The 55,993-nt window shown below is 47.4% G+C and carries 60 protein-coding genes and 2 pseudogenes (2 of these 62 cut by a window edge); 48 read left to right on the forward strand and 14 right to left on the reverse strand.

Annotated elements, in window-relative coordinates; translation table 11 throughout:
- Together hisS and SynNOUM97013_RS01055 are read left to right on the forward strand one after the other, a co-directional pair.
- A protein-coding gene (gene hisS, locus SynNOUM97013_RS01050; protein ID WP_186480425.1) for a histidine--tRNA ligase crosses the window boundary here: on the forward strand, window positions 1–471 show its final stretch. Its footprint begins 840 nt before the window's first position; the window shows 471 of its 1,311 coding nt (coding positions 841–1,311); the start codon falls outside the window, past its left edge; the stop codon is at window positions 469–471.
- A 79-nt stretch (window positions 472–550) separates the two neighbouring features.
- Window positions 551–1,645, forward strand: a complete 1,095-nt coding sequence (locus SynNOUM97013_RS01055; RefSeq protein WP_186480426.1) for a hypothetical protein — start codon at window positions 551–553, stop codon at window positions 1,643–1,645.
- Here SynNOUM97013_RS01055 and SynNOUM97013_RS01060 read toward each other — a convergent pair.
- The 3 genes from SynNOUM97013_RS01060 to SynNOUM97013_RS01070 are packed head-to-tail and all read right to left on the reverse strand — an operon-like array spanning window position 1,642 to window position 5,755.
- On the reverse strand, window positions 1,642–2,826 hold the full coding sequence (locus SynNOUM97013_RS01060) for a hypothetical protein (protein WP_186480427.1): 1,185 nt from the start codon (window positions 2,824–2,826) through the stop codon (window positions 1,642–1,644). The two genes, SynNOUM97013_RS01055 and SynNOUM97013_RS01060, sit on opposite strands and share 4 nt — an antisense overlap.
- Entirely contained in the window at window positions 2,826–4,523 is a 1,698-nt protein-coding gene (locus tag SynNOUM97013_RS01065; RefSeq protein WP_255442865.1) for a GumC family protein, read from the reverse strand. The genes SynNOUM97013_RS01060 and SynNOUM97013_RS01065 overlap by 1 nt, the downstream gene beginning before the upstream one ends.
- 20 nt (window positions 4,524–4,543) lie before the next feature.
- On the reverse strand, window positions 4,544–5,755 hold the full coding sequence (locus tag SynNOUM97013_RS01070; protein WP_186480429.1) for a polysaccharide biosynthesis/export family protein: 1,212 nt from the start codon (window positions 5,753–5,755) through the stop codon (window positions 4,544–4,546).
- 299 nt (window positions 5,756–6,054) lie between these two features.
- Here SynNOUM97013_RS01070 and SynNOUM97013_RS01075 point away from each other — a divergent pair.
- The 37 genes and pseudogenes from SynNOUM97013_RS01075 to SynNOUM97013_RS01245 all read left to right on the forward strand — a co-directional run.
- Window positions 6,055–6,764, forward strand: a pseudogene (locus SynNOUM97013_RS01075) (GDP-mannose 4,6-dehydratase); the annotation flags it as partial.
- A gap of 810 nt (window positions 6,765–7,574) precedes the next feature.
- Window positions 7,575–9,254: an ABC transporter ATP-binding protein gene (locus tag SynNOUM97013_RS01080; protein ID WP_186480430.1), complete on the forward strand. Its 1,680-nt coding sequence runs from the start codon at window positions 7,575–7,577 to the stop codon at window positions 9,252–9,254.
- A 30-nt stretch (window positions 9,255–9,284) separates the two neighbouring features.
- On the forward strand, window positions 9,285–10,055 hold the full coding sequence (gene rfbF, locus SynNOUM97013_RS01085) for a glucose-1-phosphate cytidylyltransferase (protein ID WP_186480431.1): 771 nt from the start codon (window positions 9,285–9,287) through the stop codon (window positions 10,053–10,055).
- On the forward strand, window positions 10,055–11,152 hold the full coding sequence (gene rfbG / locus SynNOUM97013_RS01090; RefSeq protein WP_186481339.1) for a CDP-glucose 4,6-dehydratase: 1,098 nt from the start codon (window positions 10,055–10,057) through the stop codon (window positions 11,150–11,152). Before rfbF ends, rfbG begins: the two co-directional genes overlap by 1 nt.
- Window positions 11,142–11,699, forward strand: coding sequence for a dTDP-4-dehydrorhamnose 3,5-epimerase (gene rfbC, locus SynNOUM97013_RS01095; RefSeq protein ID WP_186480432.1), 558 nt, complete (start codon window positions 11,142–11,144; stop codon window positions 11,697–11,699). Before rfbG ends, rfbC begins: the two co-directional genes overlap by 11 nt.
- Before the next feature lie 12 nt (window positions 11,700–11,711).
- Window positions 11,712–12,929: a class I SAM-dependent methyltransferase gene (locus SynNOUM97013_RS01100; protein WP_186480433.1), complete on the forward strand. Its 1,218-nt coding sequence runs from the start codon at window positions 11,712–11,714 to the stop codon at window positions 12,927–12,929.
- A 69-nt stretch (window positions 12,930–12,998) separates the two neighbouring features.
- Window positions 12,999–14,138 carry a DegT/DnrJ/EryC1/StrS aminotransferase family protein gene (locus SynNOUM97013_RS01105; RefSeq protein WP_186480434.1) on the forward strand — a complete coding sequence of 380 codons (1,140 nt, stop codon included), beginning with the start codon at window positions 12,999–13,001 and terminating at the stop codon, window positions 14,136–14,138.
- Window positions 14,131–14,907: a bifunctional 2-polyprenyl-6-hydroxyphenol methylase/3-demethylubiquinol 3-O-methyltransferase UbiG gene (locus SynNOUM97013_RS01110; protein ID WP_186480435.1), complete on the forward strand. Its 777-nt coding sequence runs from the start codon at window positions 14,131–14,133 to the stop codon at window positions 14,905–14,907. The genes SynNOUM97013_RS01105 and SynNOUM97013_RS01110 overlap by 8 nt, the downstream gene beginning before the upstream one ends.
- An 80-nt stretch (window positions 14,908–14,987) precedes the next feature.
- On the forward strand, window positions 14,988–15,749 hold the full coding sequence (locus SynNOUM97013_RS01115) for a cephalosporin hydroxylase family protein (protein ID WP_186480436.1): 762 nt from the start codon (window positions 14,988–14,990) through the stop codon (window positions 15,747–15,749).
- Window positions 15,750–15,815: 66 nt separating this feature from the next.
- Window positions 15,816–16,592: a class I SAM-dependent methyltransferase gene (locus SynNOUM97013_RS01120; RefSeq protein ID WP_186480437.1), complete on the forward strand. Its 777-nt coding sequence runs from the start codon at window positions 15,816–15,818 to the stop codon at window positions 16,590–16,592.
- Between the two features lie 68 nt (window positions 16,593–16,660).
- On the forward strand, window positions 16,661–17,344 hold the full coding sequence (locus SynNOUM97013_RS01125; RefSeq protein ID WP_186480438.1) for an acylneuraminate cytidylyltransferase family protein: 684 nt from the start codon (window positions 16,661–16,663) through the stop codon (window positions 17,342–17,344).
- On the forward strand, window positions 17,344–18,246 hold the full coding sequence (locus SynNOUM97013_RS01130) for a glycosyltransferase family 2 protein (RefSeq protein WP_186480439.1): 903 nt from the start codon (window positions 17,344–17,346) through the stop codon (window positions 18,244–18,246). Before SynNOUM97013_RS01125 ends, SynNOUM97013_RS01130 begins: the two co-directional genes overlap by 1 nt.
- A 17-nt stretch (window positions 18,247–18,263) precedes the next feature.
- Complete coding sequence (locus tag SynNOUM97013_RS01135) at window positions 18,264–19,130, forward strand: dihydrodipicolinate synthase family protein (RefSeq protein ID WP_186480440.1); 867 nt, start codon at window positions 18,264–18,266, stop codon at window positions 19,128–19,130.
- 18 nt (window positions 19,131–19,148) lie between these two features.
- Window positions 19,149–20,726 (forward strand): hypothetical protein, encoded by a 1,578-nt coding sequence (locus SynNOUM97013_RS01140; protein ID WP_186480441.1) that lies wholly within the window; start codon window positions 19,149–19,151, stop codon window positions 20,724–20,726.
- A gap of 12 nt (window positions 20,727–20,738) precedes the next feature.
- On the forward strand, window positions 20,739–21,791 hold the full coding sequence (locus tag SynNOUM97013_RS01145; protein WP_186480442.1) for an N-acetylneuraminate synthase family protein: 1,053 nt from the start codon (window positions 20,739–20,741) through the stop codon (window positions 21,789–21,791).
- Entirely contained in the window at window positions 21,788–22,714 is a 927-nt protein-coding gene (locus tag SynNOUM97013_RS13615; protein ID WP_222929829.1) for a hypothetical protein, read from the forward strand. The genes SynNOUM97013_RS01145 and SynNOUM97013_RS13615 overlap by 4 nt, the downstream gene beginning before the upstream one ends.
- Window positions 22,715–22,743: 29 nt before the next feature.
- The gene (locus tag SynNOUM97013_RS01155) at window positions 22,744–24,153 is read left to right on the forward strand and encodes an N-acetyl sugar amidotransferase (RefSeq protein ID WP_255442868.1); all 1,410 of its coding nucleotides are present in this window, start codon (window positions 22,744–22,746) and stop codon (window positions 24,151–24,153) included.
- 9 nt (window positions 24,154–24,162) lie between these two features.
- Window positions 24,163–25,656, forward strand: a complete 1,494-nt coding sequence (hisH, locus tag SynNOUM97013_RS01160) for an imidazole glycerol phosphate synthase subunit HisH (RefSeq protein ID WP_186480443.1) — start codon at window positions 24,163–24,165, stop codon at window positions 25,654–25,656.
- Window positions 25,657–25,663: 7 nt separating this feature from the next.
- Window positions 25,664–26,719, forward strand: coding sequence for a nucleotidyltransferase family protein (locus SynNOUM97013_RS01165; protein ID WP_186480444.1), 1,056 nt, complete (start codon window positions 25,664–25,666; stop codon window positions 26,717–26,719).
- On the forward strand, window positions 26,716–27,390 hold the full coding sequence (locus SynNOUM97013_RS01170; protein ID WP_186480445.1) for a cytidylyltransferase domain-containing protein: 675 nt from the start codon (window positions 26,716–26,718) through the stop codon (window positions 27,388–27,390). Before SynNOUM97013_RS01165 ends, SynNOUM97013_RS01170 begins: the two co-directional genes overlap by 4 nt.
- 13 nt (window positions 27,391–27,403) lie before the next feature.
- The gene (locus SynNOUM97013_RS01175) at window positions 27,404–28,402 is read left to right on the forward strand and encodes an NAD-dependent 4,6-dehydratase LegB (RefSeq protein WP_255442870.1); all 999 of its coding nucleotides are present in this window, start codon (window positions 27,404–27,406) and stop codon (window positions 28,400–28,402) included.
- Window positions 28,403–28,612: 210 nt separating this feature from the next.
- Window positions 28,613–29,185 (forward strand): annotated as a pseudogene (locus SynNOUM97013_RS13675) (DegT/DnrJ/EryC1/StrS family aminotransferase).
- Window positions 29,136–29,510, forward strand: a complete 375-nt coding sequence (locus SynNOUM97013_RS13680) for a DegT/DnrJ/EryC1/StrS family aminotransferase (RefSeq protein ID WP_255442871.1) — start codon at window positions 29,136–29,138, stop codon at window positions 29,508–29,510. The pseudogene SynNOUM97013_RS13675 and the gene SynNOUM97013_RS13680 overlap by 50 nt, the downstream one beginning before the upstream one ends.
- Window positions 29,511–29,707: 197 nt before the next feature.
- The gene (locus SynNOUM97013_RS01185) at window positions 29,708–30,607 is read left to right on the forward strand and encodes a methionyl-tRNA formyltransferase (RefSeq protein WP_186480446.1); all 900 of its coding nucleotides are present in this window, start codon (window positions 29,708–29,710) and stop codon (window positions 30,605–30,607) included.
- Window positions 30,607–31,602, forward strand: coding sequence for an N-acetylneuraminate synthase (gene neuB / locus SynNOUM97013_RS01190; protein WP_186480447.1), 996 nt, complete (start codon window positions 30,607–30,609; stop codon window positions 31,600–31,602). Before SynNOUM97013_RS01185 ends, neuB begins: the two co-directional genes overlap by 1 nt.
- A complete protein-coding gene (gene neuC / locus SynNOUM97013_RS01195; protein WP_186480448.1) occupies window positions 31,599–32,747 on the forward strand; it encodes a UDP-N-acetylglucosamine 2-epimerase in 1,149 nt (382 codons plus the stop codon). Before neuB ends, neuC begins: the two co-directional genes overlap by 4 nt.
- A gap of 167 nt (window positions 32,748–32,914) precedes the next feature.
- Window positions 32,915–33,985, forward strand: a complete 1,071-nt coding sequence (locus SynNOUM97013_RS01200) for a hypothetical protein (protein ID WP_186480449.1) — start codon at window positions 32,915–32,917, stop codon at window positions 33,983–33,985.
- Window positions 33,963–34,859 carry a glycosyltransferase gene (locus tag SynNOUM97013_RS01205; RefSeq protein ID WP_186480450.1) on the forward strand — a complete coding sequence of 299 codons (897 nt, stop codon included), beginning with the start codon at window positions 33,963–33,965 and terminating at the stop codon, window positions 34,857–34,859. The genes SynNOUM97013_RS01200 and SynNOUM97013_RS01205 overlap by 23 nt, the downstream gene beginning before the upstream one ends.
- A 797-nt stretch (window positions 34,860–35,656) precedes the next feature.
- Window positions 35,657–36,055, forward strand: a complete 399-nt coding sequence (locus tag SynNOUM97013_RS13620; protein WP_222929830.1) for a hypothetical protein — start codon at window positions 35,657–35,659, stop codon at window positions 36,053–36,055.
- A gap of 8 nt (window positions 36,056–36,063) precedes the next feature.
- Entirely contained in the window at window positions 36,064–36,813 is a 750-nt protein-coding gene (locus SynNOUM97013_RS01210; RefSeq protein WP_186480451.1) for a glycosyltransferase, read from the forward strand.
- An 11-nt stretch (window positions 36,814–36,824) separates the two neighbouring features.
- Window positions 36,825–37,919 (forward strand): glycosyltransferase, encoded by a 1,095-nt coding sequence (locus SynNOUM97013_RS01215; protein WP_186480452.1) that lies wholly within the window; start codon window positions 36,825–36,827, stop codon window positions 37,917–37,919.
- 419 nt (window positions 37,920–38,338) lie between these two features.
- Entirely contained in the window at window positions 38,339–39,007 is a 669-nt protein-coding gene (locus SynNOUM97013_RS01220) for a hypothetical protein (protein ID WP_186480453.1), read from the forward strand.
- Window positions 39,008–39,009: 2 nt separating this feature from the next.
- A complete protein-coding gene (locus SynNOUM97013_RS01225) occupies window positions 39,010–39,888 on the forward strand; it encodes a sulfotransferase (RefSeq protein WP_186480454.1) in 879 nt (292 codons plus the stop codon).
- Window positions 39,885–40,517 (forward strand): sugar transferase, encoded by a 633-nt coding sequence (locus SynNOUM97013_RS01230; protein ID WP_186480455.1) that lies wholly within the window; start codon window positions 39,885–39,887, stop codon window positions 40,515–40,517. Before SynNOUM97013_RS01225 ends, SynNOUM97013_RS01230 begins: the two co-directional genes overlap by 4 nt.
- 119 nt (window positions 40,518–40,636) lie before the next feature.
- Entirely contained in the window at window positions 40,637–41,047 is a 411-nt protein-coding gene (locus tag SynNOUM97013_RS13815; RefSeq protein WP_186480456.1) for a putative colanic acid biosynthesis acetyltransferase, read from the forward strand.
- A 9-nt stretch (window positions 41,048–41,056) separates the two neighbouring features.
- Window positions 41,057–42,223: a DegT/DnrJ/EryC1/StrS aminotransferase family protein gene (locus SynNOUM97013_RS01240; RefSeq protein WP_186480457.1), complete on the forward strand. Its 1,167-nt coding sequence runs from the start codon at window positions 41,057–41,059 to the stop codon at window positions 42,221–42,223.
- A gap of 29 nt (window positions 42,224–42,252) precedes the next feature.
- On the forward strand, window positions 42,253–44,157 hold the full coding sequence (locus tag SynNOUM97013_RS01245) for a nucleoside-diphosphate sugar epimerase/dehydratase (protein WP_255442874.1): 1,905 nt from the start codon (window positions 42,253–42,255) through the stop codon (window positions 44,155–44,157).
- Window positions 44,158–44,333: 176 nt separating this feature from the next.
- Here the strand turns inward: SynNOUM97013_RS01245 and SynNOUM97013_RS01250 are convergent, their stop codons facing one another.
- From SynNOUM97013_RS01250 to SynNOUM97013_RS01260, 3 genes are all read right to left on the reverse strand, one after another.
- Window positions 44,334–44,474: a hypothetical protein gene (locus SynNOUM97013_RS01250; protein WP_186480459.1), complete on the reverse strand. Its 141-nt coding sequence runs from the start codon at window positions 44,472–44,474 to the stop codon at window positions 44,334–44,336.
- A gap of 65 nt (window positions 44,475–44,539) precedes the next feature.
- Window positions 44,540–44,737, reverse strand: a complete 198-nt coding sequence (locus tag SynNOUM97013_RS01255; protein ID WP_186480460.1) for a hypothetical protein — start codon at window positions 44,735–44,737, stop codon at window positions 44,540–44,542.
- Window positions 44,730–45,215, reverse strand: coding sequence for a hypothetical protein (locus SynNOUM97013_RS01260; RefSeq protein WP_186480461.1), 486 nt, complete (start codon window positions 45,213–45,215; stop codon window positions 44,730–44,732). Before SynNOUM97013_RS01260 ends, SynNOUM97013_RS01255 begins: the two co-directional genes overlap by 8 nt.
- 14 nt (window positions 45,216–45,229) lie before the next feature.
- Between SynNOUM97013_RS01260 and SynNOUM97013_RS01265 the strand changes: the two genes are divergently transcribed.
- The 5 genes from SynNOUM97013_RS01265 to SynNOUM97013_RS01280 all read left to right on the forward strand — a co-directional run bounded on the left by SynNOUM97013_RS01265 (window position 45,230) and on the right by SynNOUM97013_RS01280 (window position 48,931).
- Window positions 45,230–45,499, forward strand: a complete 270-nt coding sequence (locus SynNOUM97013_RS01265) for a hypothetical protein (RefSeq protein ID WP_186480462.1) — start codon at window positions 45,230–45,232, stop codon at window positions 45,497–45,499.
- Between the two features lie 6 nt (window positions 45,500–45,505).
- The gene (locus SynNOUM97013_RS13690; protein WP_255442875.1) at window positions 45,506–45,670 is read left to right on the forward strand and encodes a hypothetical protein; all 165 of its coding nucleotides are present in this window, start codon (window positions 45,506–45,508) and stop codon (window positions 45,668–45,670) included.
- A gap of 203 nt (window positions 45,671–45,873) precedes the next feature.
- Window positions 45,874–46,335 carry a YdcF family protein gene (locus SynNOUM97013_RS13695; protein WP_255442877.1) on the forward strand — a complete coding sequence of 154 codons (462 nt, stop codon included), beginning with the start codon at window positions 45,874–45,876 and terminating at the stop codon, window positions 46,333–46,335.
- Window positions 46,336–46,448: 113 nt separating this feature from the next.
- Entirely contained in the window at window positions 46,449–47,891 is a 1,443-nt protein-coding gene (locus tag SynNOUM97013_RS01275; protein ID WP_186480463.1) for a nucleotide sugar dehydrogenase, read from the forward strand.
- A 17-nt stretch (window positions 47,892–47,908) separates the two neighbouring features.
- Window positions 47,909–48,931 carry an NAD-dependent epimerase gene (locus SynNOUM97013_RS01280; RefSeq protein WP_186480464.1) on the forward strand — a complete coding sequence of 341 codons (1,023 nt, stop codon included), beginning with the start codon at window positions 47,909–47,911 and terminating at the stop codon, window positions 48,929–48,931.
- A gap of 27 nt (window positions 48,932–48,958) precedes the next feature.
- On the opposite strand, the gene SynNOUM97013_RS01285 is transcribed toward SynNOUM97013_RS01280, so the two are convergent.
- From SynNOUM97013_RS01285 to SynNOUM97013_RS01315, 7 genes are all read right to left on the reverse strand, one after another.
- Window positions 48,959–49,423: a hypothetical protein gene (locus tag SynNOUM97013_RS01285; protein ID WP_186480465.1), complete on the reverse strand. Its 465-nt coding sequence runs from the start codon at window positions 49,421–49,423 to the stop codon at window positions 48,959–48,961.
- A gap of 164 nt (window positions 49,424–49,587) precedes the next feature.
- Window positions 49,588–49,788 carry a photosystem II reaction center protein J gene (locus tag SynNOUM97013_RS01290; RefSeq protein ID WP_010312227.1) on the reverse strand — a complete coding sequence of 67 codons (201 nt, stop codon included), beginning with the start codon at window positions 49,786–49,788 and terminating at the stop codon, window positions 49,588–49,590.
- Window positions 49,789–49,799: 11 nt separating this feature from the next.
- Window positions 49,800–49,919, reverse strand: a complete 120-nt coding sequence (locus SynNOUM97013_RS01295; RefSeq protein WP_066904825.1) for a photosystem II reaction center protein L — start codon at window positions 49,917–49,919, stop codon at window positions 49,800–49,802.
- Between the two features lie 17 nt (window positions 49,920–49,936).
- Window positions 49,937–50,074: a cytochrome b559 subunit beta gene (gene psbF, locus SynNOUM97013_RS01300; RefSeq protein ID WP_186480466.1), complete on the reverse strand. Its 138-nt coding sequence runs from the start codon at window positions 50,072–50,074 to the stop codon at window positions 49,937–49,939.
- Window positions 50,075–50,082: 8 nt separating this feature from the next.
- On the reverse strand, window positions 50,083–50,331 hold the full coding sequence (gene psbE, locus SynNOUM97013_RS01305) for a cytochrome b559 subunit alpha (protein WP_186469934.1): 249 nt from the start codon (window positions 50,329–50,331) through the stop codon (window positions 50,083–50,085).
- A 106-nt stretch (window positions 50,332–50,437) separates the two neighbouring features.
- Window positions 50,438–51,448 carry a photosynthesis system II assembly factor Ycf48 gene (locus SynNOUM97013_RS01310; protein ID WP_186480467.1) on the reverse strand — a complete coding sequence of 337 codons (1,011 nt, stop codon included), beginning with the start codon at window positions 51,446–51,448 and terminating at the stop codon, window positions 50,438–50,440.
- 41 nt (window positions 51,449–51,489) lie between these two features.
- Window positions 51,490–51,846, reverse strand: a complete 357-nt coding sequence (locus tag SynNOUM97013_RS01315; protein ID WP_186481343.1) for a rubredoxin — start codon at window positions 51,844–51,846, stop codon at window positions 51,490–51,492.
- Window positions 51,847–52,076: 230 nt separating this feature from the next.
- Between SynNOUM97013_RS01315 and SynNOUM97013_RS01320 the strand changes: the two genes are divergently transcribed.
- From SynNOUM97013_RS01320 to SynNOUM97013_RS01330, 3 genes are read left to right on the forward strand one after another with little or no spacing between them, the layout of a single operon-like run.
- On the forward strand, window positions 52,077–52,439 hold the full coding sequence (locus SynNOUM97013_RS01320; RefSeq protein ID WP_186480468.1) for an NAD(P)H-quinone oxidoreductase subunit 3: 363 nt from the start codon (window positions 52,077–52,079) through the stop codon (window positions 52,437–52,439).
- A 30-nt stretch (window positions 52,440–52,469) separates the two neighbouring features.
- The gene (locus tag SynNOUM97013_RS01325) at window positions 52,470–53,216 is read left to right on the forward strand and encodes an NADH dehydrogenase subunit K (RefSeq protein WP_186481344.1); all 747 of its coding nucleotides are present in this window, start codon (window positions 52,470–52,472) and stop codon (window positions 53,214–53,216) included.
- Window positions 53,213–53,761, forward strand: a complete 549-nt coding sequence (locus SynNOUM97013_RS01330) for an NAD(P)H-quinone oxidoreductase subunit J (RefSeq protein WP_186480469.1) — start codon at window positions 53,213–53,215, stop codon at window positions 53,759–53,761. Before SynNOUM97013_RS01325 ends, SynNOUM97013_RS01330 begins: the two co-directional genes overlap by 4 nt.
- Before the next feature lie 59 nt (window positions 53,762–53,820).
- On the opposite strand, the gene yvcK is transcribed toward SynNOUM97013_RS01330, so the two are convergent.
- On the reverse strand, window positions 53,821–55,182 hold the full coding sequence (yvcK, locus tag SynNOUM97013_RS01335; protein ID WP_186481345.1) for a gluconeogenesis factor YvcK family protein: 1,362 nt from the start codon (window positions 55,180–55,182) through the stop codon (window positions 53,821–53,823).
- Window positions 55,183–55,400: 218 nt separating this feature from the next.
- Between yvcK and SynNOUM97013_RS01340 the strand changes: the two genes are divergently transcribed.
- A protein-coding gene (locus SynNOUM97013_RS01340) for an ABC transporter ATP-binding protein (protein ID WP_186481346.1) crosses the window boundary here: on the forward strand, window positions 55,401–55,993 show its 5' portion. It continues 166 nt past the right edge of the window; only the first 593 of its 759 coding nucleotides appear in the window; it begins with the start codon at window positions 55,401–55,403; the stop codon falls past the right edge of the window.

Below are 55,993 nucleotides of genomic sequence, written 5' to 3' on the forward strand. Positions count from 1 at the left end.
TGCGGGGGAGGGCGCTACGACGGACTCGTGCAGCAGCTGGGGGGGGCTGCCACTCCTGCCGTCGGATGGGCTCTGGGAATGGAGCGGTTGCTCTTGGTGTTGGAGGCCGCTGCTGCCGCCGATCCCCAGGGGCCCGCAGCACGGCTGACCGCTGCCACGCCTCCTGATCTCTATCTCGTGAACCGAGGAGAGCAGGCGGAAGCCTGCGCGCTGGTGCTGGCCCGTCAACTTCGCGGTGCTGGCCTCGCCGTGGAACTGGATGGCTCCGGTGCCGCTTTCGGCAAGCAGTTCAAACGCGCTGACCGCAGTGGGGCGGCTTGGGCGGTCGTGATCGGCGACCAGGAGGCGGAAGCCGGAGAGCTTGTCTTAAAGCCTCTTCATTCGCAGAGGAAAGAGAGCCGTCATGCACTCGAAGCTTGGCAATCTGTTGTTGATCTCCTCAGTCCAACTGAAGCAAAGCCTTCATCTTGAGGCGGAGGAGTTTTGCTTTGGGGTGGAGTGGGAAGCATGCAGTTGCTGGGACTAATCTTTTTAGTGATCGGAGTTTGTTTTGACCTCGATATTCAAAAGATTCTTGAGAAGTCGATCGCCCGACAAGAAGCAGGCTTCCCTGGAGGCTGCTACTCATGGTCATGATTTTGACGATGGATTTGGCTCGTTCCCGTCGAATTACTCCCTTTGCGCGTTAAGAAGTGATTGCACGGCATCGTTTTTAGATGATGTTCAGGTGTTGACGCGATTCTGTGTTGCAGAACAGCCTTATTGGCATGCCTTTGTTTCTCATTACCAGCGTCTTGGTGCAAAGCGAATTCATGCGTGTGTGCAGGATGTGTCTGAAGCGCGCTGGCTGGCTTCGCAGGAGTCTTGTCAGTCTGAAATCCCCTTTGTCGTTCCTCACCTGGTGGAGTCTGGTGTGCCCCCTGATGTTGCGTTAAGGGGCTTTGATTTAAGCATCATTCGTGATGATGCAGGGTTCACATTGTTGGTGGACTGCGATGAATTTGTGGACTGTTTAAGGCCAGTGGGATCTCTACGGTCAGTGTTGGATTTGTACCCCGATGCTGACCAGTGGTATCTCCCATGGGTCGTGCGTCCACTGCTTGCTGCACATCATCTAGGGCTTGGGGGTTATTGGGGACATGTGGGCAAGCCTATTGTGCGCTCGAGTGCCATGGCGACAATCACCAATGATCATCGCTTTGCTGTTCGATCGCCTTCCATTCCGTTGGGGACGCAGGGCCTCGTTGTGATTCACCTTTGGGGTCGGAGTTTTCGGGATGTTTTGATCAAGGTGTTTTGCAATCGTTTTGAAGATGCAAAGTCTGCCGATCGAGATTGTGCATTGAGCTTGATGAGTCAAGGTGTGTTGCCGATTCGTCTGCGAATCTTTGCTTATCTGGAGCTGCAGGCGGGATATTTGCCGATTCCTGAGCAGATTGGCGATGTCGTGAAGGGTTTTGATCATTCTGCCGAAGAGTTTCTGCTGCGTGATTACTTAGCCCCTGAGCAAGAGGCTCAGGCTCATGCTTTGTATCTGCGATACAAGAACCAATTGGCGCAGCATCTGGGTGGCTTTCCTGCTTATCCAGCTATTCCTTTAATTCAGTTGGCCGAGCTGTTGCCTGCTGCATTTGGGATTGATTAAAAGCCAATGCTGGCTCTGAAAAACCATCGAAGCCTGTCGGGCTCGACAACTTGATTCAACTGAGCAAAATCAACACCCCACGTTAACCGTAGTGGAATGCCGTCGCTCATGGAGACGGATCCGGCAACTTGTGCTGTGCCGCTGCGGTATTCAACAAACGTGCTCACGTAGTCATTGAACACAACGCTGATGCTTCCAATGGGGCTCCAGCAAAGATCGTTATCCACGGAGAACGTTCCACTCCGGTTTTCAAAATTTTCAATGCAGGCAAACCGAAGTGGATTCGTCCATGGTGCCAGGATGTCTTGGTTGGCATAACGCCCTGTTCCAAATCCGCCATTCGCAATCAAGAGCGGATAGTCATTCCCCTGTTTGCCGAGCCACCACCCCTTAGTAGCCATGAGATAAAGGTTTCTGCCGCTGTCGGTTTTGTCATCCCACTGAATGACCTGTTCTCCACCAAAAGCGATGCCGCCGGTCTCGCCAATGGAGGTGGCGATTCTGAAGCCACTGGAGACGCCTTCCCCCAGTTGAGAGCTGCTGCCGGCACCCGTTTGGGTGGGATTGACGCTTCGAATCGATGTGTTCAGGCCAACGCTCCAGCTGCCTGCTTGAAGGATGTTGGCGTGCACGATGGCAACGGCATCCCCCCCGTTCCATTTGTAAAAGGGACCGTCATTAGTTCGTCGGCTTTGTCCGCGCAACGATGCGCTGCCAAACCAGCGTTGTGACCAACGGAGCCCATTGGGAATGTACCAACTGATGTCAGGGCCGACAAAACCATCTTCAAAAGCGATCGATCGATCCAGCGCCTGCAGCGGTGAGGGAGGAATGACGAGTGGCGGGATTGCGTTTGGTGACGATTGCTCTGCTATTTGTTCATCGGGGATGCTGCTTTCTTGTTCAGAAAGAACTTCCCAAGCAATTTGATTGGTCCGACGCTCTGATTCGTTGGTCTCGTCGACTTCGGTCCAAGCAATGGTGTTTTGATCAAGGGGCGGAAGCGGGGGCGGTGGAGGCAGGTCAATCCATTGAATTTGAAGGTTGGTGTTCCTTGGAGCTTCTGATCCAATCACGTCCCATTGAATGGAATTGGCGCGAACCTCAGTTCCTAGCGCCAGAAGTGCTAAGGCTGGGATGCTGCAAGCGCGAATCCAATCAAGACGCAGCGTTTGCCCCATTAACTCAACTCCAGCTCTGGATCAAGCAGCACCCAACCGGCCAGGGGTGTCCCCTGCAGCACGAGTTTTTGGTTGAGCTGTGAAAGCTGGGTGCGGGTGGCGACACCGGGGGTGGTGAGTAGCAACTGAGTCGCACAGGCACTGGTCTGTCGCAGGTCGTTGCTTACGAGAAGCTCTCGACCGCCAAGGGCACGACGTAGTTCGCTGCTGAAGGCCTGCAGTTGATCGTCGGGCACGTTGCCAACACAAATCAGGGCGATGGGGCCGGAGCCGGAAGCTGTTGAGAGGGGGCCGCGGGCCAGCAGATCTGCTGCATCGCTCCACTTGGCTGGGGCGAGAGCTGGAAGGTGCTTGAGCAGCGGGCAGGGCAGGAGGCCTTGAAGTTCATCGATGCTGAATACCAAGCCTGTGCGTCGGTCGACTAGAAGTGCGGCAACGCTGCCGGCTATCAGGCCGGCAAGCAGGCCGAGGGCCACTATCCTCTTTTTTTGTGGGGCAACGGGGGTATCCAGAAGTGTGGGGGTGGAGATCAGCTCCCATGGATCTGTTTGGCGAGCTTTCTCTAGCCGTAAGGTTTGCAGTTGCCTTTCAAGCTCGACGACGGTTGCTTCATCTCTGATAGCAGCTCTGACTAATTCCCTGTGCTTAAGCACCACCTCGCGGGGCCGGGTGAGGGAGGTGAGTTGAGCATTCGCGGTTTGCAGTTGGCCTTCGAGCAGACCAATGGTCTGCCTGTTGATCACTTTGGTCAGCGAGCTGATTTGACGTTGCAGAGTTTGAATCGATGGATCATTGGCTCGTAGTAGAGCTGACTTCTCTTGGAGTTGGGCCTTCAGCCCTTGAAGTTTGGCGTAAAGCTCGACGTTGGCTTCCAGCTGAGGGGCGACGTACACACGCGTTGCTCCTGCGGCCTTGGCAGCTGTGAGTTGCTGTTCCAGAGCATTGACTTTATTTTGTGTGGCCTCGCGATTGTTTTCCACAGAACCCGAGTTTCCTGTTTCTGAGCCAGCAGTGATCGCAGCAGGCATGCCGTCTTGAAGTCCGAGTCCGTTGCTCAAAGCAAAGGCTTGAGCGGAGCGCATTGAGTTGTTGGCCTGGTTTTTTAGAGTGATGAGCTGTTCTTCGAGATAACTCACTGCTTGAGTGAGGCCTCTGGAGCGGTCTCGTCCCGAATAACTCTGATAAGTCTGGGAGACTCTTTTGATGACGGGTAAAACAAGATCTTTGTTTGTGTCTTGGTAGGCGATGTTGAGCACAGAGGTGCCTTTTTCTAGCTCAACCTTCAGGTTCGGTAACCAATCAGAAAAGGTGTAACGATCGAGGTTTTCACCTGCTTGTCGTCTTTCTTTCAGAACAAAGTCATAAACAGGTTTTAAGACAGAAGGGCTTTCGAGGATTTTGACCTCTGTCTCCAGAGAACTTGCTCCATTACTTCCTCCCAGTCCCGCGAGGTTGGCCAGCATAGGGTTTTGAGCAGCTAATTGAGCTAGCCGGCCCATGCCTGAATCTTGATCTTCAAGTACGATCTGAAATTGGGCTTCCCAAACAGGCTTGCGGGTGAAGGCGTAGAGACCGCTCAAAAGTAGCGAGGCCCCGGCGACGGAGACGAGCAAACGACGCTGGCGGCCGAGGGCTCTGACCATCTGGCGCAGGTCGATCTCATCGTCCGAGGCTGCGGACGGGAAGGGGGAGACCATCGGCTTGGATGGAGAAGTGCTCATTGCGAGAAGCCGTTGAACAAGGAATAGACGGAATAAATACCAACGACTGGGCCAGAGATTTCGTTGAGCACGGTGACGGTTGCACTCAAGGGAGATTCTTGGATCGTGATCAGATCACCGGCCATGAGCACAGGATTGTTCGGAGCATCGGCGGCGGCCCCTGGGTTGTATCGGAACGTGCGTCGATCGATTTCACCTTCGAGAGTGAAGCGCACGAATTCCACCTTGCCCTTAAGCAGGCGGGGGCCTCCGGCCAAAGCAATCGCCTGATTGAGGACACTGCCTTGGGGGATGGTGACACCGCCGGGTGTATTCACTCGCCCGCTAACGAATACATTGATGAACTGCGGGCTGAGGTTGGTCTGGCCGGCTTTGAGCAGTTGCTCGCGCATTACCACATTGCTGCGGCCAACGCTCACCACGTCACCGTCAAAAAGGCGGATGTTTTGGGATTCGTTGCCTTCGGTGATCAGGGAGAGGAAGTTGAGGTTGGTTCGGATGCGCCCGCCCCCGAGGCCTTGTGCACGCCTGCGGGTCACCTGCACACGGGCCAGATCGGAATAAGGGGTGACTCCCTGGGCGGTGCGGATCGCGTCGAAGACGGTGGGGAACACGGCGCCGAAGGTGCTAACGCCACTGCCAGGGTTCGCGCTGACTCCACCGGGAACTTGACCAAGGCTTGGCCTGGTCACCTCTGTCGCGGTGCCCATCTGCAGTTGCTGGCTTTCAGCTGATGCAGACAGTCGGCTGAGATTGGTCTGACCGCTGAGTGTGTAATACCCCGGCCGCCTTACCGCACCGCCCACATAGATGCGAATTGGTCGATACACCACCGGGCGCACAAATAATTGGGGTTCACGCACGTAAGTGCTGAACTGCTGAGTGAGGAAGTAGCGCAGCTCCTCCACCGTTAGACCTTCTACATAGAGAGCACGCAGGCGCGGCAGATACAAAGTTCCATCTGGGCCAATTGAATAGTTTCCGCTTAGTTCCGGCAGATCCAGTAATTCGATCTGTAGGCCATCTCCTGGGCCAAGGATGTAAGCGTCGTAGTCGACCTGAGCTCGCTGCTCAAGAGGCAGTAAACGTTCGTTTTGCTGCTGTGTGCCCTGTGCCTGTACTAGCGGAGCCTGGAGGGTGCACGCAACTCCCGCTATCGCCGTAAGGCGTAGGCAGCGCTGGATTAAGACTGTCGCGGTACGCTTCATGGCGGGAACTTACCCTGAGGAATAACCGGATTCGCTTTCTCAGTGGTCGGGTGCGAGAGTGTCTTGCTTCCTAATGCCTTGTAGCTGCTGGCAAGGAGCTTTTCGCTCATAAAACGATTTATTGTAACTTTTTACTATAGCTATGGGTGTGTTTTTCCTGCCCTCCTAAATGTGCTCGGTAAACTTGATATCTTTCGGAAATTAGCTCAGGGCTTCGCCAGAGCCATGCGAAGCTACTTATTGCAAATCACAGTCGAGACGATTGAGCTCCGCTCCCGTCCACTGTGTTTCAGGCAGCCATGCTGTGCCTGGGCTTAGTTTCAAAGCCTCCCTCGCTGGCCACCTCCGCCACAACAGCCTCCCAAATCGTCCTGATCATCGTTAAAGATGGCAGTTGTCTGGCGGAGTTGCTGCAGGATCTGGACTACGTAGGGCTTGGGCTCAAGAGGAGGCCCAGCAGTTTCAATACCATCCAGATTGACCACCTCTGTAAAGCCCTCACCAAATAGATCCACGCTTAGTGCTGCACTACAGCGACCTCACCGACAGCAGCGATCTGATTCGGATCATTCAGCAGGTGCAGCCCGACAAGATTTATACGGCGTCCAGAGCCACGTGGCCATGACCTTTGAAGCGCCGGAATACATCGCTAATCCGACGCACTTGCCAACCGGCGCATCCACGAATCACTACGGATGCTGGGGTTTACATCAAAAAGCCACATCTGCTAAGCAAACGATTCGGAATTCTACCGTTTTGTGCAGCAGTTGACGCAGCAGTAGTCCACACCTTTTTATCCGCATAGTCCCTACGGGGAGGCCAAGCTCTACGCCTACTGGTTTACGGTGAATTATCGCGAGGCCCTTGGGATGTATGCCTGAAACGGCATTCTGAACTTTCACGAAAGCCCGCGTCGTGGCAAAACCGTCGTGATCCGTAAGATTCCCGCGGCCTATCGCGGATCGATGTCGAGTTGGAGCAGTGCCTGTTCATAGGCAACCTAAAATCCTTTACATATTTTTGTGAATGGTGATTTAAATATGTTGATTTTAATTTGGATATGGTGATCGCCCTCAAGGTTGTCAGCGGTTCCGGCTGACCTTGGTGACAATGAGGCAAGGTTCGAAATTATGTATTCGCTTGCAATTGATGACGCTGTATCCTATATGGATTTGGGGCGCAAGTAGCGGCGAGATTTTAGATTATTTTATTGCATTACAGTGCGGTTCAAGTTGAATTTGAGCAATTCAGGTGATTGTCTTTCTGTGTTTAGTCTTGCTGATGCCGGTCAAGTTGCTCTTTGATTAATAGCTCTTGCTGAAAATTTTCTCGGCAAAAGGTAAAACTTCTCGAAATCAGAAAATTTCAATCTGGCAAGATCATGGACTGCTTTAGCTTTTGCGTGCGAATTTATCCGAATGATTTAGAGGCTCGCTTTGGCCGAAAAATCTTTCTGAGATCAAAATTTTCTTACTTTAACTTCTTCAGCCCGCTCAATGTATTTGCATTTCAACGGGCTGGAGAGATCTGCATTTGTGACTGGCAAGCGCTTCAGGAGTTTAAGATTCAGAACTGTGCTCATAGGGCTCGTTCTTTCGCGAATATCATGTATTTCAGTATTCTGGCCCCTTAAGATGAGAGATAATTGTAACTTTGTGGAGCCTTTTTCGTGCAGTCTGACGAACGAACTGACCGAAGCTCTGTGACACTACCTCAGAAATCGGTCTCCCCTTCTTTTGGCACTGTTCAATTGCTAGTGGGGATATGGCGACATCTGAATCGGCGTCGAAAGCTCCAGTTGGGAGCCGCGTTGCTGTTGATGGTTGCTAGTGGTTTGGCAGAAGTAGGATCTCTAGCGGCAGCTGTTCCATTTTTGGCGGTATTGAGTGATCCAGAACAGCTTTGGCAGCAACCGGTGGTTCGAAGTTTGTCCATCGGTCTGGGTTTAGAAAGTGCTCAAGCGCTTTTGCTACCGATAACGCTGGGTTTTGGCATTGCGGCGATACTGGCTGCTGCAATAAGATTAGTGAACGTATGGATTAATGGGAGATTGGCTGCCGCTATTGGTTCTGATCTCAGTTGCGAGGCTTATAAGCGAACTCTGTATCAGCCTTATGAAGTGCATATGAAGCGCAATAGTAGTGAAGTTATTACTTCGATAACAACTCAGATTGGGCAGACGGTCAGGTCGATTAAGTCCACTCTGCAGTTGGCTACTTCGGCATTGGTGGCACTGGCGATCCTAGTGGCGCTTTTGGCGGTCGACTGGTCAGTAGCTTGCACGGCTATCTCAGTGTTTGGTTTGGCCTATGGCCTGCTTTCTTTCAAGATACGCCGTCGACTGGTAGCTAATAACCATCTTGTTGTGACTGCTAGTGCGGAGCAGCTGAAAGCTTTGCAAGAGGGCCTAGGAGCTATTCGAGATGTGTTGCTTGATGGCAGCCAGAGCACTTTCTTAGATATTTATCAACGAGCTGATCGGCCAATGCGATTGCGTATTGCCCAGAACACCTTTCTGGGAGTTTTCCCTCGTTATGCTTTCGAGGCGCTGGGGCTGCTTCTCATTGCGTTGCTTGCTTTGTTGCTTAGCTGGAAGCAAAAAAATTCGATTTCATTAATTCCACTGTTGGGAACCCTAGCCCTTGGTTCCCAACGTTTGTTGCCAGCTCTACAGCAGATCTATGGAAACTGGGTAGTAATCCGCTCTTTGAGAGTAAGTGTTGAACAAGTTCTCAAAATACTAAGCCAGCCCATTCCAAGCCATGCTTTTAGGGCAACTTCTCAACCATTGCAGTTGAACCACTCCATAAAATGTGAGGATTTATGCTTCCGATACAGCCATCATTTACCTTATGTTTTGAAAAATATGAACTTAGAGATTTACCGTGGTGAACGAGTAGGTCTGATTGGTAGCACTGGTAGCGGTAAGAGTACTCTTGTGGATTTGTTGATGGGACTATTAAATCCAACCTCGGGAAAAATTCTGATTGATGGCTTAGACCTTAACGACTCTAAGGAGCCAAGTCGACTTGTCGCTTGGCGTGCTGCGATTGCCCATGTTCCACAGAGTATTTTTTTGGCAGATAGCTCAATTGCTGAGAATATTGCATTTGGCATTCCAACGGAGAGTATTGATTTAGCAAAGGTGCGCCATGCAGCTGCTCAGGCTCAGATTGCTAGCTTTATTGAAAGCACATCTGATGGGTATGACACCTATGTGGGTGAGCGAGGCGTCAGGTTAAGCGGGGGGCAGAGACAGCGGATTGGTATTGCTCGGGCTCTTTATAAAAAAGCCAGTATAATTTTGTTTGATGAAGCTACAAGTGCACTTGACTCGTCTACTGAGGAGGAAGTCATGGCTGCATTGGAAGGTTTGTCAAAAGAGATCACAGTGATAATGATTGCTCATCGCTTAAGCACCTTGGCTTGTTGCGATCGCGTATTCGAGTTATCAACCAAATCATCGATTCGGGCGACAACTCCTCCTGACATACTTTAGCATTATTGAATAACTCGGCTATTTTTTAAAATGCAAGCTGTCATTTTGGCTGGTGGCTTGGGCACCCGCCTTTCGGAAGAGACCCATTTGAAACCAAAGCCCATGGTTGAAGTTGGTGGCAAGCCGATTTTGTGGCATATATTGAAAATTTACAGCCATTTTGGTATAAACGAATTTATAGTGTGTTGTGGATATAAGGGGTATATTATCAAAGAATACTTTTCAAACTATTTTCTCCATACCAGTGATGTTACCTTTCGCATGGATATTGATAATCATATGGAGGTTCACCATCGTAAGAGTGAACCTTGGAAGGTCACTTTGGTCGATACTGGCGATCTAAGTCAGACAGGCGGAAGATTGGGACGTGTCAGAGATTATCTCGAAGAAGGTAGTTTCTGTTTTACATATGGCGATGGTGTGGCTGATATTGATGTTGCAGCTTCAATTGCTCACCACAATCGAGAAGGACGTGAAGCGACCCTTACCGCAGTGCAACCACCTGGGCGCTATGGGGCATTGCATTTGGATGGGAATGTTGTTAAGCAGTTTCAAGAGAAGCCTGATGGAGATAATGCGTGGATAAACGGTGGTTTCTTTGTGCTTCAGCCAAGCGTTTTGGATCGCATCACTCGAGATCACACTTGCTTCGAAACCGATGTCTTGCCTCAGCTCGCTGCTGATGGGCAGTTGAGTGCTTACAGGCATACAGGCTTCTGGCAGCCTATGGATACTCTCCGAGATCGAAGTAGACTTGAGGAATTATGGGTGAGCGATGAAGCTCCTTGGAAAATGTGGTGATGCTAGATACTTCGTTTTGGGCAGGTAGACGTGTTTTGCTCACTGGACACACAGGTTTCAAGGGCAGCTGGCTGTCCTTGTGGCTATTGAAACTTGGAGCTGAGGTATGGGGCTATTCCCTAGCACCGGAGGGACAACGTTCTCTATTCGAGGAGCTTGCTCTTGCTCGAGGCAAGTTGCATCATCAGCTGGGTGATATACGCGACTTACAGTCACTACAAGAGGCTGTAAGACAAGCCCAGCCAGAGGTTGTGCTGCATTTGGCAGCGCAACCTCTGGTGCGACGCAGTTATCGAGATCCTTTGGGCACATGGGCCACAAATGTGCAGGGTTGCCTGCATTTATTTGAAGCGCTGACTTCTTTGCAGCACCATTGCGTTGTAGTGATGGTTACCACTGATAAAGTGTATGCGAATCGCGAATGGGTTTATGGATACCGGGAGGAGGATCGACTTGGAGGACACGACCCTTATAGTGCTAGTAAAGCTGCTGCTGAGCTAGCAATTTCTAGCTGGCGGGATAGTTTTTGCGGCAGTTGTTTACATCAAACTCCCTTCCTTGCGATAGCTACAGCTCGGTCAGGCAACGTGATCGGTGGTGGCGATTGGGCGGAAGATCGTGTAGTTCCTGATGCAATGCGTGCTTTAGCTGCCGGTAAACCGATTCCTGTACGCAGCCCCGAAGCAACCCGACCTTGGCAACATGTACTTGAACCTATAGGAGGCTATTTACTGCTAGCTGAAAAGCTTGCTGCTGTTGGTAGCAGCGATAAATATTTATTCTCTAGCGCCTTTAACTTTGGCCCCCTGATAGAAGCTAATAGATCGGTTAGTGAGCTAATAGGATTAATATTACAGACTTGGCCGGGGTGTTGGAATGATCTTTCCGATCCGTCGGCGCCACATGAAGCTGGAAGACTTCATTTGCAGATTGACAAAGCACACCACCTTCTCAACTGGAGGCCTCGCTGGGATTTTGCTACAGCAGTAGCTCGCACTGTTCACTGGTATCGCTCCGTTTACGAAGGAGTCAGCCCTCTACAGTGTTGTTTATCAGACCTCGAAGCTTATCAGCTTGACCCAACCCATGGCTTCTGAGCTGCGGAGAACCAAAATTCAAGGTGTTTTCGAGCTCCGAAGCCATGTATTCGTGGATGCACGTGGCTCTTTTTTAAATGCCTTTCGTGCTCAAGAGGAAGCGTTCATAAGCTCATGGGGGGACCGAGCTATTGCCCAAGTGAATATCAGTCACAATAAGGTTTTGGGCACCATTCGTGGACTGCACTTTCAGGCTGAACCAAATAGTGAAGCCAAACTGGTGCGCTGTCTTAAGGGCAGAGTTTGGGATGTGGCAGTTGACTTGCGAATTGACTCTCCTAGCTTTGGTCAGTGGCATGCTGTTGAGCTCAGTCCTGAACTTAGTAATGCTCTTCTTGTGCCTGAGGGGTGCGCCCATGGTTTTCAGGTTATGCAGCCGGATAGCGAACTGTTTTATCTTCACTCCAGTTTCTGGGTTCCGGAAGCTGAAAAAGGTGTCCGTTGGGATGACCCTCAGCTGGCAATCTCTTGGCCTCTTTCCCCAATGGAAATGAGTGATCGCGACCGTAATTTACCCTTGATTTCTGACATTCTTCCTCTCTACTAACCTTTCTTTTCTATGGCTTACGCCTGCCGCCACTGCGGATCAGTGTTGGGAGACTCGGACACAGTTATTGATCTAGGTCACCAGCCACCCAGCAACTCTTACCTCACTACAGAACAGCTGGCTATGCCTGAGGTCACCTACCCTCTTAAAGTCTATGTGTGTCCGAACTGCTGGTTGGTGCAATTACCTGCTCATGCCTCAGCGGAAGAGTTATTTACTGCTGACTATGCCTATTTTTCAAGCACTTCAAGTAGTTGGTGTGCCCACGCAGAGCAGTTTGTGACATTGGCAGTTGAGCGGTTGGATTTAGATCTTACCAGTCATGTTGTGGAGTTGGCTTCGAACGATGGATACCTACTTCAATATTTCAAGAAAAAAGGTATTTCATGTTTAGGCATTGAACCAACTCATGCTACGGCAGAGGCCGCTCGAGGAAAAGGCATCGAGACAATCGAGTGTTTTTTTGGTTTGTCTTTGGCTGAGCAGCTAGAACCTGCAGATCTGGTTGTAGCCAATAATGTGCTAGCTCACGTACCAGATATCAATGATTTTGTGGCTGGTATCGCACGTTTGCTAAAGATTAACGGGCGTGCTTCAATCGAATTTCCGCATCTTCTGAGGCTACTGATAGGTAATCAATTCGATACGATTTATCATGAGCATTATAGCTATTTGTCCCTTCGGATTGTTCAACGTATCGCACATGCAAAGGGAATGGATGTTGTTGATGTTGAGGAATTGCCTACACACGGAGGCAGTCTTCGAGTATGGCTGGCTCATAAGGGTATTGCGGAGCCCACAGCATCAGTGTTAGCTATATTGCATGCAGAAGCCGAAATAGGCTTAGAACAGCACTCGGCTTACAGCAATTTTCAGACACGTGCTGAGAGGGCCAAATTCAAGCTTTTGCAATTCTTGCTTGATGCAAAACGTCAGGGTAAGCGAGTGCTTGGATATGGTGCGGCTGCTAAGGGTAACACCCTGCTGAACTACACCGGTGTCCACGCTGACCTACTAGAATACGTAGGCGATCTTGCAATCAGCAAGCAAAACAAATTTCTTCCAGGAAGCCATATTCCAGTAATAAGCCCTGAGCAGCTTGCTGCTCAGAAGTTCGACTCACTTCTGGTGTTGCCTTGGAACTTGATTGATGAAGTCACCGAGCAGTTCCCTCATAAAGAATTAGTTACGGCTATTCCAGATCTCAGGTTTTGCTCGAAACAAGTGTAATGCTCCCAGCTGACCGCCTAGAAGCCTGTTCCTTATAATCGTGAGCGAGTAATTTTTTCATTTTGATTTATGTCCCCTCAAATTCCAGTTTTTAAACCACTCATTGAAAAAGAGGAGATCTCAGCTGCTGTTAAATCTCTTGAGTTAGGTTGGCTTGGCATGGGTAGTTATGTCCAGCAGTTCGAAAAAGCAGTCGCTGATATATGTAACTTTGCTCCTGACAGTAACAAGTATGTTGTTGCAGTCAGCACCGGCCATGCTGCATTACACTTATCTCTCCTCATGATTGGAGTCGGTCCTGGCGATGAGGTTATTACTCCGTCCTTCAACAATGCTGCAGATTTCCAAGCGATCAGAGCATGTGGTGCTGAACCTGTTTTTGTTGATATAGACGAAAACACACTTTGTATTGATCCAACGAAAATTGAAGAGTTAATAACTGATAAGACGAGATGCATAATAGCAATGGATTACGATATTTTTATAAGTGACCATGCAGCTTTGGCGGAAATTTCACTTCGTACTGGGATTCCAATATTGCATGATGCGGCACATTCATTTGGATCAACTTACAAGGGGCGACCGATCGGCAACCAACACCAATACACAATGTTCAGCTTTGATCCTGTTAAGACGATTACGTGTATTGATGGTGGTGCCGTTATTGTAAGTGGGGAGGATGCTCTTAAAAAGCTACAAGCAAAGAGGTTAATTGGTATGACTCAGTCAGCCGCGCAAATGTACACTAATTCAAGAGCTTGGACATATGATATAGAAGAGTTAGGCTTTCGTTATCATATGCCTAATCTGCATGCGGCAATTGGTGTTTCTCAGATTGATAAAATTGATGAGATACGCTACACACGACAGCAGGCTTGCATGCGTTACTACAACGAGTTATCGGTTCTTGATTGGATTGAAGCACCGAAAGGCGACTTTAATTCAATCAATCCGTTCTTATATTATGTCAAGGTTCTTAATGGTAAACGTACTGAACTAAGAGAGCATATGAAAAGGTGTGGTGTTGATACAGGTATTCACTGGCAGGCCGGTCACAATTTTAGTTTCTTGAAAGAATGTCGCAGGGGGTCGCTCGATGTTACTAACCGAATAGTTGACCAAATTCTTTCATTGCCATTGCATAGTAAGATGTCTCCACATACACTAGACCAGGTAATCGAATCAGTTCGTTCTTTCAATTGTGGCTAATTATTCCGACTACTCCGAAGATTATGCAGATTGCTATGAGTTCATTACACAACATAAGAATTATGCAGAAGAAGCTAAAGTTCTTCTTTCTTTTTTGGATAAATCAATCTCTGACGGGAAAATCCTGAGTGTAGGTTGTGGCATCGGATCTCATGAATTCTATCTAGCAAAACATGGTCTAAGAGTTTTTGGGATTGATAAATCTGAATGTATGATTAAGCGTGCTATCGCTAAATCGAATGAAATACCCAATTTATCATTTGGACATTCTTTTGAGAGCCTCGATTTGGCGTTAGAATTGCCATTGGGATGTGTAATTTCTCTATTTAATGTTATAAATTGTCTCCCAAGTCTTGTGGCTTTAAGTGAGTTTTTTCATGAAATATTTGTTAGAATGAAGCCAGGCGGCATTTTTTTCTTTGAAGCTTGGAATGGTTTGGAATGTATGTTAAAACCGCCGAAAGAAGTAGTTCGGGTTTTTGATGACTCTAACGGGAATTGTTTAAATAGAGATGCTAAGCCAAAGTTAAGTGTATCTAAACAGCATTTACAGATTCAATATTATATTAAAGGAACCATGGCGGGTCGACAAGTTGAAACTACGTCTGTTCATGATATCAGCCTATTTACCATTAATGAGATTCTGTACATGCTAGGCTCAGTTGGTTTTAAAAACGTGGAAGTTTTCTCATCACTACCAAGCCTTGAGCCTTTCAATTTTGAGTCTACTAACCCGCCTCGTATGCTTTCTTTTGCTGCCTTAGCATGAATTAATACTATTCAGTAGCAAAAGCCCTTGCTATCATCAAATATTAAATAGGATTTGTAAAATTTTTCTTCCACTTTTCAATGAATTCCTTCACATTCATCCCTTCCGAAGATTTGATAGTTTTAGCAAATGGTGAAAAACTGTCTTTGAGCGATCCCAAAGCATTTGAAATTATTTCAGATCTTTGGATTCGGTCAGGCTGGGATACAAAATATGTTTATAGCTTTAGTTGGCTTGGCAGGCCTATTATTCAACTTCCTGAGGATATGCTTAGAATTCAAGAAGTTATTTATGACATTAAGCCTGACGTTATAATAGAAACTGGTGTGGCTCATGGTGGATCTCTAATTTTTTATGCAAGCATTTGTTCAGCCATTGGTAAAGGCCGCGTTATTGGAATTGATATTGAAATTCGTCCTCATAATCGTACAGCTATAGAACAACATCGTCTTTCATCATCGATATCTTTGATTGAGGGCAGCTCAATTGATCCTGATACTTTCAGGAAGGTTCAAGAAAAAGTGGCTCCATCTGACAAAGTGCTTGTTCTATTAGACAGTAATCATCTTAAAGACCACGTTTACAAAGAGCTAATCATGTATTCTGATCTGGTGAGCGTAGGAAGTTATATTGTTGCATGTGACGGGATTATGAAGGAAGTTGTTGGAGCTCCTAGAACCAGTTCGGACTGGGACTGGAACAATCCTATAACAGCAATTAATCAATTCCTACACGTTTCTGCAAATTTCAAACAAACCGAACCACCGTTTCTTTTTAACGAGGGTTTAATCAACAAAAGAGTTACTTATTGGCCAAAAGCATACCTACAAAGATTAAGCTAGGCTACTTTTACTTTTTCGCTTTAATCACTTCATTCTTTCTACTATCAAATTATGCAATTTCTAAACATGCATACTTACATTTTTCTAAATAAATTTAGACTAGCATTTAGCTTTTTAAAATGTCTATTTACAAATCCCAGCTCTTATGGTGCTGGGAAAATTAGTTTTGCGGGTGATGGGATTATCTCAACGCGACCTAAAATTGAGCTAGATGAGGAACTTATCAAGTCTTTTTCTGAGTCTATGACTCTACATATACCTCAAAGGCTTCATAAGTATTCATATATTTCTCATCGTGCGCAGCTTTACTATTTTGGCGCGTCTCTAGCCTTTCAAAATAACTCTCATCTACCAATGGTTGAATGCGGAGTTTGGTACGGTTTTTTTGCTAGGACTACCTTGAAATTATTTCAAGAGAGAGAAATTAATGTGTTGTTTCATCTAATTGACTTATTTGGTCAAGATCAAACCTTCTTCAAAGGGAAAGGGAAATTTAATGAATATTCAGATGAGTCAATTTTAAATGCCGTAAATAGTAGATTCAAAAATTATAACGTCGAAATTCACCAAGGATTAATACCAGATGTCTTTAATTTACCGTCAATTCAATCAATTAAAAAAATCAGTTTTTTATCTTGTGACTTAAACGGTGCTAAAGCTGAAAAAGATGCACTTGAATTCTTTTTCCCAAAACTAGCTGTAGGGGGTATAGTTTATGCAGATGATTATGGATGTCAGGGTTACGAAGAATCTCGTAAAGTTTTTGACGAGATGCTTTCTGATACTTGCATACCCTTAAAGACACTACATAGTCCAGCACTTTTCCTGAAAATTAAAGACTAGCTGTCCACTAAAATGCCCCATAACCTTATAGAAATTATTCAACAACAGTCAATCTAAATCAATTTCAAATGAATCAACAAATCATAGATTTTTTGGGAATCATACCGGCACGTTCAGGCTCTAAGCGCCTTCCAAACAAAAACATACTTCCTTTGAGAGGCAAAGAACTTATTTATTATTCGATTTTTGCTTCCAGTCAAAGTAAATATTTAACTGAAACGATTTTTTCTACAGATTGTGAAATAATTCAATCTATTGCTAAATCTTTTGGAGCCTATTCTCCTTTTATAAGACCCAAATATCTCGCTGAAGATAATATCACAAATATTGATGTGATAAAGCATGCTATTAACTGGTACAAGGAGACTAGAGACGCTCATATAAAAAATATTGTTCTTCTTCAGCCCACATCGCCATTTAGAACATCTCATGATATCGATAAATCAATTCAAATTTTCTGCAAAAACAATAGTCCGACATTAGCGTCTGTTACCGGTCCATATAAAAAGAGACATCCAACGCTGATGAAAATACATGACAATAAAATGACTAAATATTCTCATGAAGACGAATCTACATATTACAGATATAATGCCAGCATATATATATCATCATTTGACCATTTACACACTATGGGATCTATTTTTTCTGACGAACAGTCCTTTTATATTATGAGCAATTATCAGATTGATATTGATACAGAAGAAGATCTTAAGGCCGCTAACATGCTGGCTCCAATGTACTTACCATGATGAATAAACTGACAATAGCGATTCCTACTTATAATCGCCCTCGTCAGCTTGAAAAGCTATTACATTGTATATCCACCTCAAACTGTGCTTCTGAGCTTGTTTTATTTATATCTGAAAACTTCCCTCAAAATCAAGATGTCAAAAGAGTTATTGATAAGTATAGACCTCACTTAAATCTAATACATATTACTCAGCAGAAATCTATTGGCGCTGTGGGAAATTTCTGGTATTGCCTTAGGAATGCCCCTACTGACTATTTCATGTTAATCGGAGATGATGACTATGTTTCTGTCGACACAATATACAATTCTTTCTTGAAACTCACCAGTTGCCCAACTTCTTTGGCTATATTTAATAATATTCAATTAGTCGATCAAAACAAAACTATTTTGGCTACAACTGATTTCGATCTCGAGTTTTCATCGTTTATTGATTATATATTATCACAATTTAAAATCAATTTTATATTTTACGATGGACGATCAAAAATAAGAAAATCTGGCAAATATAATTATCTTATTTACTCTGTTTTTAGAAAGAAGGTCTTAACTAATTACTGCAAAGGACCATATCAATTTACAGGTAACGAGCGGGATCTAATCTCTTATACCGCTTTGAATGGTCCAATACTTATTAACCAAGAATTTGGTGTCACGAAAACTTATCATGACCAGAATATAGGATCTACTCCTATGTCGAAGCTTAAGAGTACCGATATATCAATTTACAATTATAAACAACAGTCCAAATCGTTCCTCAAGCAATCTATAATTTTATGGTGGGTTATCCGTCATAGTAATGCCTCAGCCCCCAAAAAACTATTTTATGTCCTTTTTTCATATATGAGAGTATTCCTGATGAAAATTGCACCATTGTATATGCGATTAAAAACTCTTTTTTGATTTACCTCAACTTCATTATGACTAATTGTATCCCTGTTCTTTTGACCCCGTTTAAAGAAGACTATTCAATTGACTTTGAAGGATTAGAGAATTTACTTGGTTATTATAAAGATAATTCAATTTCTAGACTCTGGGTTTTGGGTACTGGTAGCGAAGATATGGCTCTTGAGTTTTCTATTCGAAAAACTATTGTTGATTTCGTAGTCAACTATTCAAATCAGCATTTTGATTGCCTTGTTGGTACTTCCTTTTATGGACTATCTGAAAGCCTTGCATTTACCGAGGCTCTTAATCAATATAATTTGTCAGGCGTTCATTATATGTCATACAGTAATCTACTGTCAACTCAACAAGCTCTTAGAAATTTTAAAGCTATATGCAATTATTCCAACAACCCAGTTATGGGCTACACTTCAGCTAATTGGGGATTATCCTTTACTTCAAATGAAGTGGATAGTTTTTCTCGCATTAATAATTGTATAGGCATTAAGTATAGTACATCTAATGTTGTGGATACAGAAAATGCTCTTTCATATCAGTCCTCTCGATTTGAGGTTATACCCGCTGTTGTTAAGCAGCTTTTACCATCACTTATTTTGGGAGCCAAATCCTTTACCACGGTAGAAGCATCAATATTTTTAAGCTTAATTACTGATCTTGAAAAAGCCTTTAATAATTCTGACTTCCAAAGGGCAAGAAAAATTCAGCGTGAATTGAATAGTGACATCAGCAGCACTTCTAAGTCACCTAGTAAGAATAACTTTTTGCGAAATGCCGAGATTAAGTCAATCTTAGAACATCGTGGAATTTGTAAGCGGTGGGTAGCGCAGGGTTTCACTCAGATTGACGATCTTGAGTTTGAAGAACTAAAAGATTTTTCTTGAATTTTCTATTTTAGTTTCGTGAATTCAGCACACTCGCATTTCCCTTTGCATAAAAAAGACTTAAAAGTTTTCCTTTATGTTAATGATGAGACGTCCTTCAAGTTCGCCCAGAATATTAATTCAATTGCTAAAATCAATATTATTGAGACATCTCCAGAGTTTCTCCCTCAGTGCAAAGATAAATTCAAAGATGCTTATGTATTTACTCAAAGTGAAATATTAGACTGTTCGTATATTCATTTAAAGAGTCTTGTAAGTAGATTTTCTTCTTGTCATGTTTCTCTTGATGATGCACAAGCTTTTATAAAATCCCATTATCTCATCATGACTCATTTATACTCCAGAACGGTTGAGTTATCTACAAGACCTATTGCAGATAAGGATGTATATTTTTTAGGGATTTTTAATTTTTGCTCGGCATTGCTAAATGCTTATCCAATTAACTTAGTCATCTTTTTAAATGAGCCTCATCAGATTCATGATTTTATAATTCAACAGATTGCTGCTCAAAAAAATGCGATCTGTATAGATATATTGAAAACATTCATTCCCAAATGGGTTGTAATGAGAGACCCAATCCGTGATTTAATGATTTGCAACTCTAGCCGTGATTCTATAAATATTTCCTCTCAATTGATTCGAGCAAGTATTGAGAGTAAGTGTACTGCTTCCCAAATGTATGATCCAAGGACTAAATTTAGGCTGTCGAATGCACGAGCTTATCCATTAAAATCTTTTCCGATCTATATCATAAAGTCTTTTCTAATGGAACTTCCATTGGCTAGAAAATCTTTAAGGATTGGCTTTGCTGCTCTGATTTCATGTTTGCGTGAGAAAAACATGCCCCATTATTGCTCCACATTAATCACATGCTTTTACCATCGTTTATACCGATTCATAGCAAGGGTTCAATCAGCATTTCTCTATAAAAAGCAATGCGCTAATAATATTTCGATTAATTTCCACGAGCCTGGCTCTTATGTATTTCTGCCTTTGCAATGCTCTCCAGAACGCCAATCAATGCCATCAGGCATGCCCTGCTTTTCTCAAGCGAACTTAATAGAAGAGGTATCTTATCAAGCTTCTCTCTTTTCACTTGATCTTGTGGTCAAGGAACATCCATCCCAGCACAAGTTGTACCAAAGAAACTATTTAGGGCGTACCTCAGCTTTTTTTGACCTCAATAATTCATTGAATAATTCTATATTTTACCCTTCTTATGTTGATAGTTATAAGCTTATAGATAATGCTTCTGCTGTGATAGGGATTGGAGGGTCAGTCTGCTGGGAAGCCATCCTTCGAGGACAGTTAACCTATATTGTTGGAAGTCCTTGGTACAAAGATTTATCTGTTTCCAACAAATATCCAAATGAACAATTTAGTTCAATCAGTGACTTCTTTGATTTTATTAGTTCTACAAGCCGGTACCAGCCTGCTATCACCTGCGAGACAGATGCGATTTCTAGTTGGTTAAAAGAAAACTTATATTTTTTCCCAATGCACCTGGACGAGTCAGACGACTGCATTTCGGAAACCGAAAATTCACTTGCGATTATGACCCATAGAGTGCTAAATTACACAATCGAAAATTTATGACTTTAAATCCTAATGCCTAACCGTTCTATCACCATCCAAAATGTTACAATCAACGATAATTCTTCCCCTTTTGTTATCGCTGAAATTGGTCATAATCATCAAGGATCATTAGAATTGTGCAAACAAATGATTGACTCAGCCGTTTTGGCTGGTGTGTCAGCAGTTAAATTACAAAAACGGAGCAATAAACATCAATTTACTGCTAAAGCTTATAATTCAATTTACAATTCCGAAAATTCTTTTGGTGTAACTTATGGCGAACATAGAGAAAGGCTTGAGTTTGGTCGTGATGAATATAGTGATCTAATAAAATATTGTCAATCTAAAAATATTATTTTCTTTTCTACGGCTTTTGATATTCCAAGCTTAAATTTTCTTGTTGAAATGGATATGCCCGTTCTGAAAATTGCTTCGGGTGACATTGTTAACACTCCACTCTTAAAAGAGGCTTCTGAAACTGGTATTCCTATTATTGCAAGTACAGGTGCTTCTGACCTTGTAGAGGTAAGAAATGCATACGAGATTTTGGCATCTGGCAAGTCTGAGTTTGCACTGTTGCAGTGTACTTCCGGATACCCTGCTAAGTATGAGGAATTAAATATTAATGTCATAACACAGTTTCGTAATTCATTCCCAGACACTGTTATTGGCTTTTCTTCGCATGAAAATGGTATTGTAGCTCCAATTGCTGCATATGTTTTAGGTGCTCGCATTATTGAAAAGCATTTCACTACTGACAGAACCATGAAAGGTACTGACCAAGCTTTCTCCCTTTCTCCGTCCGGGATGGCTCAAATGTGTAAAGATCTTTCTAGGATTAAGTTGTCTATGGGCAGTTCTGACAAAAGAGTTTTGAGTTCTGAGCTTATATCTATGAAGAAGCAACGGAAATCAATTGTTGCTGCAAGGGATTTAGCAAAAGGTCGTATTATTGAAATCTCTGATCTTGCTCTTAAGGTTCCTGACGAAGGCCTAAAGCCTTATTTAATTGATAATTTAATAGGCAAAACTTTGAAGGTTGATCTTCTTGAAGATGACTATGTCAAAATGGAGGATTTTGCATGACTGATGTAAGTAAAATTAAAGGCTTAATTTTCGATTTTGATGGAGTTTTTACGGATAATACTGTTTGTACCCATTCAGATGGAGTGGAGTCTGTAAAGTGCTCTAAGTATGATAGCTATGCAATTAATATATTTAGGCAAGATTTTCCCGAAATTCCCTTAGTTGTTATAAGTTCGGAAACTAACACTTGTATCAAGCATAGATGCTCTAAGCTTGAAATTAATTTAATTCAAGGTGTTTCTGATAAGCTAGATGCTGCAAAAAAATGGGCGTTAAATTGCAATATTAGTTTAGTTGATTGTGCATTTCTTGCAAATGATTTGAATGACAAGCGTTTATGTCAGGTTGTTGGATTTCCCTACGGAGTTGGCGATTGTAACGATGCTTTGTCGCCCTTCGTAAGAGGTAAAACTGTTTCATTTGGCGGCAACGGTGCAATTAAGGAGTTCTTAGAATTGATTTGTTTTTCAAACTTACATCGTCGCTCACGTCACGTTTCTATAGAGAAGTTATCTGCAACCTCCGTTGGTCCCCGCGAATGGGGAGAAGAACTGCTTATTGCAAAGAAAGACGGTCATTTTACTTTTAAGCAACTTACTCTTAAGAAGGGGGCATCTGGTGGATTGCAATTCCATAGACTTAAAAATGAAGTTGTTTATGTGCTGTCTGGCTGTCTTCTCGTAAAGCACGATAGGGGGGACGGAAAACTGATTGAGGATATTTTCAGTAAGGGCGATTGTGTACAGTTTCCGCCTGGAAGTATTCATCAGGAAATTGCACTGGAGCAATGTGTATTGCTCGAGGTATCTACACCTCATTTCAATGATCGTGTGAGAGTTGAATCTCTGTATGGTCTCACTACAAGCGATACAAACTCTTCATTACCATCAACATCACTCCTTGAGATCCGTAATGAATTCTAACCATGAGTAATACTCGAATGAGCACTTAAGTGCACACACTTGATTTTCTTCAACTTCCTCATCACACACTCTTTTTTACTGTGTATCTATTCCCCTCTCCCAAGCCTGTTGACAAAGCCCCATTTCTGGCCTCTGATCCAAATTTGGCACTGTATGGATTGCCTTTAGATGTAAAGTTTTGCAATTCTTGCGTTATCAGTAATCAGCGCCCATCAAGTACTGTTGAGTTTAAAAATGATGGTACAACCGCAAAGTCGGCCATTCATTTTGATAGCTTTGGTATTTGTGACGCTTGTCGCGTCAAAGATCAGAAAAATGAGATTAATTGGGATGAGCGCGAACAAGAGCTGCGTGATCTTTGCGATCGTCATCGTCGAAATGATGGCCGCTATGATTGTTTAGTTCCTGGTAGTGGTGGAAAAGATAGTTTTATTCAAGCCCATCTACTTAAGTACAAATATGGTATGCACCCCCTTACATGCACCTGGGCACCGCACATCTACACCGATTGGGGTTGGAAAAACCATCAAGCTTGGATTCATGCAGGCTTTGACAATTTGCTTTTTACACCTAATGGTAGGGTTCACCGCTTGATTACTCGTTTGGCTGTTGAGAATTTGTTTCATCCCTTCCAGCCGTTTATCCTTGGTCAAAAAAATCTTGCGCCGAAGATCGCTGCTCAGTACGATATTCCTTTAATATTTTACGGTGAAAATGAAGCTGAATATGGTAATCCAAAGGGAGATATTGGTTCAGCTAAAAGAAGTTGGAACTATTTTTCGGCTGCGAATGAGGATGATATTTTTTTAGGAGGCTCTTCATTGTCTCAGCTCAGGGAGCTTGGTCTAGAGCCAATTGATTGGGATCCCTATATGCCTACTAATCCTAATATAATTGATGAAAAGAAGATAGAGGTTCATTACCTTGGTTATTATGAAAAGTGGCACCCTCAAGGTGCATATTATTACGCAGTTGAGCATGGGGGTTTTCAAAGTTCTTCCGAGAGAACTGCAGGTACCTACAGTACATACAATTCAATTGATGATCGCATCGACGATTTCCATTACCATACAACTTGGATAAAGTTTGGTATAGGGCGTGCAACTTATGATGCGGCTCAGGAGATTCGTTCTGGAGATATTACTCGGGAAGAAGGAGTTGCGCTTGTGCGTAAATATGATGGTGAGTTTCCTGAGCGTTGGGCTGATGAAATCTTCAAATATTTGAGCTTGCCAGACAATCATTTCCCTAAGGCATCGATGGCTTTTGAGAGTCCAATTTTTGATCGAAATTACTATGATCTTTTGTCGGATAATTTTCGCTCCCCTCACCTTTGGCGTTACTCCGAAGATTACGGATGGCAGCTCCGCCATCGCGTATTTGACAATGAGACTATGAGTCAGGAGTTGTCAGCTTCTATGTGGCAAGGTAATAATTAAGTCAGATCTATGGCGCTTTGCAAACGTTTAATTGCTCGTCTTGATGTTAAGGGAAGCCGCTTGATTAAGGGTGTGCGATTTGAGGGAGTGCGCGTGCTTGGTGATCCTTCCGAAGCAGCCCTTCGCTACGCGCAGGCTGGGGCTGATGAACTACTTTATGTTGATGCTGTAGCGAGTTTGTTTGGACGTAATAGTTTATCTGACTTGCTTAGAAAAACTTGCATTGAGGTTTTTATTCCAATTACTGCTGCTGGTGGTGTGCGCTCCGTCGAAGATGCTGCAGCTCTTCTTTCAGCTGGTGCCGATAAAGTTGCTGTAAATACCGCCGCTCTTGAGCGCCCCGAGTTGATTACTGAGCTTGCTGAGGCTTTTGGTAGGCAGTGCGTGGTTGCTTCTATTCAGGCAAGGCGTATTGCTTCTGGTTCGTGGGAGGCTATGAAAGAAGCCGGTCGTGAACGAACAGGTCGTGATGTGTGTGAATGGATTAAATGTCTAGAAGAGTTAGGTGCTGGGGAGATTTTGCTCACTTCCGTAGACCAAGACGGAACATGTAGCGGGCCTGATCATCATTTGATTAATGTAGCGTCGTCCATTACATCCGTCCCATTGGTTGTCGGAGGTGGTTTTTCTGACTTTGATCAAATCCAATCTGCGTTGATGCAGAAGAACGTTTCAGCGGTCAGTTTAGGAGCTTCTCTTCATTCTAATCGTCTTAACCTCGCATCGGTCAAAAAGAAAATTGAGAAATATAGTCCGATTATTCCTTTTAGATCTATATCATCAGCGCCTACTTCTCTGGCGTCTGATGACTCTCCATTATGTGGCGTTAAAGATTCTTCGCTATCCGATTGCCGTATTGGCGTAATCAATTACGGCATGGGTAACCAGCAGAGCTTAATTAATGCATTAGAGACTCTTGGTGCTGAGGTCTTGTTAACTGACAAACCTAGTATTCTTGCATCGTGTGATTTACTGACTCTTCCTGGCGTTGGAGCTTTCCCAAAGGGAATGGATTCTTTGCGTCTTAGAGGTTTGGATGTTTGGTTACGTAATGAGTGGGTTGCACTAGGTAAACCCTTGCTCGGCATTTGTTTGGGTATGCAAATGTTGTTTGAGTCTAGTAGTGAATTTAAGAGGACTTTGGGTTTGGGTTTTGTGCGAGGGCATGTTAAGTCCTTGCCATCTATTGATCTTTATGGGCTCCCCTTGGTTTTGCCCCATATGGGTTGGAATCGTTTAATCAATGGTTCTGCACATTTAGGCGACGGTTCTTTTGATCATATTAATCAATATTTTGTTCATACTTTCGCTGCGGTTGATGTTGATCCCTCGGTAATTATGTTTTACGCTAGATATGGCCATCGAGATTTTGTCGCTGCAGTTCGTTATGGCTCAGTGGTGGGCTTTCAGTTTCATCCAGAGCGCAGTGGTTCAGCTGGCTTGAGGCTTCTTTCTTCTGCATGTTCCGAGATGATCTTCTCTTTTGACTCCCCCAATTCTTGACAGGAATATGACTCTCGATGTGTCAAAATTTTTTGTTAGGCCATTTCAGTCTCTGAAGCATGCGATGAGATTTATTGATCAAGGCGGTGCTCAAATTGCTCTGGTTGTTGATGACAAACAGCGATTGCTCGGCACTCTTACTGACGGTGACATTCGTCGTGGCCTTCTCCATGGCGAAACACTTGATGCTCCAGCTGAACGGCTTATGAACCGTAAGTTTCGCTTTGTTCGCAGTAGCGAGGATAAGGCTTCGGTACTGCAGATGATGCGTACCGAAGCGTTGCGGCAGATCCCTTTGTTGGATGAGCATGGCCGTGTTGTGGAACTCCTTTTGTTTCAGGAGCTCCTTAATCCTCACCAGCTCAGCAACGCTATCGTTATCATGGCTGGTGGTAAAGGAACTCGTTTGTGGCCACATACTAAGCATTGCCCAAAGCCAATGTTGCCAGTTGGTGATCAGCCCATGCTGGAGATTTTGTTAGAACAATGTATCGCTAGTGGTTTCCGTATATTTTATTTTTCTGTTAATTATTTGAAGGAACAGATCATAGAATATTTTTCTGATGGATCGCACTGGGGTGTATCGATAAATTATTTAGTAGAAAATGAGCCTCTAGGTACTGCCGGTTCACTTCGGTTGCTTCCTGATTCGGTGAGAGAACCATTTGTAGTACTTAATGGAGATGTGTTGACGCGTCTTGATCCCATCCAATTGTTGAATTTTCACGCTGAGCACCAAGCTCATGCCACGCTTTGTGTTCGTGAGCATGAATTCACAGTGCCTTTTGGAGTGGTGCAGACCAATGGTGTGGAACTGGCTGGTTTCGTTGAAAAGCCCACGTACCGGAATCAGGTGAATGCGGGAGTTTACGTGATTGATCCCCAGTTGCTTCCTCTATTGCCCCCTCATCAGTTCACCGACATGCCCAACCTTCTTCTTGATGCTCATGACGCTGGTTACAGGGTCTTCGTTTATCCGATTCATGAATATTGGCTAGATGTTGGTCGTCCAGAGGCCCTTCTGAAGGCTCACCGTGAGTGGCCTAACTCTGATCAGCCATGAGTCTTCTGGCTCTCATTCCAGCGCGGGGAGGTTCCAAGGGTATTCCCCGCAAAAACATTCGATCGTTTTCTGGCAAACCCCTTCTTCAATGGTCGATTGATGTTGCTCTAGCTTCACCAAGCGTAGATCGGGTTGTGGTAAGCACTGATGATCTTGAGATTGCAGAGATTGCGCTCGCCGGCGGAGCCGAAGTTCCGTTCCTCAGGCCATCTGAGCTTGCGACTGATACTTCTCCTGGAATTGCTCCAGTTCTACACGTTCTGGAGCAATTGCCTGATGTGACCGATGTCTTACTTATGCAGCCTACCTCTCCTCTTCGCCTGATTGACGATGTTGAGGGTATTATTGCTTTAAGCCAAAAAATAGTTAGCGATGCAGTGGTTTCAGTAACGACCACTAGCAAGCACCCGGCATGGATGTATACGCTTACTCTAGATCATACACTGCAGCCTCTTATGGATATCCCTGGTGTTTCCTGTCGCCAGCAGCTGCCATCTAGCTATATTCTAAATGGGTCTCTTTATTTTGGATCTCGTGCCTTGCTAGAACGACAAGGAAGTTTTCTTTCTCCTCGTACTCTGGGTTATGTGATGCCCCCAGAGCGATCAGTCGATATTGATACCTTGCTTGATTGGCAGTGGGGAGAATTTCTTATGGAACAACAGGGTTGAGGTACACACAATGATGAGGAAAGTTCTCGTTACCGGCTCCGATGGTTTTATAGGTTCTCACCTTGTCGAGTCTTTGGTTGCGGCTGGTCACCAAGTACGTGCTTTTTGTCTCTACAACTCCAATGGAAGTTGGGGTTGGCTAGATATTCTGCCGGATTCCATCAAGTCCGAGTTGGAGGTGGTATTGGGTGATATCCGTGATCCTCTGTGCGTCAGAGAGGCGATGCGAGGCTGTGATCAGGTTTATCACTTGGCGGCCTTAATTGCTATCCCTTACAGCTATGTGGCTCCAGCCAGCTATGTGGATACGAACATTCATGGCACTTTGAACATTTTACAAGCTGCTCGTGATTTGGGTGTCAGTCGCGTTGTTCACACTTCTACTTCTGAAACATATGGTACCGCCCAGTTCGTACCGATTACAGAAGATCATCCTCAGGTGGGTCAGTCGCCCTATGCTGCGAGTAAGATTGGTGCAGATCAGATTGCACTTAGCTACTGGCGTAGCTTTGACACGCCTGTTTCTGTCTTACGTCCGTTTAATACCTACGGTCCTCGTCAGAGTGCTCGCGCAGTCATCCCTACGATCATCACTCAAGTAGCTGCAGGTCAGCGCCAAATTCGTTTGGGTGCTCTTTCTCCGACCCGCGATTTCAATTATGTGGCTGACACATGTGCTGCTTTTATGTCCATTGCTGACTGTGATGATGCCCTTGGGCAAGTTGTGAATGTCGCCAGTAACTTTGAGATTTCGATCGGCGATACGGCTTCGTTGATTGCTCAGGTGATGAATGTTCAGCTGGAGATCGTGACGGATGAACAGAGAATCCGGCCGGAGGGTTCTGAGGTGAATCGTTTGTTTGGCGACAATAACCGCCTACGCCACCTCACTGGATGGCAACCGCTCTATGGCGGTCTCGAGGGCTTCCGACGTGGTTTGGCTCAAACTGCAGAGTGGTTCATTGATCCTTCCAATCTTGCGCGCTATCGCCCTTGTTCCTATGCGGTCTGAGGTATGGCATTTCCCGCGATTTCCAACGTGAAGTCTCTTTAGGAGGCAATACAACAGGTGGTGTGTCCCAGCTCGAAGTAGATTCCCATCAACTTGCATGAACCTGATTTCAGTGGCACCCAGGCCTGGCACTATGTGATGGACTGTTTTGATACCGGTTGGTTGAGCACCAGGCAGTTTGGTGAGTCGGTTTGAGCATGAGTTTGTTCTATGACTGGTGCAGGTCATGCGCTGGCCGTGTGCAATGGCACTATCGCTCTTCGTTTGGCTCTTCATGTAGTCGGTGTTGGCTATGGCGATCAAGTTTTGCTGTCTCCGTTGAGCTTTGTGGCAACAGCCAATGCGGTTGCTCACCTAGGGCCTGTGCCTCACTTTGTCGATGTTGAACACAATTTTTTAGGTCTGTGCCCGGTTGCCTTGTCTGCTCGCTTAAAGGCCATTACTGAGAGACGCGAAAACACTCTTTCCAATAAAGTAACAGGTCGGCGTATCGCTGCAGTGCTGTCAGTTCATGTGCTCGGTCTTCCTGCTGAGTTGCATCAGCTTCGCGAGGTAGCTGATATTTGTGGTTTACCCTTGGTTGAAGATGCAGCTGAAGCTCTCGGCAGCCGGTGAGAAGACACCCATTGCGGTTAGTTTGGGTCGGTGGGCATTCTTAGCTTCAACGGCAACAAACTAATTACTACTGGTGGCGGCGGTGTTTTGCTCACTAATGATTCTCAACTAGCCACACGTGCTCGTCATTTGTCCTATTGCCAAGCAGCCACATCCTTGGGCGTTTGATCACGATTCTGTCGGTTGGAATTATCGGCTCTTAAACATTAATGCAGCACTTGGACTTGCTCAGCTTGAGGATTTGGATCGCCGGCTTTATGCCAAGCGTCACCTTACCCAACTCTATAAAGAATACCTTGCTGAGCTGGACGGTGTGGAGCTAGTTTCGGAACCAAGAGATTGCAGCACCAATTATTGGTTGGTTTGTTTGCGCTTTACGACAGAAGATCCTTTAGCTGCACCACCAGAGCGGCTGCAGCTCCTCGAACTCGCACACGGCCGGCCTTTTGCTTCGCCCAATCTGGACCCCATTGCATTATCTTCCGATGTTTGAGGCGTGCCCTCCAGGTTTTCTTGCTGTGACGGAGAATCAGGCACTGAGACTGGTCAACCTGCCTAGTAGTCTCCAGCTCATGGACGGTTGAGTTGCATGAAACCGCTTCTTCCAATCACTGATGTTTATTCATCCTCTTAATCGTCAATTTATCTTTTGTCGGTAGAGCCAATTTTTGTTGTTTTTGTTGACGAATTATGAGCCTCTCAAATCTTTGCATTGGCTACTTTGCTGATGGTCCGTGGTCTCACAGAGCTCTTGACCTGCTTATTTCTGATCCTGAACTAGAGGTTTCTTTTATCTGTGCTAGGTTCTCAAGTCCTGACCAGTATCTTAGAGAAAAGGCGGATGAGCTAGGCATTGATTTCTACATCTCTGAGGATGTTAATTCTGATAATTTTTTAAGTACAATTAGTATTTACAAATGTGATCTTTTTGTTTCAATGTCTTTTGACCAAATTCTCCGAGAGCGTTTCTATTCGTTTCCTCGTTTGGGGACTATAAACTGCCACGCCGGAAAGCTCCCTTACTATAGAGGGCGCAACATTCTGAATTGGGTGCTTATTAATGATGAGAAGGAATTCGGTATCACCGTTCATTATATTGATGACGGAGTGGATACAGGAGATATTGTGCTTCAGCGTACTTATCCAATAAGTGACTCTGACGACTATGGATCTCTTTTGGCTACGGCTTACGGTGAATGTCCCTTGCTGCTGCATGAAGCAATTAAATTAATAAAATCGGGCCAAGCTTCTCGATTGCCTCAGAAATCTGTTCAACCTTGTGGCAGTATTTATAGTCAGAGAAGGTTGGGCGATGAAACCATTGATTGGAACTCGTCTTCAAGAGAAATCTTTAATTTTGTCAGGGCCCTGTCTTATCCGGGCCCATTGGCTCAAACAAAATTTAAGGGTATCAACGTTTATATTGCTAAAGCTGAGCTAGTCGATGGAGCTCCCAAGTATAAATGCATACCAGGAGCGCTTCTTGCTAGGGATGATTTTGGTTTTTTGGTTAAGACTGGAGATTCTTATATTCGTATTGTTGAATGGATTTCTGAATCTAGGCTTTACGTTGGCGAGAGGTTTTTTTGATGACCATCATTATTGCTGAAGCAGGTGTGAATCACAATGGTGATTTACAGCTCGCCAAAAAACTTGTTGATGCTGCTAGAGATGCGGGCGCTGATGTTGTCAAGTTCCAGACCTTTCATGCAAGCCTATTGGCGACAGAACATGCAGCACAGGCGGCTTACCAGCAGAAGGCTTTGGGTGTTTCTGAAGGTCAGTTGTCCATGCTTAAGCGTCTTGAACTCCATCCGGACTGTTATGCAGACTTAATAGATTATTGTGACCGGTTGAGTATTGAATTTCTTTCCACAGCTTTTGATATGGCGAGTATCAAGCTGCTGGCTTCCCTGAAACCCAAACGCTGGAAGATTCCCTCAGGCGAAATTACCAATCTCCCTTATCTGCGCGAGATTGGCCGGCAATCCCAGCCTGTGTTCCTCTCGACGGGCATGGCCAACTTGGGCGAGATCGAAGCCGCACTTGATGTTCTGGAGCAGTCGGGTACTCTCCGCAGCAAGATCACGGTACTCCACTGCACTACTGAGTACCCCGCTCCCGTAGAGGAGGTGAATCTCTGCGCAATGAACACAATCGCTCAAGCCTTCGGTGTTGCTGTGGGCTACTCCGACCACACCGATGGTATTGCGGTGCCTATCGCGGCTGTGGCAAAGGGTGCCACTGTCATCGAGAAGCACCTCACCTTGGATCGCAAGCTGTCCGGGCCTGACCACCAGGCCAGCCTTGAACCCGATCAGTTCGCTGCCATGGTGCTTGGTATACGCACAGTTGAGAAGGCCTTGGGGGATGGCATCAAGCGGCCTTCCCCCAGTGAGCAGGTGAATTTGCCAGTTGTGCGTAAGTCTTTGGTGGCGTCTCGTTTCATTCGAGCCGGTGAGTTGTTCAGTGAGGCGAATCTCATCGCTAAGCGGCCTGGTACTGGTCTTTCCCCTATGCAATGGGACGCTTTTATAGGCCGGCCCGCATCCCGTGACTTTGTTGCCGATGAGCTGATCGAATGAGCATTTCCTGTTTCAAAATTTGCGTCGTCACCGGTACTCGAGCTGAATATGGTCTACTGCGTTGGGTGATGCAGGGGATTTTGGCTTCGGAGGTGTTCGATCTTCAGTTGATTGTCACTGGTATGCATCTCTCTCCGGAATTCGGGTTCACGGTGCAGGAGATCGAAGCCGATGGGTTCATCATCGATCGCAAGGTTGAGATGCTCCTGAGCTCAGATACTCCTGTTGGGATTACTAAGTCAATGGGATTGGGCATGATTGGATTTGCTGATGCCTTGGTAGAGCTGCAGCCCGATTTATTGCTCGTTCTCGGTGACCGGTTTGAAACCTTTGCTGCCGCCTCTGCAGCGCTTATCGCTCGAATCCCTATTGCTCATTGCCATGGTGGTGAGCTCACCGAAGGAGCCTTTGATGATTCCCTACGCCATTCGATTACCAAGATGGCACATCTTCATTTTGTTGCTGCTGAGGAATATCGTCAGCGAGTGATCCAGATGGGCGAACACCCAGATCGAGTGTTCCTTGTGGGTGGCCTTGGTGTTGAGGCCATTAAACGCAGCAAGCTTTTGAGCCGTGAAGAGATTGAAGTTCATCTCGACTTTAAACTGGGAACTCGCAACCTGTTGATCACCTTTCACCCTGTGACGCTTGAGCAGAACACCAGTGCACAGCAGATGGGAGAATTGCTTGCTGCTCTCGATCAGTTGCCGAACACCCACTTCATCTTTACTATGCCTAATGCTGATACTGATGGCCGTGTGTTGTTCCGGATGATTAAAGAGTTCTGTGCCATACGTGATCATGCTAAGGCTTATACATCATTAGGTCAGTTGCGCTATTTTTCCTGCATTCGTTACTGCGATGCGGTGGTGGGTAACTCTTCTAGTGGCTTACTTGAAGTGCCATATTTTAATATTCCCACCGTTAACATCGGAGATCGCCAAAAGGGCAGGATAAGAGAAAAAAGTGTCATAGATTGTGGCCCTTTCAAAGAACAAATATCAACAGCAATTCAAAAAGCGCTAGAACTCAATTTGCATTTCGATTCACCCCTTGAGGTATTACCTTCTTCAGCTCTAGTACTCAACGCTTTGGAGTCATGTTGTGATTTAAATTTAAAGAAGGAATTCTATAAGCCACTATGATGTTTCTAACGAGAATTTTCACTGCTTATTGCCCGTATGTTAAATTACTTATATTGAATTCCTTTTTTAGTCGCATGTACATTGCTAATCATTGGTCAAGGTCTATAATAAAAAAACATTCTTGGCCTCATATCATGTTGCCTCCAATTAGTGTTGATTGATGGCCTATGAGTTCTTTATTTATTGCTTCCCGTATAGATCATCTTTCAACACTAAAAAAATTTGCTAGCCATCAGCAAAATTCTAGCTCAATACATGCAAATGTATTGCTTTATATTACTAGAAATTTTGACCGATGTTCTTTACTAAATTATAAAACCCATTACTCGCGCATAATTGTAAAACCGTGTCTTGAGATACCTACAACTAAAAATCTTGTACGCAACGCTCAGCGTATTGCGAAAATAGTTTCGTTTTCACAATGGCTTAGAGCAATAATTGTTGGTGAAAATATCCAATTTGTATTTGCATATCCTGGAGATTTAATTAATGTTTTGGCGTATAATATTTCCATTGAAAAGCATGCAAAGTTTATAATGTACGAAGATGGTTTGGCTTCATACCAGTATTTTTCTAAGCAGTCACCTTCCCGGAGAAAAATCTCACTCGTCTGCCTATATTATTCCATACTTAAATTATTTATTAAAGACCTACGGTCTTCTCAGCTTAACCATAATAAGTACGAGAAGTATTTTTTTGCTAAGGGCAGATCTATACATTATCATTACAGCTATTCCATTGATTTTTGTTATGGCAATACTGCATTACTCTCAGTTCCTATTCCCTCTACTCGATTCCCTTACTTATCAAACATAGCCTCGAAGCACTTTCAAACTGTTTGTCTTTATCTCCAACCGTTATATAAACTTGGTTTCTGCTCAAGACACCAATTGATTAATTTTTATTGTGACGTTTTGGGACGCTTCCCCTCACACTTACCTCAAATAATATTACCTCATCCTTCTGATGACCCTGACTTTGTTAAAAGTCTTTTCACCAAGTTAGGTATTCCTTTAGCACCAATTGCACAAAAAGATAATACTAATTTTTATCGACAAGAAAAAAAATGCGTTCATATTTCCATATTCTCTTCGATAATGTGCTTTAATGAACCAGATGAAACATCTGTTTGTATATTCATGCTCTCTCTATTCTGCAAAAAGTTCCCAGACAGTTACGACTTTCTAAATTCAATTCGCCTTTTTTTGTTTAATAATGGCTTTTCTGACTACCACTGATAGTGATTTAAAACCCATTTTATCTATTGTTGTCCCCACATGCAATTCAGCATCTACTATTAGTAGACTTTTCGATTCGCTTGATAAGCAACTGCTGTTGTGTTTTGAAGTGATTTTTGTCGACTATCACTCTTTTGATGAAACACTTAGTATTATCTATTCCCATCCTTCAAATTATCAGAAGATTGTCTTATCAATTGATGAGCCCGGTATTTATAATGCTATCAATTTTGGAATATCTCACGCTTGTGCAGAATGGATCCTCATTTTAGGATCAGATGATAGTCTTTATTGTGCTCATACAGTTAGTTCAATCGTTCAATATTTAATGGTTTTAGACTATCGCACATCCCTCATATATGGAACCGTATTTTTAATGCAGGATAGAAAAAGATTAAATCAATTTTTTTCACCCAATGATCATTTTACAACCTCATTATGTCAACAATCAATTGTCTATAGAAAACAAGCCATTATAGATACAGGATGGTTTGATACACAATACAAATCAACTGCCGATTATGTTCTCAATTTAAAAATAATTGAGCATTTCTCTTTTAGCAGTCTTGAATTTGTCGATTTAATTATTGCGAATTACAATCAATCTGGCTTTAGTTCACGTTATACCGATAAGATGTATTTAAAGTCTTCAATGTTTATCCGCTTAAAGTCGCTTGGATTACTCGTAAAAACAAGTCTGTTAATTAGGTCATTCTTTTCTCGGAATAGTGTTTTGGCTAAGATCCTGGGTTTTCAATTGACATCTGCTTACAAGCTGAGTTGTTTATATCTAGAAATTATTGTGAAAAGAATTTTTTTAACTAAACCCACTCCAAATCTTACCAACCTTCAATCTAAACCTTTGATTAAATGATTAGGCTTAATTTTAGCACTCTCATTCCTGTTAGCCTTTATATTATTTCATTTATAAGTCTTTCTCCTTCTATTCTACGGTTTGTGTTGCCTTTTGCTAATGGGGTTACGTTCCTTGGCGCTTCCATATGTGCATTTTGTCTTCTTTTTTTTAAACAACGATTGAATCTTCCGCTTACTAATAAATATTTTATCAGCTCTATATATATAAGCGCATTTTACTATTTGCTCCTTTCTTTAAAGTCGGACAATATGATTTATTTTGTACGTTTTACGCAATTCCTTGCTGCCATACCAATTCTTCTTTTGTTATGGAGTATAAAGTTTAAGAGTATTCCATTCAACAAGCTTTTCTATAGTTTTTTTTGTATCCTTTCTGCTCTGAATGTATTTACAATTTTGTACTGTATTAGTTTTAAGCCTCTCCCATTTGTTTCCTTTAGCTACTCCACCTACGGTGTATCATATTTAGTTCCTTTCTCATTTACTAACATTTATTCTCAATATTCTGGTTTTATACGTCCATCATCATTTTTTGATGAATCAAGTACTTTCGGACAATATGCATTTTTCATTTTTTTATCGGCATCTAGATATTTTCAACCTGCCACTAACTTTGTTTTCACAATTATCAGTAGTGCATGCTTATCACTTGCCCTTTTTTCATCCTATGTTGCATTCCAAGTAGTTCTATTAGTTGGCACATTGATAAATAGTGTAAAGAAAGGTCTTAATCGATACCTAATTATAACAAGGTCTTTTCGCATTTTATTGCTTGCATTTTTAGGCATCTCCTTTGTGTTGCTTGCGTTTTTAGTGGTTGATACATCCATAATCTCGGAATATATATTATCAAGGTTTAGTATTGATAAAATTGCTGATTCGGGAAGGTACTATAACTTATTTCGGGATCTTTCAGCCTTCACTAAGTATCCATTTTTTGGCGTCTCTATTTTGGGAAAGGGCGCTGCTGGGAATAATCCATTTTCAATTCTTGCTGAATACGGTATAATTGGATTTTTAATATATTATATGCCGTTCTTGTTTTTTATCTTGAAATCATTGAATAAATATAATCTTAAACATAGAATTGCATTTTTAGTCTCTTTGATTCCTTTTATGATATCAAAGCCAGAAATTGGATCAGCAAGTATATTACTGTTGACCGGTGGTCTTATTCATCCATCTGATACCTGAAAGTTTCTATGTTAAATTTGCTTGTTGTTACTCCTACGCTTAATTCTGAAAAGTATTTACTTGAGACTTTGACCTCTGTTCAAAATGTTTTATCGCTAATCCCTAATTCTCGTCATGTAATTGTTGATAGTTTCTCATCTGATAATACTGTGACTATAGCAAAAGAGTTTGGTGCTCTTGTTATTTATGAAAAAGCTGGATCTATGTATAAAGCAATAAATACTGGAATCACTGCTTATCCGTCGAAATGGATTACCTACATCAATTCTGATGATAAGTTAAATTGTAACCTTGCCACTTTGATTAATTCTGATTTTATTAATACCTATGATATTATTTCTGGCGCGTTCGCGTTGATTGATTCAAGAAGTAGATGTTTCCATCAACGCCTTGCTTTTCCTATTCTTTTCCATCGGATTTCTTATTTTGTGGGCGGAATGCCTTTCCCACAATCTGGGACTGTAATTTCTCGTGATTTATATAATCGTCTTAATGGATTTTCATTGAAATACAAATATGCATCAGATTTTGATTTTTTTCTGAGAGCAAATCTACAGAATTCGAAAGTTTTTTTGTCAGTTAAAATTTTGTCCTCATTTCGATTGCATGAAGAGCAACTTTCGCATGTCAATAATTCTGCACATCTAAATGAAATTAGAGCAATTCTTAAATATAATACATCTAAACCCTCCTTGTTTGCCTTGCTATTGTTTAGATGTGTATACTTAATTTGTGTTAAATTGTTCGTTCGTTTTTAATGTACCATTGTTTGTTCGACCTCTCTTCATATTCAAAAGGTCAGTCTGCTGGCTTCAATAGCTTCATAGAAGCTTTGATTCCAGCGCTTGATAAATTCTCATCAATTGAGTGTGACATAAAGTTTACTTTTATTGTGCAAAAGTCCCAATCTCAATTCATAAAGCTATTAGCACCTACTTCACAAGTATCTCACTTTGCAGGTTCCCCAAAAATTATTGGTCCACTAATTCGTAATATTTTTCTACCATTTATCTCTTGCTTTTATGATCTTCTGATTTGCCCCCGTCAGTATGCACCTCTTTTTGCGTTGTCAAAAACTTTTTTAATTGTACATGACTTACAGAGTCAACCTGTGGAATCATGTCCATCAAATATTTATCGTCTTCTTAAAAAGCTGCGATTGCTTTTGTCTTGCCATTGTTCAGATGTTATTTCGACAATAAGTCAATTTACTGCGACTGAATTAAAGAGCCACAATGTTATGCCCAAGTATATTATTCCCAACCCATACTCACCAAACCTTCTTTTATCTTCTGATACTTTAGATGAATACTTACCATCTGATGTGTCTAAGGATAACTATTTCATTACACCTTCTTCATTGGCTGATCATAAAAATATTTCAAATGCTTTATCGGCCTTTCATTCTTTTTGTGAGTCTAGTCCTTCACTTTCTTATCAGTATATCTTAATTGGCAACTGGTCTATTGAATCCTTTTACAATCTTTTCCCGCTATACATTGACTGTCCGCGTATCGTTCCTCTTGGCTATGTTGATGAAATGACCAAAGCAGCACTTTTTAAATTTTCCTCAGCATTCTTGTTGCCAAGTATTTATGAAGGTTTTGGTATTCCTTATTTAGAGGCTCTATCTTTGTCTAAACCTCTAATCTGCTCCGATATTCCTGTTTGCAGAGAAATATGCATTAATCATCCCTTTTATATTTCATCTCCATTTGATAGCGTATCAATTTATTATGCTTTAATGAGTTGCTTATTGTGCATCAAAGAATATTCTTATTCATATGATGTTTCCTCTTTCTCTCCTGAATCCATAGCTTTAAGGTATTTGACTGCATTTAAAGCAATAATGTTGCCTAAATGATGAAGTATATATTTTATAATTTTAACTTGCCTCGCAGTGACCTATATGAGTTGATTCGGTCGCGTTATTCAATAGATAGTGTTGAGTGCATATCTTTAGTCAATTCAAGAAAGATATCATTTATTGCGCGATTTATGTTAACACTTGTTAGTCCTTTTCACTTTATTTGCATTTTAATTTCCAATCTAGGTCGACCTGTACACATTATTTTTCTTACCCAGCCCCCTTTGTTCCAACCTATCTATGCTTCTATAGCCAGTATTTTTGGATATGAGTTTTCAATTTTAATTTACGATTATTATCTTTCAATCTTCTCTTTGTCTAAGCACCCTTTCCTGCGATTTCTGAGCAATTTATTTAGATCGTTATGGTCTACTTTTCTTCTCCGATGTCGGCATGTTTTTGTACTATCTCTTTCGATGAAGTCGCTCGTAAAGTCATCTCTAGGCCCAAATTATGTCCATCATTTAGCCTTTTTCCCTGTTGATCTTTCTTCTCACTTTCTATATGATTGCTTTAAGTTTCCCATTTCCTTCTATTTAAATGCGCCCAAAGAGTATGATATTTGTTATGTAGGATCTTTCTCTTCTCCTCACTCAGTTCATGGCTTTATCTGTCTCATCGATGTTTTGCCATTTTCTTCACAGATTCTTATTAGTGAGTCAGTCTTCAACGAACTAAGGCAACTTCACCCTTTTGTTCGACAATCTCTTAATTGCTATAAGTTCAATGAACATTATTTTACTGTCCTGCCTTACTTGTCGCCATCTTCCTATAAATCCGAAGTTCTTAAATCTAAAATCGGCTTTGTCTCGCTTAAAAGCAACTATACTGGAGTTTGTTATCCTAGCAGAGTTTTCACTTATCTAGAGCTGGGAATACCTGTTTTTTTTGATGGCAATAAAGAATCCATTGACTCACTTCTTTCAAGGAATGAAATGGGAATCGAAGTCGATGTTCTGAATACCCCACCAGAACAACTTGCTGAATGTCTTCACCTTCTATTTTCTAACCCTGATTATCCAATAAATGCTCTAAACTATATTAGTGGAGCATCGTCAAAGTCTCCTTTGCCACTTTTTAATTAATTGTGAATTTATCAAGCCCTCCAGTTATTATTGTTGGTGCCCCAAGATCTGGAACTAACATTTTGCGGGATACCATTGTTTCCGTGAAACCGTTTATTACATGGTCTTGTGATGAAATTAACCATGTTTGGCATTTCGGTCAAAGTAATGTTAGTAACTATGATGATCTACCTGTCTCATCTTTAAATTCGGATATCAAATATTATATACGAAAACGTTTTTGCTCTTTAGCCGCTTCTTCTAATGTTGAGTCACCTATTGTTGTTGAAAAGACTTGTGCAAATTGTTTGAGGTTACCTTTTGTAGATGCAATTTTCCCGAACGCAAAGTATATTTATATTAGGCGGCAGCCTCTACCCGTAATATTTTCTGCAATGAAGAGGTGGACTTCATCACCGAATCTTTCTTATTCTCTCAAAAAATTATTGCATATACCTGCGTCTTCAGCTATACCTGTCTTGTTTAATTTTACGCTCATGAGAGCAAAGCAATTCTTTTCGCCTGAAAGTCTTTTGCCTAATTGGGGCCCATCTTTTTATGATCTAGATGTTTTAAAGGAGACATACTCGCTTGAGAAAGTTTGTGCTTTGCAGTGGTCTAGATGTGTTGCATCGGCAGAACAGTTTTTATTTAATAATTTAGATCATTCAAGAGTCGCGGCCATATCATATGAAGATTTTGTTTTAAACCCTTTTCACACTCTTTCAATTGCTTTAGATCATTTGCAATTATCTGATCTTATTATTGAAGATGAGCTGCGAATGGCTTCAACCTTTGTTCATAAAGATTCGCTTACTACTTCTTGTCCACTTGATTCAGATAAGAAGAATGATTTAATTGCGTATTTAGACTCATTAGATACACCAAATTATTTATTATGACGCCTCTTTTGACTGACCGTCAGCTTAGAATTAAGAGATCTTTTGATTTTTTTCTGTCGTTTTTATTGGTCACCGTCTTTCTTCCTTTTTTTCCCGTCCTCTTTTTGCTTTGTTCTATCGATACTAATGATTTTGGGATGTTTTGCCAAGTTCGCATAGGAATTCGTGGGCGTCCCTTTGTTGTTTATAAATTTCGCACTATGTCTACACGATTTAGTCCTGCCACTTCGTCAATTACATTGTTTTGCGATAAGAGAATTTCTGTTTTTGGACGATTTCTCAGAAAGACTAAGCTTGATGAGTTGCCCCAGATTTTCAATATATTAAAAGGTGACATGTCATTTGTTGGACCGCGACCAGATGTTGCTGGTTATGCTGATAAGCTTGTTGGTAATGATGCTTCGTTGCTTTCAGTGCCCCCCGGGGTTACTTCTGTGGCCTCTTTGTTTTATATTGACGAAGAATTTATCTTGTCTGATCAGATCGATCCAGGCTTTTACTATCACAGTGTTATCTGGCCAGCGAAAGTGCGTCTTAATCTTGACTACTATCGAAATTGGGTCTTGACTAAAGATTTTATGCTGATAATTAAAACAGTTTACATTTTGTTATCTCGTATATTTAGATAGTGCCTGTGCGTGGTCTTCTTTTTTATACACCTCTTGATTACTTGAGGCGTTTTATGTGGTCTTTTTTGCGACCGTTTTGGCGCTTTTCTCCTAGGTGCTGTTGGTTTTGGAGGATTTTTATGCTAAAGATTTTTGGCTCGGAAGTTTCTTGGAGTTCCAAGATTTATCCATCTGCGCGTGTCGATCAGCCATGGAATCTGGCTTTGTCCCGTTTTACATCAATTGGACCTTTTGTTCATCTTTATTGCTTGTCTAAGGTGAGCATAGGCTCCTACACGCGAGTTTCTTTTCGGTCAACTGTTTGCTCTGCTACTCATGATTATAATGACGCTTCTTTCCCTCTTCTAAGACAGCCCGTATCTATCGGTAGTAATGTTTGGATTGCAAGCGAAGCATTCATTGGGCCAGGTGTTACTGTTGGCAATGGTTCGGTAATTGGTGCTCGTGCGGTATGTTTTTCTGATATTCCTGATAATGTAGTTGCTATTGGCAATCCTTCTATGATCATTAAATCTGTATCGTCAACCTGATGTAAGCGTATGCATCTTTCTGCGTGGCCTTGTTTTGATCAAGAACAGCTTGCTGTCGTTCAAGAGGTCTTGAGGTCTGGAAAGGTTAATTACTGGAGTGGTTCGCATGGTCGCTTGTTTGAGAAAGAATTTTCTCGCCTTTGTGGGACTGAGTATGCAGTCGCTTTGGCGAATGGTTCGCTTGCATTGTCATCAGCCTATTTGTCTCTAGGAATCGGTGAGTCTGATGAGATTATTACTACGCCTAGATCATTTATTGCAACTGCTTCTAGTGCCATTTTGTTAGGGGCGAAGCCAGTTTTTGCAGATGTTGACCCTGATTCGGGCTCCATAACAGCTGAAACAATTGAACCCCTGATCACAGCCTGCACCAAGGCTATCTCTGTTGTTCACCTTGGTGGCTGGCCTGCCGACATGTCCGCGATTCTCGACTTGGCCCGTGGCAACGGTATCGCTGTTGTTGAAGATTGCGCTCAGGCTCATGGTGCCCGCATCCAAGGTCAGTCCGTGGGCAGTTTTGGCGACGTTGCCGCATGGAGTTTTTGCCAGGAAAAAATTATCTCTACTGGCGGAGAAGGCGGGATGGTGACTACCAACCGAGCTGATCTCTGGGATTTGATGTGGGCCTTCAAAGACCATGGCAAAACCCATGAGGCAGTTTACGACCGCGATCATCCACCTGGCTTTCGCTGGCTGCACGAACGCTTTGGTTCCAACTTCCGCCTTACTGAAGTCCAGAGCGCTATTGGCCGCATCCAGCTCCAGCGCCTGACCGAGTGGATCACCGCGCGCACGCGTAACGCTCTTATGCTCGCTCAGGCATTGGCGGATTGCTCTGCGGTGCGCGTACCTCTCCCGCCGGAGGGTATCACTCACGCCTGGTACAAGTTTTATGCTTTCGTAAAATCTGATGCTCTGTCAGATGGCTGGAGTCGCGACCGCATCCTCAGCGAGATTGAATCCCTTGGCTATCCAGCCCTTGCTGGTAGTTGCAGTGAGGTTTATCTGGAGAAGTGCTTTAAGGAGGCTGGGTTGTCACCTCCTAAGCGGTTGCCAGTTGCGCAGGAGCTTGGGCAGACCAGTTTGATGTTTTTAGTTCATCCTTCCATCACCCCAGAGCAGATGGCTGGCTACGCCGATGCAGTGCGTTCGGTTGTGATCCGGGCATGCCGGTGAAACCAGTTTTATTGGGCCAGCTTGTTCGAATGTCTCCGTTAGCCCGTCGGATGCTTTTGATCGGTATTGACGCCCTACTGTTGCCCCTGGCTGTATGGCTCAGCTTTTGGTTGCGGCTGGCCCATCCGCATCATCCCAGCTTTCTTGCTGCCGGCATCTGGATGTTGCCAGCGGCGCTGTTGTTTGGTCTGCCTTTGTATGCCCTCACCGGGCAATACAAAGGGCTTACGCGCTACGTCGGTAGCCGTGCTCTTTATCGCCTCGCTTTTCGTAATGGATTGCTTGTGTTGTTGTTGGCTTGCTCCGGGGCGATGCTTCGCCTGCCGATGCCCCCCCGCAGCAGTTGGATTCTGGTTTGGTTACTGCTCACCGCTTTGACCGGAACGGTGCGCTTTGCTCTGCGAGATCTGCTTCTGTCGCTGCGCTCAGTTGCCCCGAAGCAGATGATACGCGTTGCCATCTATGGCGCTGGTGAAGCCGGTGCTCAGCTCGCCGCCGCTCTGCGGCTGGCCGGCAACCATCAGATCATCACTTTCCTTGATGATTCGCCCAGTCTCTGGTTGCGCACTATCAACGATATACCGATCCAGCCGCCCCAGGTGTTGAATGAGATTCAGGATCAGCTCGATCAGGTGCTGCTGGCGATTCCCTCCCTTCCTCGCAGTGAACGCCGTCGCATCGTGGTTGAGTTGCAACAGCAGGTGATTCCGGTATTGCAGATCCCGTCGGTTGACGACCTCACCTCCGGCAGGGCCCGCATCGATGCGCTTCGCCCCGTGGCCATTGAAGATCTGCTCGGTCGTGATTCAGTACCACCTGTTCCGGAGTTGCTAGGTCCTGGGCTGCGTGATGCTGTTGTTTGCGTCACCGGTGCCGGTGGTTCGATCGGTTCAGAGCTTTGTCGTCAAATCTTGCAGTTAGCTCCGAAGCTTTTGATTCTGCTCGAAAGCAGTGAACCGTCGCTTTATGCTCTAGAGCAAGAGTTGCTCCAGCAGCTGCCTTCTTCGGTGGAGTTGATGCCGGTGCTCGGTAGCGCCACCGATCTGGCGCTGGTGAATCGTCTGTTTGCAGGCTATGGCGTGCAGACAGTTTTCCATGCCGCTGCCTACAAACACGTGCCGCTGGTGGAGGCGAACCCGCTTGCGGGCTTGGCCAACAACGTCGGCTCCACCCGGGTCGTCTGCCAGGCTGCTGTTGCCGCTGGCGTCAGTGAGTTGGTGCTTATTTCCACCGACAAAGCGGTTCGTCCCACCAATGTGATGGGTGCCAGCAAGCGTCTGGCTGAGCTGGTGGTGCAGGCATCGGCATTGGAGCTAGCCCAGAGCGCCGGGGGGGGTGGCCATTTCCGCACCCGACTGGCGATGGTGCGCTTCGGCAATGTGTTGGGCTCTTCTGGGTCGGTGGTGCCCCTGTTTCGCCGCCAGATCGCTGCCGGCGGGCCGATCACACTCACCCACCCCGAGATCATCCGCTATTTCATGACGATCCCGGAAGCAGCTCAGTTGGTACTCCAGGCCGCCACTCTCGCTAAAGGCGGTGATGTGTTCTTGCTCGACATGGGAGAGCCGGTGCGTATCAAAGATCTTGCCCAACAGATGGTTCGCCTCGGAGGATTGTCTCTTCGCGATGCTCAGAATCCCGGCGGAGATATTGAGATTGTCTGCACCGGTTTGCGTCCCGGCGAGAAGCTCTATGAAGAACTATTGATCGATGCCGAATCCGAATCAACGCGGCACCCCCTCATCTTCCGTGCCCAAGAACGAGCGCTTCCTTTAGATCAGCTCTGCTCTCGCCTTGATGTTCTTGATTCGGCAATCGAGGCCCAGGATGTGGAGGGTGCCTTGGCTTTGCTTGCGGAACTGGTGCCCGAATGGCACAGGGTCGGCTCCCATGCAAAATTTACGTCTTCAGGGACTCTCAAGGCTTTGCCTTAACCGACAGGTGGTTTTGGGCCAACTGCCGGGGCCCAATTCACCACGATCACTGACCAACACCATCGAAAGCGATCAAACCTTGGCACTTTCCTTACAAGGGCGGGTTGAGCCACTGCGCCATTGATTCGCTTGTGAGCGCGCTGGATCAGTCAAAGAAGTGCTAGCCGCTCACCAGTTCATCGCATGGCGCCGCGCGTTACTGCGGGTGTAGTCGCTGCGGTTGGATTGGCCGCAGTGGGTTCCACATGGGCCACCTGTTTCCAGAGATCCTGAAGTGCCCAGCGCACCGTGTGGGTGACCCTGTCGTGCTTGATCACATAGCACCAATGGCTGCGACCGCATTTGGGCGTTACAGCTCTCCGAGATATTTGTTGTAAAGCAATTACACCGGGTAAGTGTTGAGTATCAGCTCCGCCTTTTTGGCGGTAATGTCCCGCTGATGCAGCTGTTCCGGCTGCAGTAGATGCAGGTAGTCCTTCTTGCCGTTGCCCTGGATCTGTCGATCCGGATGTGCCGGATAGAACAACTCCCACTGCCGATATTGATACCCATCCTGGAGGCAGTTCCCTAGCCTACCCATGGCCGCTGTGGTTTCCCTCCGGTGGACGGCTAAAAGCTACGACTAGATTCGACCCGCTCGCTACCACTCGATCATTGGCGGTGACGGCCGCGTCCACCGGTTGCATTCCTACAACGTGGATCTGCCAGCACACACCTATGGCAGCAAAGGCATCAGCATTGCCCTCCTCTGCGCCTGCATGGGCGTTATCTCCGATCCCCTTTCCCCAGCCGACCACCATCGCCCAGCTCAATGCCCTCTGCGCAGAAACCGCATCCATCGCTCGAGATTGGGGTGGCGTCAGTTCGACATCACCATCCAAACGGTGATGATCCATGCCGAGGTTGATCCCAATCGTCATGGCTGTGGGATACACGACAACTACGGCCCGATGCTTTGAGGCACGGGCGAACGCTGGGATCTTCTTCAGCTTCAGATAGGTGGCCCCAACGACGGGGGTGACCAGTTGCGCTTCGCGGTTGCTCTTTAAAGGCGACACTGTGATCCAGGCTTGTGGTTAGGATCAAGAGTGGAATCGATCACCATGGCCGAACCTGGGCCTTGGCGGCTGACCTGCCGGAGCGTTATGACTTTCCCCATGCATGGGAAGTAAGCAGGCAATCAATTTTAATTGGTGCTTTGGATCTGGCTCCGACTTACCGTGATGACGCTCTGCATGCTTCCATCGGTTGGGCCTTGGTGGAACTTGCTTTGCAGACGGGCAACGCACCGGTGATCCTCACCGGCACTCTTCGGCAGGGGGGCGACGGCGATCGCTCATAGTGCCGGGTGCTGGAATTCGCCGAGGAGTTCGGAATCTCCGCCAGCTTCAACCTTTTGGTGCTGGCAGAGCGCCTGGGAGGCTGGAGGGTCATTGCTTATCTCCTCAGCAAGCTTCTTCCCCTGGCTCTGTTGCCCTTGGGCCTCAGCTTCATCCTGCTGGTGGTGGCTTGATCGGCCGTTGGCGCTGGCCGGTGATCACCGCGGCCCTGCTGCTCTGGGTCTTCTCCCTGGGGTTTGTGAGCCAGAGTCTCTGGCGTTGGCTGGAGGCCCCCTGGTAGCGTCGCGAAGTGACGCCGGCGCCGAGAGCCGATGCGATTTTAGTATTGAGTGGCATTAGTCATCCAGCCCCCGGTGCCGCCCGGGTTAGTGAGTGAGTGGATCCTGATCGCTTCTTCGCCGGTCTCGATCTCTACCGTGGCGGCAAGGCGCAGCGCCTGCTGTTTACCGGCGGGGCCAGCCCCTTTCGCCATGGTCAACCCCCCGAAGGCCAGCGTTACCTTTACCTCACCGAGGCAGCCGAGTTGGGAATCCCCGCGGCGGCCATGGCCAGCACGCCGCCGGTGATCAATACAGCTGAAGAGGCGGTGGCCATCCGCCAGCTGCTGCCCGCCAGTCAAGCCCGGGTGCTGTTGGTCACCAGCGCCTTTCACATGCGCCGCGCCCAGAGGCTTTTCGAGCGGCAGGGCTTGGAAGTGCAGCCCTTTCCGGTGGATTTTCAGGCCCGTGGTCGCTGGGCCGGTCCGCTTTGGCAAGACCCCACCCAGTGGTTGCCCAGCGCTGCTGCTCTTGACCACAGCTCTCGCGCCCTGAGTGAACTCTTGGGCCGGCTGATCTAACGGGCCTGGTGAACGCTGCAAGGATGACCATCATGCGCACCGGCCCTCGATTCAGTCTGGAGAGCCAGAAACAGCGATAGCCTGCGGCGATCAACGGTTTTTTAGCCCCACTGATGCCGGCTGCTTCCATCCGCTCCATCTGCTGCATCGGTGCTGGTTACGTGGGTGGCCCAACCATGGCGGTGATCGCTGACCGCTGCCCGACTGTGCAGGTGACAGTGGTTGACATCAATCAGACCCGCATCGACGCCTGGAATGACAGTGATCTGAGCAAGCTTCCTGTGTACGAACCTGGCTTGGATGCGGTGGTGGGACGCGCCAGGGGCCGCAATCTTCATTTCTCCACCGCAGTGGATGACGCCATCGCTGCCGCGGACATGGTTTTCATCTCTGTCAACACGCCCACCAAGACCAAAGGACTGGGAGCGGGCCAGGCCAGTGATTTGCGCTGGGTGGAAGCCTGTGCCCGCCAGGTGGCCAAGTCGGCCACAGGTCACACGATCGTGGTGGAGAAAAGCACGTTGCCGGTGCGCACAGCTGAGGCAGTCAAGGCGATTCTTTCCGCCAAAGAACAGTCTTCCGATGGAGCACAAAAGAGCTTTGCTGTGTTGTCTAATCCTGAATTCCTGGCGGAAGGAACTGCGATTCCTGATCTGGAATCACCCGACCGTGTATTGATCGGTGGCGAGCATCCCGAAGCGATCGATGCATTGGCCTCGATTTATGAAAACTGGGTTTCTCCGGATCGCATTCTGCGCACCAACCTCTGGAGCAGTGAGCTTTCCAAGCTCACGGCAAATGCCTTTTTGGCGCAGCGAATTAGCTCCATCAACAGCGTTGGTGCTCTCTGTGAAGCCACCGGCGCTGATGTGCGAGAGGTGGCCAGAGCGATCGGCACCGACAGTCGTATTGGCTCCAAATTCCTGCAGGCGGGTCCCGGCTTCGGCGGCAGCTGTTTCCAGAAAGACATTCTCAACCTGGTTTATCTCTGCCGTCATTTCGGCTTGCCGGATGTGGCCGACTACTGGGAATCCGTGGTGACGGTCAACACCTGGCAGCAGCACCGCATCGCGCGCACGGTGGTGCAGAAGCTGTTTGGCACAGTGACTGGCAAACGCCTGGCGATACTCGGTTTCGCCTTCAAGGCCGACACCAACGACACCCGCGAAGCTCCGGCGATCCGCATTGCTCAGGATCTGCTTGAGGAAGGTGCTCAGTTGGCGATTCATGATCCCAAGGTGGACGCTGAGCAGATCGCTCGCGATCTCAAGCTTCCGGCCAGCTCTGCTCCTGATGCGGATTCCGGTCCCACGCGTGCTGCTTTGAGTGGTGAAGGCACCTGGTGGCCTAGTGAGGACATTGCTGCTGCAGTGAGTGGTGCTGATGCGGTGCTGATCCTCACCGAATGGCAGCACTATCGAGACCTCGACTGGTCTCATTTGGCGCCTTTGATGCGTCAGCCCGCCTGGGTGTTCGATGCGCGTTCGGTGGTGAAGCCCGCTGACGTCCTGAAGGCAGGATTGCAGCTCTGGCGTGTGGGTGAAGGCCAGCCATGAGCACTAAGCGCGGATCGATGACACGTCCCGTTCTGATCACGGGAGCCGCCGGTTTCATTGGTGCGGCTCTGGCACTTCGTCTGCTTGAACGCGGCGAGCGGGTTGTTGGGATCGATAACCTCAATACTTATTACGACCCAGCTCTCAAGCGTGCTCGGCTGGCGCGGGTTGAAGTTGCTGCTCCCTCTGGCTCCTGGCGGTTCGAGCCATTGGCGTTAGAGGACGGCCCTGAACTGATGGCTCTGTTCGCGGATGAGCAGCCCCGGGTGGTGGTGAATCTGGCCGCCCAGGCAGGAGTTCGCTATTCCCTCGAGAATCCTGCCGCCTACATCCAGAGCAATCTGGTTGGTTTCGGGCATATTCTCGAGGGTTGTCGCCATCACGGCGTCGAGAACCTGGTATACGCATCGAGCAGTTCGGTGTACGGGGGCAATCGCAACCTCCCCTTCCATGAGCGACAGCCGGTGAATCATCCGGTGAGCTTGTATGCCGCCAGCAAGAAGGCCAATGAGCTGATGGCCCACACCTACAGCCACCTCTATGGCTTGCCGGCAACTGGTTTGCGCTTTTTCACCGTGTACGGCCCTTGGGGACGTCCGGATATGGCTCCCATGCTGTTCGCCAGAGCGATCCTGGCTGGGGAGCCCATCAAGGTGTTCAATCACGGAAAGATGCAGCGTGACTTCACCTACATCGATGACATCGTCGAAGGGGTGCTGCGCTGTTGTGACAAGCCGGCAACGGCCAACCCAGAGTTCGATCCTCGGGCCCCCGATCCCGCAACGGCGGCAGCGCCCCATAGGGTGTTCAACATCGGCAACAGTCAGCCCACAGAGTTGCTCCGCTTTATTGAGGTGATGGAACAAGCGCTCGGACGCGACGCGGTGAAGGACTTTCAGCCCATGCAGCCCGGGGATGTCGTGGCGACGGCTGCAGACACCCAGGCCTTGGAGGATTGGGTCGGGTTTAGGCCCAGTACCCCGATTGAAACCGGAGTGGATCGATTTGCGCGTTGGTACCGCGAGTTCTATTCCGTCTGAGTCAATCGAGGGCTCTGCGGGGACTGTTCAGTCGTAGAACCGACGCCCATCGGCGCGTTTGTGGCGATGCCGTTGCGCTTCGCGGCGGGTGTACTGACTCACGCTGGGATTGGCAACCACCGGATCCACATGCGCCACCTGTTCCCACAGTTCGCGCGGTGCCCAACGCACCGTGTGCAGCACCCGGTCGTGTTTGGTGACATGGCACCAATGCAAAGTTCCGCATTGGGGGCAATACAACTCCTCCAGCCATTCATTGCTGAGCACCAGCACGGGATAGGCGTTGATGATCAAGCGGGCCCGTTTGGCTGAGATCCCACGCTGCTGCAGTTGCTCAGGGCTGAGCAGGTGCAGAAAATATTTCTGGCCATTGCCTTCGATCCGTTGCTCTGGGTGAGCCGGGCAGAACAGTTCCCGACGTTTCGGCCGACGATTGCGGCTGTGTTCGGGGCGTGTCGCAGCATCAGGCTGCTTGGGAGGTCCAACAACCATGAAGGTTGTGCATCACTCAAACAACTTATTCCTGCCGGTCGGCTGTTGTCTCTGCCCTATGCGAGAACCGCACGAACAGGCTCGAGCTCGCTTGGCCAACAAAAAAGCTTCCAGCACAACGCTGGAAGCTTTCGAGTGTTAACGCGATCGATTGAATCCTTGATTCAGGCGGAACCCACACCGGTGTAAGAGCCGTAGAAGAACAGGCCCACCACAAAGATCACTGCCATGCCACCGGCAGTTGCCACGAGCCACAGAGGCAGAGTTCCCTCGGTCCAGCGGGAACGCCAGGCGACGGCCGGCCGGCCATCAGGGAGACGATCGGGAATACGACCGTCAGGAAGACCTGATTTCTTACCACTCATGATTCAAGTCCTCAGTTGAAGAAGTAGCTGGAGAACAAAATGCCGGTCACAAAGACGAACAGCAGACCCAGATAGAGACTGGTTCTGTTGAGTTCAACAGGCAAAGTATTGGGGTTTTTGTTGCGCTCCATGGTGATTGGTGGGGTGATCAGCGGCGGATGAACTGCATGGCGGCCAGGCAGCCAAGGAAAAACACCGTGGGAACCCCCAGGGTGTGAACAGCAAGCCAGCGCACCGTGAAAATCGGATAGTTGCGCGGCGTGGACGTGGCGGGAGACTGAGTCATGAGTCGAGTTATTTCAGGCGCAGGTCAAGGTCGGACTTGCCTTCGTAGCGCTGGCTGACGACAGGCGCTTTGCTTTCGCTGGCCTGGAAGTAAGCGTCAGGGCGAGGAGTTCCAAAAGCGTCGTAGGCAAGGCCTGTAGACACGAACAGGAACCCGGCCAAGAAGATGGAGGGAAGTGTGATGGCGTGGATCACCCAGTAGCGAATGCTGGTGATGATCTCGAAAAACGGGCGTTCCCCGGTGGAGCCGGCAGCCATGGCTTCGGGTGTATCAGCTCGGTGATCCTAGGGGTAGGGCTTCGACCACTGCGCCAGCCCCCCGGTCTTGGTTACAGAGCGTTGTTTGTCGGGGGCTGGATTGGCCTCAGCTGACGGCGGACCAGCGCAGCATCAGGCCACGTTCGCCCAGAAGGAAGGCGTGGCGTTGGTTGGCGCTGTCGTCGAAGACAAAGCGGGTGAAATTGGTCGGGGCCTGAGCGCTTTCGGGGTCGCGTTCCCAGCTGTCACCGCCATCACGGCTGACGAGCAGCGTTCCATTGCCGCCTCCGGCCCAGATGGCGCCATCGTCTGACCAGGCCATGTCGAGGTAGCCGTAGCCATTGGTGATCGGGATGATCGGCTTGCTCCAGCTTTCCTTGTCGCTGGCGTTGTCGTTCAGGCGGATCTGTGCACCGCGGGCCACCATCCAGAGGCGTCCATCCGGTTGATATCCAATGCTTTGCAGCCTCTGGCTGCTGACCCGTTGGTGCACCTGCCAGACGTCCTGACCTTTGTCCCAGGTGGCATAGAAGTTGCCAAGGCTGCTGACACTCACGTAGGAGCCATCAGCGCTGCGACGCAGGTCGCGCACTGCCCCTGCCGCATCACTCACCTCGGCGTCCCAGCTCCCGCCACCGTCGCTGGTGCGATAAACGGCGCCAACGTTGGTGGCGAGCTCGGCGCTGTTGGGGCCGAGGGCGGTAATCAGGTAAGGCTCCCCAGGCAGCTTCGTGTCCAGGAACAAGCGGGTCCAGTTCTGCCCACCGTCGGTGGTGTGCATCAGCAGTCCAGGCTGACCGGCAATCCAGCCATCGTCACCGTCAAACGCAATGCTGATCAGGCGGAAGTTCTCCTCGTCCGGCAGGTCGAGGCTGCGCTCGCTCCAGCTGGAGCCACCATCGTTGGTTTCAAGGATCAGACGGTTGCTGCCGACCAGGAAGCCGTGGTTGGCATCGGTGAACGCCACGTCCAGGGGGTTGGCCTCGGTGTTGAGATCCACCACCTGCCATGGGCTGGTGGTGGCCGTGGGGACGCGCGTGGTGACGCAGCCGCCCAGGCCGAAGCCGATGAAGGCCACCAGGGCTAATTGAGCGAGGATTTTGAAAAGGGATTTCATGCCGGGATGGGGGGTGGCAGGCGTGAGGCCAGGGTCCGTGCTTAGCGCAGGGAGTAAAGGGAGAGGAAGAAGGCGAAGCCCAAGGCCAGGCTTCCGAAGATCAACACATTCTTCTGCCCCGGGGTCAAACGGTTCACGCCCAGCCCGTAGTTGAGGTTCTCTTCGAAGCCGCTTGCTTTGGAGCGGGGACCGATGTCCCGGAAGGCACCCACCTTGCTGCGACAGACCGGGCAGCGGAAAGTAATCGTGTCCAAATCCTCGAAGGCTGTGCCAACAGGAATGTTCTGTTTTTTCACCCCCTCTTCGGGGTCATACACGTAGCCGCAGCTCCGGCACTCAAATCGATGGGTTCGGGGGTCACTTTCCTCCTCCTGCTCTTCCTGGGTGACCTCTTCCACAGCCGATGGACCCGTTTCGGCGGCGCCGTCTTCGGCCGTGCCGCTTGTGGCGGCAGAGACTTCGAGAGATTGCTCTTCTGCAGTCTTCTCTTCGGTAGCAGTGTCTTGAGAAGCTGGTATCTCTTCGCTCACCACGGTTGGGCAGGGGAAACCACTCTATCGACGCTGACACGGCAAACGTCAGCTCGTGGCTGCAAATGCCAGACTGCCCCCAGATCGGATCAGCCCAGATGTTTGTGCTTCCGGGGTATGACGCCTTCCTCGGCTTTTTGCTGATCGCTGGGGCCGTACCGGTGCTCGCATTGGTCACCAACAAGCTGTTGTCGCCCAGCAGCCAACTCGGAGAGAGGGAGCTCACCTACGAGTCTGGGATGGAGCCGATTGGTGGCGCCTGGATTCAATTCAATATTCGCTATTACATGTTTGCTTTGGTCTTCGTCATTTTTGATGTGGAGACTGTCTTCCTCTATCCCTGGGCTGTGGCGTTCCACCGTCTCGGCTTGTTGGCCTTCATCGAGGCTCTGGTGTTCATCGCCATCCTCGTGGTCGCTCTGGCCTACGCCTGGCGCAAGGGCGCACTGGAGTGGAGCTGATTCATGACCTCATCCATCGACCGTTCAGCCATGGCAGGCGATTCCCCCTCCATCAAGGCATTGCGTGATCTGCGCGAAGCCAGCTGTGGGCCTGTGGCCGGCGCTGCCGAAGGTGCCCCCACCGTCACGCAAGACCTCAGTGAGAACGTCATTCTCACCAGTCTTGATGACCTTCACAACTGGGCCAGGTTGAGCAGTCTGTGGCCGCTGCTGTACGGAACGGCGTGCTGCTTCATCGAGTTCGCCGCTCTGATCGGCTCCCGGTTCGATTTCGACCGCTTCGGTTTGGTTCCCAGAAGTTCGCCACGTCAGGCGGATCTGTTGATCGTGGCCGGCACGGTCACCATGAAAATGGCTCCGGCCCTGGTGCGCCTCTATGAGCAGATGCCCGAGCCCAAGTACGTCATTGCCATGGGTGCCTGCACCATCACCGGTGGCATGTTCAGTGCGGACTCCACCACCGCCGTTCGTGGAGTGGACAAGTTGATTCCGGTGGACCTTTATCTGCCTGGATGTCCTCCACGTCCGGAGGCCATTTTCGATGCCGTGATCAAGCTGCGCAAAAAGGTGGGCAATGAATCTGTCGCCGACCGCCGTCAGCTGCGGCAGACCCATCGTTATTGCACGGTCGAGCACGCGATGACCCCGGTCGAGCCGATCGTCACCGGTGCCTACCTCAACGCTGAAACACAGATCGCTGCCCTGAAACCTGGAGCGGGTCTGCCCATGCCTGCGCTCGAAACCGCTGAAGCTGTCACCCCCTCAGACCCGTCATGAGTGCCACACCCGACAAGCCATCCAAGACTGACTCTCCTGTTGTCACTGCTCCACAACCTGGACCCGTCAGTCAATGGTTGACCCAGCAGGGCTTCGAGCATGACGTGCTTGAGCCGGATCATCTGAACATTGAGCAGATCGGCGTTGAGTCACTGTTCTTGCCTGTGATTGCCGCCGCGCTGAAAAGTCACGGCTTTGATTATCTGCAGTGTCAGGGGGGCTATGACGAAGGCCCTGGTGCTCGTCTGGTCTGCTTCTATCACTTAATCGCGATGGCCGAAGTGGCTGTCGGCCGCTCCGATGCCGTGCGCGAAGTGCGCGTGAAGGTGTTTCTCTCCCGAGAGGGCCAGCCCAGCGTGCCAACGCTTTATGGCCTGTTCCGCGGAGCGGATTGGCAAGAGCGTGAAACCTTCGACATGTACGGGGTCAACTTCGAAGGTCATCCCCATCCCAAGCGTCTGCTCATGCCTGAAGACTGGACCGGCTGGCCGCTCCGAAAGGATTACGTGCAACCTGATTTCTACGAAATGCAGGACGCCTACTGATCAATCCCATTCATCAGTCAGCACTTCATCCCTGCAATTGGTCTTTAACGCATCACCTGTCAGCCGGCTGCTGAAGTCGGCTCTTTTTTGTGCCTGCGATAGAAGCGCATGACGGCCAAAGCCAGGCTGCGTGGATCGTGCCGCAGTGTGGCTGTGGGTCTGCTGCCCTGCAAAGGGGCTTCCATCACGTCGTATCCCTCGCCTTCCAGGGAACGGCGATCGCAGCGCACCGGTTCAGCGCCGCGAGAGCGGTAATGACTGATTAGGGGAGACTCGGCGATCGGTTCCTGGGCCAGCACGGAATCAAAGAGGCGCTGACTGACGCCCAGTGACGCCAGTTGGGCTTCAATCGCTCGCAGGTGGCCGCTCACGTCCAGGCCATCGGTTTCACCGGGCTGGGTCATCAGGTTGCAGATGTAGAGGCGCGGTGCGCGGCTGCGCTGGATGGCCGTCACCAGTTCAGGCACCAGCAGGTTGGGCAGCAGCGAGGTGTAAAGACTGCCTGGGCCCAGCAGGATCAAATCCGCATGGGCAATCGCTTCCAATGCTCGCGGTAGAGCTGGCGGGCGTTCCGGTAAGCAGCCCAAACGCACGATTGGGCTCGGCGCCTTGCCAATGGAGGATTCACCTTCAATGCGACGGCCGTCTTCCAGTTCCGCCCAGAGCTTCACGTCCACATTGGTCGCCGGGACCACCTGCCCCTGAACCGCGAGCACTCGGCTGGAGGCCGTGATCGCCGTTTCCATGCTCCCTGTAATGGCCGTGAGCGCCGACAGAAACAGATTGCCGAAGCTGTGCCCCTCCAGACCTCCACCAGCTGAAAAGCGGTACTGAAACAGGCGGGTGAGCAGCGGTTCTTCAGTTGACAGTGCAGCCAGGCAGTTGCGGATGTCGCCTGGCGGCTGCACACCCAGTTCCCGCCGCAGCACGCCGCTGCTGCCGCCGTCATCAGCCACGGTGACGATCGCTGTGATGTGGCTGCTGTAGCGCTTCAGGCCACTCAGCAGGGTCGAAAGTCCGGTGCCGCCACCGATGGCAACGATGTTCGGTCCGCGATTGAGGCGGCTTTTGGCCCGCAGGGCATCCACCAAAACGGTGTCCTTCTCCGGCGCCAGAGCCTGTTGGATCGAGCCAAAGCTCCGGCCTTGTCCCCACAGCAACAGGCCGATGCCGATCACCAGCACCAGGGGGCCAGTGATGCCACGCGGCAGCACCCGGGTGATCCAGCCCAAGGATTCCTGGATGGCCCAAAGGGTCCAGTAGATCGGCTGCAGGTCGGCCCATACGGCTGCACCAAGGAGGGCGAGCACGAGGCCGATGCCGGAGGTGAGCAGCCAGCGCTTCACCACCAGACCGGGCTGCAGCCAACGCATGGCCCGACGCGAGCGCAGCATCAGATCACGCTGCCGCTGGGCCTGCATGGCACGGATGCGTTGACGTTGTCCGCGGCGGATGGGGGTGGTCAAGTGCGATCCAGTGAGGGCGTCAGTTCGCTTGCGATGAGTGAACTGTACGGAAGTTGTCCCTTAAGGCCATCCCTTCGTTTCAAACGCGGCAGGATGGGCGCAACATGCACTGCGGCCCCGTGCAGACTCGGCCGGACTTCACACCTCCATCATCACCATCGCCAGTCGTGGAGATGCGCAACCTCACCATGCAGTGGGGGCCGAAGCCCGTTCTCGACAATGTGTCCCTAACGATGCAACCGGGAGAGCGCATCGCGGTCGTGGGTCCCTCCGGTGCCGGTAAGTCCACGGTTCTGCGTCTGTTGGCCGGGTTGCAGCTTCCCAACGCAGGCGAACTGCGGTTGTTCGGGGAGCCACAGACTTATCTGCGACTGGATCAGCGTCGCCCGCCGGATGTGCGCCTGGTGTTTCAGAACCCAGCCCTACTTGCTTCACTCACAGTGGAGGAAAACGTCGGCTTCCTGCTGATGCGCTTGGGCAGGCTCAAGCCGCAGCAGATCCGCGAGCGGGTGCTGCAGTGTCTTGAAGCCGTCGGTCTTAACGATGTGGCGGATAAGTATCCCGGCCAGCTCAGCGGCGGCATGCAGAAACGCGTGAGTTTTGCCAGAGCTTTGATCGATGACCCCGACCGCGAAGAAGGGGCGATGCCATTGCTGCTCTACGACGAGCCCACCGCTGGCCTGGATCCGGTGGCGTCCACGCGGATTGAGGATCTGATCGTCAAGACCACAACGGTTGCGCAGGGCTGCTCCGTGGTGGTGAGTCA

It is taken from the genome of Synechococcus sp. NOUM97013, from assembly GCF_014279815.1.
GTDB lineage: Bacteria > Cyanobacteriota > Cyanobacteriia > PCC-6307 > Cyanobiaceae > Synechococcus_C.

Excerpts from the sequence above, each read along its gene's own strand:
- SynNOUM97013_RS01100 (WP_186480433.1), top strand. The coding sequence starts at position 11,712 with ATGGCTTACGCCTGCCGCCACTGCGGATCAGTGTTGGGAGACTCGGAC.
- yvcK (WP_186481345.1), bottom strand. The coding sequence starts at position 55,182 with ATGCAGGCCCAGCGGCAGCGTGATCTGATGCTGCGCTCGCGTCGGGCC.
- SynNOUM97013_RS01115 (WP_186480436.1), top strand. The coding sequence starts at position 14,988 with ATGAATTCCTTCACATTCATCCCTTCCGAAGATTTGATAGTTTTAGCA.
- psbF (WP_186480466.1), bottom strand. The coding sequence starts at position 50,074 with ATGACTCAGTCTCCCGCCACGTCCACGCCGCGCAACTATCCGATTTTC.
- SynNOUM97013_RS01255 (WP_186480460.1), bottom strand. The coding sequence starts at position 44,737 with ATGGGTAGGCTAGGGAACTGCCTCCAGGATGGGTATCAATATCGGCAG.
- SynNOUM97013_RS01165 (WP_186480444.1), top strand. The coding sequence starts at position 25,664 with ATGACTCTCGATGTGTCAAAATTTTTTGTTAGGCCATTTCAGTCTCTG.
- SynNOUM97013_RS01280 (WP_186480464.1), top strand. The coding sequence starts at position 47,909 with ATGACACGTCCCGTTCTGATCACGGGAGCCGCCGGTTTCATTGGTGCG.
- SynNOUM97013_RS01145 (WP_186480442.1), top strand. The coding sequence starts at position 20,739 with ATGCCTAACCGTTCTATCACCATCCAAAATGTTACAATCAACGATAAT.
- neuB (WP_186480447.1), top strand. The coding sequence starts at position 30,607 with ATGACCATCATTATTGCTGAAGCAGGTGTGAATCACAATGGTGATTTA.
- SynNOUM97013_RS01330 (WP_186480469.1), top strand. The coding sequence starts at position 53,213 with ATGAGTGCCACACCCGACAAGCCATCCAAGACTGACTCTCCTGTTGTC.
- SynNOUM97013_RS01210 (WP_186480451.1), top strand. The coding sequence starts at position 36,064 with ATGTTAAATTTGCTTGTTGTTACTCCTACGCTTAATTCTGAAAAGTAT.
- SynNOUM97013_RS01065 (WP_255442865.1), bottom strand. The coding sequence starts at position 4,523 with ATGGTCTCCCCCTTCCCGTCCGCAGCCTCGGACGATGAGATCGACCTG.
- SynNOUM97013_RS01290 (WP_010312227.1), bottom strand. The coding sequence starts at position 49,788 with ATGAGTGGTAAGAAATCAGGTCTTCCTGACGGTCGTATTCCCGATCGT.
- SynNOUM97013_RS01200 (WP_186480449.1), top strand. The coding sequence starts at position 32,915 with ATGAGTTCTTTATTTATTGCTTCCCGTATAGATCATCTTTCAACACTA.
- SynNOUM97013_RS01220 (WP_186480453.1), top strand. The coding sequence starts at position 38,339 with ATGAAGTCGCTCGTAAAGTCATCTCTAGGCCCAAATTATGTCCATCAT.
- hisH (WP_186480443.1), top strand. The coding sequence starts at position 24,163 with ATGGCGCTTTGCAAACGTTTAATTGCTCGTCTTGATGTTAAGGGAAGC.
- SynNOUM97013_RS01175 (WP_255442870.1), top strand. The coding sequence starts at position 27,404 with ATGAGGAAAGTTCTCGTTACCGGCTCCGATGGTTTTATAGGTTCTCAC.
- SynNOUM97013_RS01295 (WP_066904825.1), bottom strand. The coding sequence starts at position 49,919 with ATGGAGCGCAACAAAAACCCCAATACTTTGCCTGTTGAACTCAACAGA.
- SynNOUM97013_RS01240 (WP_186480457.1), top strand. The coding sequence starts at position 41,057 with ATGCATCTTTCTGCGTGGCCTTGTTTTGATCAAGAACAGCTTGCTGTC.
- SynNOUM97013_RS01130 (WP_186480439.1), top strand. The coding sequence starts at position 17,344 with ATGAATAAACTGACAATAGCGATTCCTACTTATAATCGCCCTCGTCAG.
- SynNOUM97013_RS01070 (WP_186480429.1), bottom strand. The coding sequence starts at position 5,755 with ATGAAGCGTACCGCGACAGTCTTAATCCAGCGCTGCCTACGCCTTACG.
- SynNOUM97013_RS01285 (WP_186480465.1), bottom strand. The coding sequence starts at position 49,423 with ATGGTTGTTGGACCTCCCAAGCAGCCTGATGCTGCGACACGCCCCGAA.
- SynNOUM97013_RS01325 (WP_186481344.1), top strand. The coding sequence starts at position 52,470 with ATGGCAGGCGATTCCCCCTCCATCAAGGCATTGCGTGATCTGCGCGAA.
- SynNOUM97013_RS01125 (WP_186480438.1), top strand. The coding sequence starts at position 16,661 with ATGAATCAACAAATCATAGATTTTTTGGGAATCATACCGGCACGTTCA.
- rfbF (WP_186480431.1), top strand. The coding sequence starts at position 9,285 with ATGCAAGCTGTCATTTTGGCTGGTGGCTTGGGCACCCGCCTTTCGGAA.
- SynNOUM97013_RS01185 (WP_186480446.1), top strand. The coding sequence starts at position 29,708 with ATGAGCCTCTCAAATCTTTGCATTGGCTACTTTGCTGATGGTCCGTGG.
- SynNOUM97013_RS01080 (WP_186480430.1), top strand. The coding sequence starts at position 7,575 with ATGGTTGCTAGTGGTTTGGCAGAAGTAGGATCTCTAGCGGCAGCTGTT.
- SynNOUM97013_RS13615 (WP_222929829.1), top strand. The coding sequence starts at position 21,788 with ATGACTGATGTAAGTAAAATTAAAGGCTTAATTTTCGATTTTGATGGA.
- SynNOUM97013_RS13815 (WP_186480456.1), top strand. The coding sequence starts at position 40,637 with ATGCTAAAGATTTTTGGCTCGGAAGTTTCTTGGAGTTCCAAGATTTAT.
- SynNOUM97013_RS01230 (WP_186480455.1), top strand. The coding sequence starts at position 39,885 with ATGACGCCTCTTTTGACTGACCGTCAGCTTAGAATTAAGAGATCTTTT.
- SynNOUM97013_RS01135 (WP_186480440.1), top strand. The coding sequence starts at position 18,264 with ATGACTAATTGTATCCCTGTTCTTTTGACCCCGTTTAAAGAAGACTAT.
- SynNOUM97013_RS01170 (WP_186480445.1), top strand. The coding sequence starts at position 26,716 with ATGAGTCTTCTGGCTCTCATTCCAGCGCGGGGAGGTTCCAAGGGTATT.
- SynNOUM97013_RS01275 (WP_186480463.1), top strand. The coding sequence starts at position 46,449 with ATGCCGGCTGCTTCCATCCGCTCCATCTGCTGCATCGGTGCTGGTTAC.
- SynNOUM97013_RS01310 (WP_186480467.1), bottom strand. The coding sequence starts at position 51,448 with ATGAAATCCCTTTTCAAAATCCTCGCTCAATTAGCCCTGGTGGCCTTC.
- SynNOUM97013_RS01205 (WP_186480450.1), top strand. The coding sequence starts at position 33,963 with ATGGCTTTTCTGACTACCACTGATAGTGATTTAAAACCCATTTTATCT.
- SynNOUM97013_RS01120 (WP_186480437.1), top strand. The coding sequence starts at position 15,816 with ATGCATACTTACATTTTTCTAAATAAATTTAGACTAGCATTTAGCTTT.
- SynNOUM97013_RS01105 (WP_186480434.1), top strand. The coding sequence starts at position 12,999 with ATGTCCCCTCAAATTCCAGTTTTTAAACCACTCATTGAAAAAGAGGAG.
- neuC (WP_186480448.1), top strand. The coding sequence starts at position 31,599 with ATGAGCATTTCCTGTTTCAAAATTTGCGTCGTCACCGGTACTCGAGCT.
- SynNOUM97013_RS01245 (WP_255442874.1), top strand. The coding sequence starts at position 42,253 with ATGTCTCCGTTAGCCCGTCGGATGCTTTTGATCGGTATTGACGCCCTA.
- SynNOUM97013_RS01060 (WP_186480427.1), bottom strand. The coding sequence starts at position 2,826 with ATGGGGCAAACGCTGCGTCTTGATTGGATTCGCGCTTGCAGCATCCCA.
- rfbC (WP_186480432.1), top strand. The coding sequence starts at position 11,142 with ATGGCTTCTGAGCTGCGGAGAACCAAAATTCAAGGTGTTTTCGAGCTC.
- psbE (WP_186469934.1), bottom strand. The coding sequence starts at position 50,331 with ATGGCTGCCGGCTCCACCGGGGAACGCCCGTTTTTCGAGATCATCACC.
- SynNOUM97013_RS01320 (WP_186480468.1), top strand. The coding sequence starts at position 52,077 with ATGTTTGTGCTTCCGGGGTATGACGCCTTCCTCGGCTTTTTGCTGATC.
- rfbG (WP_186481339.1), top strand. The coding sequence starts at position 10,055 with ATGCTAGATACTTCGTTTTGGGCAGGTAGACGTGTTTTGCTCACTGGA.